48 protein-coding genes and 1 tRNA gene (2 of these 49 cut by a window edge) are annotated in these 57,104 nt (G+C 65.9%); 16 read left to right on the top strand and 33 right to left on the bottom strand.

What is annotated here, in order from left to right; translation table 11 throughout:
- A protein-coding gene (locus tag AACH00_RS12725) for a TraB/GumN family protein (RefSeq protein WP_341399522.1) crosses the window boundary here: on the bottom strand, positions 1-452 show its beginning. It extends 589 nt beyond the left edge of the window; the window shows 452 of its 1,041 coding nt (coding positions 1-452); its start codon is at positions 450-452; the stop codon falls past the left edge of the window.
- Positions 453-455: 3 nt separating this feature from the next.
- Complete coding sequence (locus AACH00_RS12730) at positions 456-1,439, bottom strand: fumarylacetoacetate hydrolase family protein (RefSeq protein WP_341399523.1); 984 nt, start codon at positions 1,437-1,439, stop codon at positions 456-458.
- Between the two features lie 104 nt (positions 1,440-1,543).
- On the opposite strand from AACH00_RS12730, the gene AACH00_RS12735 reads away from it, so the two are divergent.
- From AACH00_RS12735 to AACH00_RS12745, 3 genes are all read left to right on the top strand, one after another.
- A complete protein-coding gene (locus AACH00_RS12735; protein WP_341399524.1) occupies positions 1,544-2,638 on the top strand; it encodes a DUF3108 domain-containing protein in 1,095 nt (364 codons plus the stop codon).
- Between the two features lie 56 nt (positions 2,639-2,694).
- Positions 2,695-2,934: a BTH_I0359 family protein gene (locus AACH00_RS12740; protein ID WP_341399525.1), complete on the top strand. Its 240-nt coding sequence runs from the start codon at positions 2,695-2,697 to the stop codon at positions 2,932-2,934.
- Positions 2,935-3,086: 152 nt separating this feature from the next.
- Positions 3,087-5,231 (top strand): putative bifunctional diguanylate cyclase/phosphodiesterase, encoded by a 2,145-nt coding sequence (locus AACH00_RS12745; RefSeq protein WP_341399526.1) that lies wholly within the window; start codon positions 3,087-3,089, stop codon positions 5,229-5,231.
- On the opposite strand, the gene AACH00_RS12750 is transcribed toward AACH00_RS12745, so the two are convergent.
- Positions 5,215-6,324 carry a 3-deoxy-7-phosphoheptulonate synthase gene (locus AACH00_RS12750; protein WP_423221934.1) on the bottom strand — a complete coding sequence of 370 codons (1,110 nt, stop codon included), beginning with the start codon at positions 6,322-6,324 and terminating at the stop codon, positions 5,215-5,217. The two genes, AACH00_RS12745 and AACH00_RS12750, sit on opposite strands and share 17 nt — an antisense overlap.
- Before the next feature lie 130 nt (positions 6,325-6,454).
- Here AACH00_RS12750 and AACH00_RS12755 point away from each other — a divergent pair, with 130 nt between their 5' ends.
- Complete coding sequence (locus AACH00_RS12755) at positions 6,455-6,754, top strand: antibiotic biosynthesis monooxygenase family protein (protein WP_341399528.1); 300 nt, start codon at positions 6,455-6,457, stop codon at positions 6,752-6,754.
- Positions 6,755-6,782: 28 nt separating this feature from the next.
- Here AACH00_RS12755 and AACH00_RS12760 read toward each other — a convergent pair whose 3' ends face one another.
- The 6 genes from AACH00_RS12760 to AACH00_RS12785 form a co-directional block, all read right to left on the bottom strand.
- Positions 6,783-7,391: a YceI family protein gene (locus AACH00_RS12760; RefSeq protein ID WP_341399529.1), complete on the bottom strand. Its 609-nt coding sequence runs from the start codon at positions 7,389-7,391 to the stop codon at positions 6,783-6,785.
- 47 nt (positions 7,392-7,438) lie between these two features.
- A complete protein-coding gene (locus tag AACH00_RS12765) occupies positions 7,439-8,008 on the bottom strand; it encodes a YceI family protein (RefSeq protein ID WP_341399530.1) in 570 nt (189 codons plus the stop codon).
- Between the two features lie 77 nt (positions 8,009-8,085).
- Positions 8,086-8,673: a YceI family protein gene (locus tag AACH00_RS12770; protein WP_341399531.1), complete on the bottom strand. Its 588-nt coding sequence runs from the start codon at positions 8,671-8,673 to the stop codon at positions 8,086-8,088.
- A gap of 43 nt (positions 8,674-8,716) precedes the next feature.
- The gene (locus tag AACH00_RS12775; RefSeq protein WP_341399532.1) at positions 8,717-9,274 is read right to left on the bottom strand and encodes a cytochrome b; all 558 of its coding nucleotides are present in this window, start codon (positions 9,272-9,274) and stop codon (positions 8,717-8,719) included.
- Between the two features lie 127 nt (positions 9,275-9,401).
- The gene (locus AACH00_RS12780) at positions 9,402-10,397 is read right to left on the bottom strand and encodes an NUDIX hydrolase (RefSeq protein ID WP_341399533.1); all 996 of its coding nucleotides are present in this window, start codon (positions 10,395-10,397) and stop codon (positions 9,402-9,404) included.
- A 79-nt stretch (positions 10,398-10,476) separates the two neighbouring features.
- The gene (locus AACH00_RS12785) at positions 10,477-13,662 is read right to left on the bottom strand and encodes a DEAD/DEAH box helicase (protein ID WP_341399534.1); all 3,186 of its coding nucleotides are present in this window, start codon (positions 13,660-13,662) and stop codon (positions 10,477-10,479) included.
- A gap of 439 nt (positions 13,663-14,101) precedes the next feature.
- Between AACH00_RS12785 and AACH00_RS12790 the strand changes: the two genes are divergently transcribed.
- A complete protein-coding gene (locus AACH00_RS12790; RefSeq protein ID WP_341399695.1) occupies positions 14,102-14,401 on the top strand; it encodes a helix-turn-helix domain-containing protein in 300 nt (99 codons plus the stop codon).
- The gene (locus AACH00_RS12795) at positions 14,398-15,801 is read left to right on the top strand and encodes a HipA domain-containing protein (protein WP_341399535.1); all 1,404 of its coding nucleotides are present in this window, start codon (positions 14,398-14,400) and stop codon (positions 15,799-15,801) included. Before AACH00_RS12790 ends, AACH00_RS12795 begins: the two co-directional genes overlap by 4 nt.
- An 11-nt stretch (positions 15,802-15,812) precedes the next feature.
- Here the strand turns inward: AACH00_RS12795 and bufB are convergent, their stop codons facing one another.
- The 5 genes from bufB to AACH00_RS12820 form a co-directional block, all read right to left on the bottom strand.
- Positions 15,813-17,495, bottom strand: coding sequence for an MNIO family bufferin maturase (gene bufB, locus AACH00_RS12800; protein WP_341399536.1), 1,683 nt, complete (start codon positions 17,493-17,495; stop codon positions 15,813-15,815).
- A gap of 61 nt (positions 17,496-17,556) precedes the next feature.
- Positions 17,557-17,835, bottom strand: a complete 279-nt coding sequence (bufA2, locus tag AACH00_RS12805; protein WP_341399537.1) for a BufA2 family periplasmic bufferin-type metallophore — start codon at positions 17,833-17,835, stop codon at positions 17,557-17,559.
- 355 nt (positions 17,836-18,190) lie between these two features.
- The gene (locus AACH00_RS12810; RefSeq protein ID WP_341399538.1) at positions 18,191-19,531 is read right to left on the bottom strand and encodes a type II toxin-antitoxin system HipA family toxin; all 1,341 of its coding nucleotides are present in this window, start codon (positions 19,529-19,531) and stop codon (positions 18,191-18,193) included.
- 66 nt (positions 19,532-19,597) lie between these two features.
- Entirely contained in the window at positions 19,598-19,975 is a 378-nt protein-coding gene (locus AACH00_RS12815; RefSeq protein ID WP_341399539.1) for a helix-turn-helix domain-containing protein, read from the bottom strand.
- Between the two features lie 117 nt (positions 19,976-20,092).
- Positions 20,093-21,355, bottom strand: a complete 1,263-nt coding sequence (locus tag AACH00_RS12820; protein WP_341399540.1) for an HNH endonuclease — start codon at positions 21,353-21,355, stop codon at positions 20,093-20,095.
- A gap of 92 nt (positions 21,356-21,447) precedes the next feature.
- Here AACH00_RS12820 and AACH00_RS12825 point away from each other — a divergent pair, with 92 nt between their 5' ends.
- Together AACH00_RS12825 and AACH00_RS12830 are read left to right on the top strand one after the other, a co-directional pair.
- Positions 21,448-21,744 (top strand): hypothetical protein, encoded by a 297-nt coding sequence (locus tag AACH00_RS12825; RefSeq protein ID WP_341399541.1) that lies wholly within the window; start codon positions 21,448-21,450, stop codon positions 21,742-21,744.
- A complete protein-coding gene (locus AACH00_RS12830) occupies positions 21,701-22,009 on the top strand; it encodes a hypothetical protein (protein WP_341399542.1) in 309 nt (102 codons plus the stop codon). Before AACH00_RS12825 ends, AACH00_RS12830 begins: the two co-directional genes overlap by 44 nt.
- A 983-nt stretch (positions 22,010-22,992) precedes the next feature.
- Here the strand turns inward: AACH00_RS12830 and AACH00_RS12835 are convergent.
- The 5 genes from AACH00_RS12835 to rsmB all read right to left on the bottom strand — a co-directional run bounded on the left by AACH00_RS12835 (position 22,993) and on the right by rsmB (position 28,151).
- A tRNA-Phe gene (locus AACH00_RS12835) sits at positions 22,993-23,068 on the bottom strand.
- A 38-nt stretch (positions 23,069-23,106) separates the two neighbouring features.
- Positions 23,107-23,823: a response regulator gene (locus AACH00_RS12840; RefSeq protein WP_341399543.1), complete on the bottom strand. Its 717-nt coding sequence runs from the start codon at positions 23,821-23,823 to the stop codon at positions 23,107-23,109.
- Positions 23,824-23,841: 18 nt separating this feature from the next.
- Positions 23,842-26,136 carry a sensor histidine kinase gene (locus tag AACH00_RS12845; protein WP_341399544.1) on the bottom strand — a complete coding sequence of 765 codons (2,295 nt, stop codon included), beginning with the start codon at positions 26,134-26,136 and terminating at the stop codon, positions 23,842-23,844.
- A 27-nt stretch (positions 26,137-26,163) separates the two neighbouring features.
- Positions 26,164-26,694 (bottom strand): DUF4390 domain-containing protein, encoded by a 531-nt coding sequence (locus AACH00_RS12850; RefSeq protein WP_341399545.1) that lies wholly within the window; start codon positions 26,692-26,694, stop codon positions 26,164-26,166.
- A gap of 122 nt (positions 26,695-26,816) precedes the next feature.
- The gene (gene rsmB, locus AACH00_RS12855; RefSeq protein WP_341399546.1) at positions 26,817-28,151 is read right to left on the bottom strand and encodes a 16S rRNA (cytosine(967)-C(5))-methyltransferase RsmB; all 1,335 of its coding nucleotides are present in this window, start codon (positions 28,149-28,151) and stop codon (positions 26,817-26,819) included.
- Between the two features lie 149 nt (positions 28,152-28,300).
- On the opposite strand from rsmB, the gene folE reads away from it, so the two are divergent.
- Both folE and AACH00_RS12865 read left to right on the top strand, forming a co-directional pair.
- Positions 28,301-29,002, top strand: a complete 702-nt coding sequence (gene folE, locus AACH00_RS12860) for a GTP cyclohydrolase I (protein WP_341399696.1) — start codon at positions 28,301-28,303, stop codon at positions 29,000-29,002.
- 2 nt (positions 29,003-29,004) lie between these two features.
- Positions 29,005-29,430, top strand: coding sequence for a BLUF domain-containing protein (locus AACH00_RS12865; protein ID WP_341399547.1), 426 nt, complete (start codon positions 29,005-29,007; stop codon positions 29,428-29,430).
- On the opposite strand, the gene AACH00_RS12870 is transcribed toward AACH00_RS12865, so the two are convergent.
- The 5 genes from AACH00_RS12870 to AACH00_RS12890 all read right to left on the bottom strand — a co-directional run bounded on the left by AACH00_RS12870 (position 29,431) and on the right by AACH00_RS12890 (position 35,190).
- Positions 29,431-29,994, bottom strand: coding sequence for a LemA family protein (locus AACH00_RS12870; RefSeq protein WP_341399548.1), 564 nt, complete (start codon positions 29,992-29,994; stop codon positions 29,431-29,433).
- A gap of 1 nt (position 29,995) precedes the next feature.
- Positions 29,996-30,742 (bottom strand): 7-cyano-7-deazaguanine synthase QueC, encoded by a 747-nt coding sequence (gene queC, locus AACH00_RS12875; protein WP_341399549.1) that lies wholly within the window; start codon positions 30,740-30,742, stop codon positions 29,996-29,998.
- 17 nt (positions 30,743-30,759) lie between these two features.
- Positions 30,760-32,013 (bottom strand): glutamate-5-semialdehyde dehydrogenase, encoded by a 1,254-nt coding sequence (locus AACH00_RS12880; RefSeq protein WP_423221935.1) that lies wholly within the window; start codon positions 32,011-32,013, stop codon positions 30,760-30,762.
- A gap of 81 nt (positions 32,014-32,094) precedes the next feature.
- A complete protein-coding gene (locus tag AACH00_RS12885) occupies positions 32,095-34,086 on the bottom strand; it encodes a hypothetical protein (RefSeq protein ID WP_341399551.1) in 1,992 nt (663 codons plus the stop codon).
- Between the two features lie 120 nt (positions 34,087-34,206).
- Positions 34,207-35,190: an AEC family transporter gene (locus AACH00_RS12890; protein WP_341399552.1), complete on the bottom strand. Its 984-nt coding sequence runs from the start codon at positions 35,188-35,190 to the stop codon at positions 34,207-34,209.
- 185 nt (positions 35,191-35,375) lie between these two features.
- On the opposite strand from AACH00_RS12890, the gene AACH00_RS12895 reads away from it, so the two are divergent.
- Positions 35,376-37,334, top strand: coding sequence for a PhoX family protein (locus AACH00_RS12895; protein WP_341399553.1), 1,959 nt, complete (start codon positions 35,376-35,378; stop codon positions 37,332-37,334).
- Positions 37,335-37,396: 62 nt separating this feature from the next.
- Here the strand turns inward: AACH00_RS12895 and AACH00_RS12900 are convergent, their stop codons facing one another.
- Entirely contained in the window at positions 37,397-40,021 is a 2,625-nt protein-coding gene (locus AACH00_RS12900) for a DNA topoisomerase III (RefSeq protein WP_341399554.1), read from the bottom strand.
- Positions 40,022-40,129: 108 nt separating this feature from the next.
- Between AACH00_RS12900 and AACH00_RS12905 the strand changes: the two genes are divergently transcribed.
- The 3 genes from AACH00_RS12905 to AACH00_RS12915 are packed head-to-tail and all read left to right on the top strand — an operon-like array spanning position 40,130 to position 42,394.
- Positions 40,130-40,651 (top strand): SET domain-containing protein, encoded by a 522-nt coding sequence (locus AACH00_RS12905; RefSeq protein ID WP_341399555.1) that lies wholly within the window; start codon positions 40,130-40,132, stop codon positions 40,649-40,651.
- A 7-nt stretch (positions 40,652-40,658) separates the two neighbouring features.
- On the top strand, positions 40,659-41,516 hold the full coding sequence (locus AACH00_RS12910; RefSeq protein WP_341399556.1) for a biotin--[acetyl-CoA-carboxylase] ligase: 858 nt from the start codon (positions 40,659-40,661) through the stop codon (positions 41,514-41,516).
- 5 nt (positions 41,517-41,521) lie between these two features.
- Positions 41,522-42,394, top strand: a complete 873-nt coding sequence (locus tag AACH00_RS12915) for a hypothetical protein (RefSeq protein ID WP_341399557.1) — start codon at positions 41,522-41,524, stop codon at positions 42,392-42,394.
- A 4-nt stretch (positions 42,395-42,398) separates the two neighbouring features.
- Here AACH00_RS12915 and AACH00_RS12920 read toward each other — a convergent pair whose 3' ends face one another.
- The 5 genes from AACH00_RS12920 to tkt form a co-directional block, all read right to left on the bottom strand.
- Positions 42,399-44,378: a S8 family serine peptidase gene (locus tag AACH00_RS12920; RefSeq protein ID WP_341399558.1), complete on the bottom strand. Its 1,980-nt coding sequence runs from the start codon at positions 44,376-44,378 to the stop codon at positions 42,399-42,401.
- A 133-nt stretch (positions 44,379-44,511) separates the two neighbouring features.
- Positions 44,512-47,034: a S8 family peptidase gene (locus tag AACH00_RS12925; protein WP_341399559.1), complete on the bottom strand. Its 2,523-nt coding sequence runs from the start codon at positions 47,032-47,034 to the stop codon at positions 44,512-44,514.
- A gap of 175 nt (positions 47,035-47,209) precedes the next feature.
- Positions 47,210-48,211, bottom strand: coding sequence for a type I glyceraldehyde-3-phosphate dehydrogenase (gene gap / locus AACH00_RS12930; protein ID WP_341399560.1), 1,002 nt, complete (start codon positions 48,209-48,211; stop codon positions 47,210-47,212).
- 31 nt (positions 48,212-48,242) lie between these two features.
- Complete coding sequence (locus AACH00_RS12935) at positions 48,243-49,364, bottom strand: energy transducer TonB (protein WP_341399561.1); 1,122 nt, start codon at positions 49,362-49,364, stop codon at positions 48,243-48,245.
- A gap of 26 nt (positions 49,365-49,390) precedes the next feature.
- Entirely contained in the window at positions 49,391-51,439 is a 2,049-nt protein-coding gene (gene tkt, locus AACH00_RS12940; protein WP_341399562.1) for a transketolase, read from the bottom strand.
- A gap of 274 nt (positions 51,440-51,713) precedes the next feature.
- Between tkt and speD the strand changes: the two genes are divergently transcribed.
- Both speD and murU read left to right on the top strand, forming a co-directional pair.
- Positions 51,714-52,106 (top strand): adenosylmethionine decarboxylase, encoded by a 393-nt coding sequence (gene speD, locus AACH00_RS12945; protein WP_341399563.1) that lies wholly within the window; start codon positions 51,714-51,716, stop codon positions 52,104-52,106.
- A 9-nt stretch (positions 52,107-52,115) separates the two neighbouring features.
- Positions 52,116-52,823, top strand: a complete 708-nt coding sequence (gene murU / locus AACH00_RS12950; RefSeq protein ID WP_341399564.1) for an N-acetylmuramate alpha-1-phosphate uridylyltransferase MurU — start codon at positions 52,116-52,118, stop codon at positions 52,821-52,823.
- A gap of 48 nt (positions 52,824-52,871) precedes the next feature.
- On the opposite strand, the gene AACH00_RS12955 is transcribed toward murU, so the two are convergent.
- The 3 genes in view from AACH00_RS12955 to AACH00_RS12965 are tightly spaced (at most 2 nt apart) and all read right to left on the bottom strand, a layout consistent with a single transcriptional unit that may run on beyond the window.
- The gene (locus AACH00_RS12955; RefSeq protein WP_341399565.1) at positions 52,872-54,662 is read right to left on the bottom strand and encodes an ATP-binding protein; all 1,791 of its coding nucleotides are present in this window, start codon (positions 54,660-54,662) and stop codon (positions 52,872-52,874) included.
- A 2-nt stretch (positions 54,663-54,664) separates the two neighbouring features.
- Positions 54,665-56,395, bottom strand: a complete 1,731-nt coding sequence (locus AACH00_RS12960; RefSeq protein WP_341399566.1) for a diguanylate cyclase domain-containing protein — start codon at positions 56,393-56,395, stop codon at positions 54,665-54,667.
- On the bottom strand, positions 56,392-57,104 hold the 3' portion of the coding sequence (locus AACH00_RS12965; RefSeq protein WP_341399567.1) for an extracellular solute-binding protein. Its footprint extends 304 nt past the window's final position; 713 of the gene's 1,017 nt are visible here — the last part of the coding sequence; the start codon falls outside the window, past its right edge — the gene reads right to left on this strand; the stop codon is at positions 56,392-56,394. Before AACH00_RS12965 ends, AACH00_RS12960 begins: the two co-directional genes overlap by 4 nt.

Raw genomic sequence — 57,104 nt, forward strand, 5'->3', positions numbered from 1 at the left:
GCGGCCGGTTTGGCCGGCATCTTCACGGCGGTTTCCAGGCGCTTGGCCACGCCGGGGTCGAGCATGTCGATCTCGAGGGCCACCACATCGCTGTCGCGCAGCGCCTGCTGCACCGCCGGACCGGGGTAGACCCAGTCGATCTTGGCCGCATGCAAGGTGCCGTACAGCCACGACGAGCGGCCATTCCGGCTGACCTTCCACAGGAAGCCACGGTCCACGGCGTCGCGCATGCCTTGCTGCATCTGGGCCACATCGGGCGGCACGGGCGCGGGTGGGCAGACGCGGGCGGGCTCGGAAGCGGCAGGGGCAGATGCCGCGGCGGCGGGCTGGTCAGCCGCCTGTGCGGTGTGGCCAGCCAGGCTCAGCGACAGCAGCGACCAGATCGCCAGCAGGCGGCTGGCACGAAGACCGCGCAGCCCGAGCAGTGCCGCGAACGAAGTGTGGATGCTCATGGTTCAACCCGGGTCAGTGACGGTCTGCTCGATGGCACCGAACAGGCTCAGGCCATCGCGGCCTTTCATCTCGATGCGGATGGTGTCGCCAAACTGCATGAATTCGGTCTTGGGCGCACCGTGTTCGATGGTCTCGATGGCGCGGCGCTCGGCAATGCAGCTGTAGCCCTTGGCCCAGTCCTTGTTGCTCACCGTGCCGGAGCCCACGATGCTGCCGGCGCGCACCTGGCGCGTCTTGGCCAGGTGGGCAATCAGCTGGCCGAAGTGGAAGGTCATTTCCGGGCCGGCTTCGCACTGGCCCACCTTGCGACCGTTCCAGGTGCTTTGCAGCGTCAGGTGCACCTTGCCGCCCTGCCAGGCATCACCCAGCTCGTCGGGCGTGACGGCGACCGGGCTGAACGCGGTGGCCGGCTTGCTCTGCACGAAGCCAAAACCCTTGGCCAGCTCGTCGGGGATGAGGTTGCGCAGGCTCCAGTCGTTGGCCAGCATCAGCAGTCGCACACCTTCCAGCGCCTGGGCCGGCGTGGCGCCGATCGGCACGTCACCGGTGATCACCGCCACTTCCGATTCGAAATCGATGCCCCAGTCGGTGCTGGCGAACACGGCGTCGTCGCAGGCACCGAGGAAGTCGTCGCTGCCGCCCTGGTACATCAGCGGGTCGCCATAGAAGCTCTGCGGCACCTCGGCGCCACGCGCCTTGCGCACCAGCTCGACATGGTTCAGATAGGCCGAGCCATCGGCCCACTGGTAGGCGCGCGGCAGCGGTGCCATGCACATCGCCGGATCAAACGGGAATGCGTGTCGGGCCTTGCCGTGGTTGAGCGTGATGCTGAGGTCATGCAGCTGCGGCGACAGGAAGTTCCAGTCGTCCAGCACCTGCTGCAGCCGGGTGGCGATGCCGTTGGCAAAGTGCGCGGTGCTGAGGTCGCGCGAGACGACCACCAGTTGCCCGTCACGCGAGCCGTCCTTGTAGGTAGCGAGTTTCATGGTGATCCGGATTTTGGTGGCAGTATTGTGCGATGCCCGGAACGGCCCCGCTCGCTACCCGATCAGGCCGTACCCCCACCCGCCAGACAGGCCGGGGCGCTGTTGTGTCTGCTGTTGCGCGTGCTCTTGCGCACGCTCCAGCGCGGCGCTGGGCACAACTGGGCCTGCTGGTGGCCGTGCTGGTGGTGCACTGGCAGTTGCTCGCACCGGGCATGGCGCGCTGGGCAGCCAACCTGCCAGCAACACCCACCGATGCCGAAGCACCCGTGGCGATGTTGGTGGTGGCCGTGGCTGAGCAGCCGCCCGCCTTGGCACCTGCAGCGCCTCCAACACCAACGCGGCACCCAACCCACCGCGCTTCCGCTGCCGAGCCCATCCCCGCACCACCGCCGGCCACCGAAGTTCTTGAACCGGAAGCAGCGCCAGCAAACCCCGCCCAAGCCACAGCGGCAGCCAGAGAACCAGCACGCCCACCGCCCGCCGAGCGCAACCAACCCGCGCCGCAGCTGCCCGCCGCCGGCCACTGGGCCTACACGGCACAACGCGGCGAGCGCGTCGGCCAAGCCCAGCTGGACTGGGAGCCGCAGCCCGACGGCAGCTACCGCCTGGCCTGGCGCTTGACGCTGGCCGGCCGGCCCGCCACAGGCTGGTCCAGCCAGGGCCAGCTGAGCGCCGAAGATGGCCTGCTGCCGCAGCGCATGGTGGAGCACCGTGGTGAGCGGGCCACCCGCGCCGTCAACTTCCAGCGCGACAAGCAGGTGGTGAGCTTCTCGGGCAGCACCGCCGCCCATCCACTGGAAACCGGCACGCAAGACCGGGCCAGCTGGCTCGTGCAACTGGCCGGCTTGGCGCAGGCGATGGGGCAGCGCTTGCAGGCTGGGCACAGCCTGGTGGTGCCGGTGGCGCTGCCTGGCGGGCAACTGGATGCGTGGCAGTTCGAGGTGGTGGGGCCGGTGTTGCTGACATTGCCCGGGCACACCGCCCTGCCCTGCGTGCACCTGCTGCGCGAACCTGCGCGCCCCTGGGACCAGCGGGTGGAAGTTTGGCTGGCGCCGTCGATGGGCCACTGGCCCGTGCAACTGCGCCACACGCCCGTGCCCTCGGGCGAACCCTTGCTGCTGCAGTGGGCGGGCGACCGCGCCACCGAGATACCCGGCGCGCCAACCAGCACAGCTTTCACCACACCGGCCCACCCTTGAAATGCCGGAAAAGAGCGGCATGTGTGGAGCATCACTGGCCTTCCCTGGAGCACTGCATGACCCTCGTCTACAACTCGGATACCTTCGCCGTGCTCGCCGTCGATCTCTCGGCCCACGGCGGTTATGAAATCGTCGACAAGTCGTCGCGCCAGGGCATCTTCATCGAAGGCCTGGTGGCACAGAGTTTCCGTGCGCAAGCCGAGGCGCTGGTGCAGAGCGAAGCGTCGGCCGAAGACATCGATGAGTTGCTGGGCCGCTACACGGCGATGGCACCCGCACACGCCGGCCTGCACTGAAACCGCGCCACGAGCCGCGCTTATCCGGCCCAACGCCCGGTGGGTGTGGGCAGAATGGCTCGAAATGAGAGGTGTAACGGGGCAAGTATCACGCTCGTGGCTTCTCCGGGGTTGAGAGAATGCGGTGGATGGCCGATAAAGCCATCTGAGCCATGGAACCGCATTCATCCCCCTCCCTTCTCTGGGCACCGTTGCTGCTGTCGGCACTGCTGGCTGGCCTGAGCTTCGGTTTTCTGCTGCACAGCCTGCGGAAGATCCGCTCACGCGACAAGATCAACACCTTTGGCTGGGGCCTGGCGGGCACGGTCACCACGGCTTGCGGCCTCTGGTCGTCGCAGGTGGCGGCCCTCACGGCCATGGCCCTGCCCTGGGAGCTGTATTTCCGGACGGACGCCCTGGGGCTGTCGGCCACCGTGTGCCTGGTGACCAGCGCGCTGGTGCTGGCCTCCGGCCGGCTGGCTTTGAACCCGCATGGCCGTATGACCCTGCTGGCAGGAGAGATCGGCCTGCTGTGGAGCCTTTGCCTGTGGCTGGGCCTGCGCAGCCTGGGCACACCGCCCACCGGCCATGGCGCCTGGTGGCTGGCCCTGGTGCTGCCACCGATGGTGGTGGTGGCTGGTGCCTTGGCCGCGGCCTGGCTGGCCCTGAGCCCCCGCTGGCACCAGATGGGCCCGGCCAACAGCCGCCTGTGGCTGGGCGCGCTGCTGTTCGGCCTGACGGCAGGCATGGCGCAAGACATGGCCCTGGGTGCCCAGCACTTCGTGGACACGCTGGGCAATGTGAATGGCCTGCTGGATGTGACCACCGCCCAGCTGGCCGCCAGCGCGGGCTGCATCGTGCTGCTGCTGGGCGTTTTCGGCGTGATGGTGGACAACCGCGCGCATGGGCAGAACCGGATGCTCGCCAACTCGCTCAGCGAGGCCAACCGGCGCCTGCGTGAACAGGCCCTGACCGACCCGCTGACCCGCCTGGCCAACCGCAATCTGTTTGAAGAGCGGCTCGAAGAGTTGCTGACCCGCCTGGGCGATGAACCCGGCAGCCTGGCCGTGCTGTTCATCGATCTGGACGGCTTCAAGCCCGTGAACGATTCCTTCGGCCATGTGGCCGGCGACTCGGTGCTGCGCGAAATTGGCCAGCGCCTCAAGGCCACGGCCCGGCCGACCGACCTGGTGGCCCGCATCGGCGGTGACGAATTCCTGGTGCTGGCCGAAATGCCCGGCGGCACGCTGGGTGCCGGCAAGCTGGCGCAGACTGCCCTGGAGACGGTGAGCAAGCCGTATGTGCTGCCCAACGGCGTGCACGTGACGCTGTCGTGTTCGGTGGGCATCGTGATGTACCCCGACCACGGCCCGTCGCAGAAGCTCATCGCCAATGCCGATGCCGCCATGTACGCGGCCAAGCGCGCCGGCGGCTCGACTTTCGCGTTCTTCGAGCCCAGCATGGACCATGACGCGCGCGAGCAGCTGCAACTGCAGCATGACCTGCGCAGCGCGCTCGACCGCCATGAGCTGGAGCTGTATTACCAGCCGAAGATCGACGGCTACTCCAGCCAGATCACCGGGGTGGAAGCACTCGTGCGCTGGCACCACCCCACCCGCGGCCTGATGATGCCGGGCGTGTTCATTCCCATCGCCGAGCGCTTCGGCCTGATCGGCGCGCTGGGTGGCTGGGTGCTGGACGAGGCCTGCCGCCAATTGCAGATCTGGCAGAACCAGGGCTTGCGCATGCGCGTGTCGGTGAACCTGACGCCGCAGCAGCTGCAGCAGGACGACCTGATGGACCGCATTCACCGCGCGGTGACCCGGCACAAGATCGACCGCCGTTTGCTGACGCTGGAGATCACCGAATCGGTGTTCATGCAGAACAAGGACGCCGCCCTGCGCGTGCTGACACGCCTGGCGCAAGACGGCATCACCCTGTCACTCGACGACTTCGGCACCGAATATTCCAGCTACGCCGTGCTGAGCGAAATGCCGGTGCACCAGCTGAAGATCGACCGCCACTTCGTGATGAAGCTGGGCACGTCGCTGAAGGCCGAAGCCATCGTCGACGGCATCATCCACATGGCCCACGCGCTGAACCTGCGCGTGGTGGCCGAGGGCGTGGAAACCGAAGAACAGCGCGACACCCTGGTGCGCCTGGCCTGCGACGAGTTGCAAGGCTACCTGTTCGCCAAGCCGATGCCGGCCGATCGCCTCACGCTGTGGGCGATGGGCGACGACACGGTGCACGGCTCCCCCGATTTCCGGCCGTCGCTCTACGACGACGGCGTCGCGCTGCTTACGGCGACGTCTTGACGCGGCGGCGCTCGGCCACCGCTTGCGCCAGCTGACGCAGCATCGGCGCGGTGTCTTCCCAGCCCACGCAGGCGTCCGTCACCGAAATGCCCCAGGCCGGGCACTGGCCTTCGACCAGATCTTGGCGACCTTCCAGCAGGTGGCTCTCGATCATCACGCCCGTGATGCGGTGCTCACCGCCCGAAATCTGCCCCGCCACATCGGCGCACACGGCGATCTGGCGGCGGTGCTGCTTCTCGGAATTGGCGTGCGAGAAGTCGATCATCACCTGCTCACGCAGGCCGCTCTTGGCCAGCACGGCGCAGCAGGCCTGCACGTCGGCCGCGCTGTAGTTCGGCGCCTTGCCACCACGCAGGATGACGTGGCAATCGGCATTGCCGCGGGTCTCGAAGATCGCGGCCTGGCCCATCTTCGTCATGCCCATGAAGGCGTGCGAGGCCTGGGCCGCCACGATGGCATCCGACGCCACCTTCACGCCACCATCGGTGCCGTTCTTGAAGCCCACCGGGCATGACAGACCCGACGCCAGCTGGCGGTGGCTCTGGCTCTCGGTGGTGCGGGCACCGATGGCGCCCCAGCTCACCAAGTCAGCGATGTACTGTGGGCTGAGCAGGTCGAGGAATTCAGTGCCGGCGGGCAGGCCGAGCTCGGCCACATCCAGCAGCAACTGGCGCGCACGGCGCAGACCTTCATTGATGCGGAAGCTGCCGTCCAGGCGCGGGTCATTGATGTAACCCTTCCAGCCGACCGTGGTGCGCGGCTTCTCGAAGTACACGCGCATCACCACCAGCAGCTCACCACTCAGCTCATCGGCCAGGGCCTTGAGCTGGCGGCCATAGGCCAGCGCCTGTTCGTGGTCATGGATGGAGCACGGGCCCACCACCACGATCAGCCGGTCATCGGCACCCGACAGGATCTTCGACATCGACGCGCGGGCCTCTTCGACCAGCGACTGCGACGCCGGTGGCATCGGCAGGTCGTCGAGCAGCAGAGCCGGCGAAATCAGCGGGCGCACGGCGCCAATGCGGACGTCGTCCACGCGGGTGGTGTCAAGCGTGGTGGCCGGGGGCGGGCTTTGGCGCTCGCCACCCACTTCGTGGTCGTGCTGCCAGTCGTCGGGACGGTTCAAGGAAGGCTCCGTGGGGCGTGTGCAAAACGCAATTATCGACGGGTGGCAAACTCGGGGGCTGCAACCACCCAACACCCCTCGCTGGAGACACCCCATGATTCTTGAACTGGCCGACATCCGCATTCACGCGGGCCAGCAAGCCGCCTTTGACGAAGCCATCCAGCGTGGCCTGACCACCGTGATTGCGCACAGCCCGGGCTTTCGTGGCTTCAAGGTGAACAAGGGCATCGAAAGCCCAGAGCGCTACATCCTGCAGATCTTCTGGGACACGCTCGAAGACCACACGGTGGGCTTCCGCAAATCACCTGCGTTTGCCGAATGGCGCGCCATCGTCGGTCCGTTCTTTGCCGGCGCACCGGTGGTGGAACACTTCGACCTGCTGGCGAAGTCCTGACAGCGCTGGAAGGATGGCTCGGGGCGCTTCAGGGCGCCTCGGCCGCCACGCCTTCCACCTGCACCACCAGCCGCACCGTGTCGCCCACCAGCGGCAAGCCGAACGTGGCGCCGAAGCGGCTGCGGCGAATCTCGCCGACAAAATCACCACCGCACACCCGGCGGCGGCTTTCAGGCTGGGTGTAGCAGCCGAACTGCGTGGCCGTGAGCGTGAGCGCCTCTGACACGCCGCGCAGCGTGAACTCGCCGCGCAGGCTGGTGACTCGGCCGTCGGCCGACACCTCGAAGGGCCGCGCCACAAAGTAGGCCTGCGGAAAGCCCTCGCAGTCGAGCAGGTCAGCCGCGCACAGGCGGCTGTCGAGCATGCGCACCCCGGTGTTGACCTGGCTGGTGTCGATCGTCAGCCCGACCTCGCCGCGGCCCGCCGCCACGTCCAGCATCACCTCACCGGTGAGCGGCCCGAACCGGCCCCGCAGGGTGGACGTGCCGAAATGCATCACCTCGAAGGTGGCGAAGCTGTGTGCCGGGTCAAGCCGGTAGCGCTGTGGCGCGGCCATCAACGGCAAAGCCGCGGCAGCCCCCAGGAGGGCCAGCGCGGCTTTGACGAGTTGACGATGGCACAGGATGCGGCGGTTCATGCACCGATAGTGACATGAACCTGCCGGCCTGTCCGGCGTCGCTGTCTTTACTGCTTGATCGCTTCGACCTGGATGACCAGGCGCACGGCGTCAGGGAAGCCCCAGTTCAGGCCGTAGTCCACGCCGAACTGGCTGCGGGTCAGCGTGCCTTCGAAGTCGCCGCCGCAAACTTCGCGCTTGAACATCGGGTTGGTGTAGCAGTTGAAGTTGGTGGCCTTCAGGGTGACCGGGTTGGTCTTGCCCTTCAGCGTCAGCTGGCCAGCCACTTCAGCAACCTTGTCACCGTTGAAGGTGAACTTGTCGGCCACGAACTTGGCGGTCGGGTACTTGGCGGCGTCCAGGATTTCGGCGCTCTTCAGGTGCGTGTCGAACGCGCCGGTGCCCGAGTTGATGGCGGTCATGTCGATCGTCAGATCAACCTTGCCAGTCTTGGCGGCCTTGTCCAGCTGCACGGTGCCTTCCTTCTTGTCGAAGCGGGCGCGGTTCGTCGAGGTGCCGAAGTGGCTGATCTCGAAGGTGACGAAGGTGTGCGTCGGCTCGATGGCGTAGGTGGCGGATTGCGCTTGTGCGGTGGCTGCGGTGGCCAGCAGGGCTGCGGCGAAGAGGAACGGCTTCATGGGGAACTCCGAAAAGGGGTTGGGTGAAAGAAAGAGGTGAGAAGGAAACGCTTGAATCGTTGAAACAGCGAGCGGCGTCAGAGCGGTGCCACGCCGGTGACTGCGAGCTTGAACTTCACGGTCACGTCGTTGGCCACCATCGAGGTGTCGGCCCAATCGCCTTCACCAATCTTGAAATCGAGGCGCTTGATGACGAAGCTGCCGGCGGCCGTGGTGGTGCCTGCGGCCTGGGTGAGTGCCACCGGCACCACCACGTCACGCACATTGCCCTTGATGGTCAGCTTGCCCGCCACTTCCAGCTTGCCGGCGCCGGCCGACTTGATGCTGGTCGACTGGAACAGGGCCTGCGGGAACTTGACCACGCTGAACCACGCGGGCTTGGACACCTCTGCATCGGTTTCCGGCACGCTGAACGCGGCGCTGGCGGTGTCGATGGTGAAGCTGACCTTGCCGGCCTCGGGCTTCTTCGGATCAAAGGCGATCTGCGCATCCCACTTGCGGAACTTGCCGTCCACCGGCACGCCCATCTGGCGCGAGGTGAAGCTGATTTCGCTCTGGGCCGGCACGATCTTCTGCTGGGCAAAAGCGGCGCCAGCGGTCAACAGGGCCAGCAGGCCAGTGGCCAGGCTGCGTTGCAGGAAACAGGTGTTGGAAGAAACGGTCATGGTTGGTTCACCTTGAATGGTTGAGCTGCGGGCGGCGCGGCGTTCAGCGGCCACCAAAACGCATGCGGTTGATCAGGCCATCGCGGTCGATGAAGTGGTGCTTCAGGGCCGCAGCGATGTGCAGCACCACCAGCACGGCCATGGCCCAGGCCAGCGTCTCGTGCCAAGGCTTGATCAGCTCGGCCAGCGCCTTGTCCTTCGGCACGAAATCAGGCAGCGGCAGCACGCCGAACCAGACAATGGGGTAGCCGGCTGCAGAGCTGTAAGCCCAGCCCACCAGCGGCACGGCGAAGAACAACACGTAGAGCAGGTGGTGGGTGCCGTGGGCAGCCACTTGCTGCCAGCGCGGGCCCGGCACGTCAGCCGGCGGGCGGTGCGTGAGGCGCCACAGCAGGCGGGCAGCCGACAGCGCCAGGATCGTGACGCCGGCCCACTTGTGCCAGTTGTAGAGCTTCAGGCGGGCGGGCGACATGGGCAGGTCGGTCATGTAGATGCCGACGCCGAACGCGCCCACGATGGCCAGCGCCAGCAGCCAGTGCAGGGCAATGGCCACGCCGCTGTAGCGCTGGGTGGTGGTGTTGAGGATGGTGGAGTTGCTCACTTTGGGCTTCCTTGCAAAGTCGCTGTCGTGAATGACACCGACTTGAATCAGGACGCCAGTGTCTGCAAACACCAATGATTCGCGGTTCAGCCCAATTGAGGCCGGGGTTCAGTTGGTTTGAAGGAACTCACCCCCAGGCGGGGTCGAACCACGCGGCCTGAGGTGCCGGCACAGCCAAGGCACGCAGGGCGGCGGCCTCTGGCGCGTCAGCCGCCAGCAGCTGGTGACGCAGACCAAAATCCAGCATGGCCAATGACGCATCCGTCGTCATGCGGCCGGCCGCAGCGTGGGCCAGGGCCTCAGCCACCGGCAGGCACTCCAGCCCGGCCACCTCCCCGTCTTGATTGACGGGCGTGAGCCCGGCGGGCAGCGGCACATCAAACACGTACAGCCACTCCAGCTGCCGGCCTTCGCGAATGTCCGCCTCGATGTGCAAGGCACTGCCGCGCTGCACCGCCTGCAACTGGTGCGGCAACAGGCCGGCCTCTTCCCAGGCCTCTCGCAGCAGCGCCTCAGAGGGCGTTTGCCCCAGCGGCACACCGCCGCCCACCAGGTTGTCGAGCATGCCCGGATCGGTGGGCTTGGTGAGCGAGCGACGCGCCACCCACACCTGCACCGGCCGCCCCACCGCATCGGCCACATAGCCATTGGCATGCGCGCCGAAAGTGAGGCTGCCCCAGAAGCGCGCGGTGGCACGTTCGATGTGGGCGAGCAGGGGCGGCTGGGCGTTGGCGGCGGACGTTTCGGCGCTTTCGCCGGCCTCTTCAGGCGGGTGGCCAGGCAGGGCGAACAGCGCGTACAGCTCATCGCGCCAGGCGCGAATGCGGCCGGATTGGCGCAGCGCGAGGCCGATGTGGGTGAACCAGGCTTGGCGCTCAGGCGCCGGCAAGTTCAGGCACAACGCGCCAGACGCGGTGGGGCTGAGCACTGTTGAGGCGGTTTGAATGGTGGCCGAAGCGGCCCACCCGGCGGAGGTGGCCAGCAGCCAGGCCTGCTCAGCGGCGGGGATGCTGCCGATGGTGAACACCTGGCCCAAGTGCGCGACCTGGAAGGGCACGCGGGGGTGGGGGGTGTGGCGGGCGGCGGGGAGGGAGGGCCAGAGGCGAGTTGCGGGCGGGGGCATGGCGGGAGTTTCGCGTACGTTGGTTGACCGTTCGTTTGGAGGCTTCACGCCAGGCAACGTGATGTAGCCATTCCCCGCATCAAGCGGCACGCAAAACGCTGAACTCCCGAAACAAGGCCGCAGACAACGGCGACTCCAACCGCCACTCGATACTCATTGGACGATCGCCCTCTACTGAAACCATCTGCACTCGTCCGCAGGCCCTGTAGGGAGTGCCCTTCTTCTGCCGGACAAAGAGTTGAAACTGCCAGCCATTGGTTGCACTTTCAATGTATCGGCGACCATTATTGGTGTCGGGCCCGGCCGAGTTTTGAGATTGCCAGTGGAATCTATCCGTACTTATCGCGTAGTCCCGGTAGGCGATGCCGTCGTGATAACCCTCACTCTTGTCGAGAGTCACAAAAAGCAGCTCGACTTTACGCTTCGCCAGTGCCAATACCCCTGCTTGAGTGGGAACTCGCCGAGTTGAGGTCCACCAACCCACCGCAGTCAAAATTTCGCGGATGCCATACGCAGCGTGTAGGCACAGTGGCGTGTCTTCCAGACCCGCGATCCGCGAGGCGCCCAATGTCGCGCGCGACTGCAACATCGCCGTCAATTCCGCCAATTCCGCGGCAATCGACGGATGGTCATGAATTCGCTGAGTGAACTCTTGATGGTCAGCAATCTGCGAATGCTGGCCATCAACTTGATAGGCCAACATCTGTGCGGCAATGCTTGCAGTGGTGTCCAGCGTCAAAGGGGAATAGTTAGGTGCAGCAACATCAGCCAAGGTGGCCAATCGGACGGGATCATCGATATGCAAGAGATCCCCGAAACGACGACTGAAGTAGGCCTCCTCAGGTCCAGGCTCAGACGCCAAGAGGCCAGCTTCTCGCCGCAGCGCTGTCCATCCGCTTTTCGCCGAACCAGTACTCGAGCGATAGACATCATCCAGGTCCAACGCTTGCTCTCGTAGAAAGTCTGACAGACGAATGTCCGTCCGACCTTTCAACACTACGTACGTTTGAAGCTCGGTGGTCAGGCGCCGCCAATTCTGCGTCGTTAATGTTCTTAATCCATTCAATACCTGTTCTCGCGTCTTTGGCTGCAAGTGAATATGACAGCCGGGAGGCAAGCTCCCAAATCCCTCGCCAACCCCATCGAGCAACTCGCGTCTAGACAGTCCTGTCAAACCAGAAAGTAGTCGATCAAATCTGAAATCGGCGCGATGCTGCCCCACGAAATCCAGCACCAAACAACTCTCTTTATCCTTTGACAGCCGAAGTCCGCGCCCAATTTGCTGCTGAAAAAGAACCGGACTTTGGGTAGGGCGTAGTAGGAGCAAGGTATCGACCATGGGTAAGTCGACGCCCTCGTTGTAGAGATCTACCGTGACCAACGCGCAAAGCTCACCGCTTTCCAAGCGTGCTGGCGCCTTGCGCCGTTCGTCCATGTCTGTGCTGCCGACAACGCATGCTGCAGGCAATCCAGCATGATTGAGGCAACTGGTCATGAACTCAGCGTGTTTAACGGACACGCAAAAAACGATGGCACGCGAGTTTCTCGCGTTAGCTGAGAGTCTCCGCCATTCATTCACCACCAACTTGGCTCTGACGTCGTTACCTGTGACGAGGACATCAAGGGCATCCCGCTCGCCAGGCTTATCCCAAGGCACCGAAGAAAAATCTGTCGCGTCGTCGCAGGCGTAGTACTCAAAGGGAGCCAATAGCTGGAGATCCAGTGCGTGCCACAGTCGCAACTCCACCGCCGGGCTTCCGTCTGGCCGGGACTGAAAGTGCTGGGAGATTGGCTGTCCATCGCTACGCTCAGGTGTCGCAGTCAGGCCCAAAAAGATGTCCGGCCGAATGGTGGTAGCAAATGCATTCAAGCGCTCAGCACCCAGTCGATGGCACTCGTCCACGACGACGGTATGCCAGTAGGTCTCGCCGAGCGTGTTGACCAAATCGCGACTTGATAGGCTATCAATGGTGGCGAAGATGTGCCGGAAATTGGTTGGCTCGTGTCGGCCAGTCAATAACTGGCCAAATTCAGGGTCGCGCAGCACTTCGCGATAAGTGCGCAGTGCCTGCTGCAGAATTTCCTCACGATGTGCGACGAACAAGAGACCCGGTTGACCCCCAACTGTTCGGCAAGTAATCCGGTAATCGAAAGCAGCCACCATCGTCTTGCCTGTTCCGGTTGCGGCAACCAGCAAGTTACGGTTACGACCGAGCGCTCGTTCCGAAGCCAGTTGCTCCAGCATTTCAGACTGATAGCTCTTTGGTACTAGGTCGAAGAAGCTGACGGCAGTTTGAGAGCCCCCTGCGAATGACTGTTGGCCCAGGGCTTGTATCAGCGCACGCCTATGCTCTTCGTTGCTGGGGTCGTACCGCTGGAACTCGGCATCTGCCCATAGTGTTTCGAAGTGAGCAACCGCACGCGCGAAGATCGGTTCTTGCGCGCGCTGCGTCATCTTGACCGTCCACTCCAGCCCACCGGATAGTGCTGCACCTGACAAATTCGCACTACCCACGTAGGCGGATCCAAAGCCGGTCTTGCGATGAAATATCCACGCCTTGGCATGCAGTCTGGTTCGTCGCCCATCAAGCGAAACTCGAACCTCACAGCCAGGAAGGCTGGCCAGTTCATCAAGCGCTCTCGCCTCAGTGGCACCGGTATAGGTCGTCGTTAATATACGAATCTTCAATTTGGCTTTTTCACGGCCTTCGGACGACGCCCCCGTCGCAGTGATTTGCCGCAAGACATCTTGAAGCTTTCGTACGCCAGAAACGGTAATGAAGCTGACTAAGATGTCAACGCTGTCGCTGGATGCTAGCTCACGTCGAATCTCCTGCAACAAAGAAGGCGAGCCCTTGCCTGCAGTAAACAGCCAAGGTATGGACAGCCCTAATTCCGGCGGCGTGGTGAACTGCTGATTTCGCTGCACTGCACGCAAAACACGGAGCGGCGATGAGATCAAGTTGATGACCTCCCCTTCAGTTTCCGCTAAATTGTCGGCATTGATGGGCGATAAACGCCGCCTCAGGGCGACCAGAAGTCCATTGACCAATTCAAGTTGTTGGTGAGCCTGCTCAGAACCATTTCCAGACACATCTTCCAGTGCCTTTGAGATTTGTCTGGCGAGCTCATCGGCTAGTAGGTTCGCCGCGCCACCCTTGATTAACTCAACATCAGAACGCTTCGCATCGAGACCGTCGATCAGTTTCGACAGCCCTTCGGTAAGCAACAGGTCGTACCGGCCGTCAGGCAACACACTGGCCATTTCTTCTCTCCGCCCTGCTATTTGATATTAGGAATAAAACTCAGCATCTTCCGAGATACCTTCGCGGCAGATGCTATCCGCAAAGTGCCAGACCTGCATGAAGACCTGCGCCTGTTTATCTGGCTACAGCGAGGGGTGAGCTGACGGTCAAGTTCACGAAGCATCTTCGACCGTTCGCAAAGCGTTTCAGGCGCCCAAGGCAAGCTCCTTGCACAGGCGGCAGCCTGCTCCGTACGCACCTCGATTCGTTGTCGCCAGTGGGCGCAGCGCCTTGTCCGCGCGATCGTTGCAGACCTCTGACGAAGCGCTAACCAGAGGCCCAAGTTTCGGAATTCCATGAATTCTGGTGTCGAAGTTGACTACATATGTCATGATTTCGGAATTCAAGGAACACGCCCCTGCGGGCGCTCCTCTCGCCCACCATCCCGGGAATTCCGAAATGACGTCCAGTGCTCCCGTCTCGCCCGAGCTCTTGCGCCTCAGTGACGCAAACGCGCTGGGTCCGGTCATCCGCCAACGTCGACGTGCGCAGTCGCTGCGCATTGATGATGCGGCCGCGTTGAGCGGTGTCTCGGTGGATCTGCTCTCTCGCCTGGAGAACAGCAAAGGCTCGGTGCGGCTGGACAAACTGCTGGCTGTGCTGGACAGCCTGGGGCTCACGCTCGTGCTGGGCCCGAAGGACCATCCAACGATGCAGTCCATCACGCGCGACAGCGCCAACCGGCCGGAGCAGCCATGACCGATCCAGCTGACGTTGCCGCTGCCCCGCATGCGCTGCACCTTTGGGCAGATGACCGGAAGGTCGCGACCTTGGGCTACGACGCACTGAATGACCGGTGGTCACTGGATTACGACCCGGATTGGATGGCCGCGCCAAGCTCATTTCCGCTGTCTCCCGCTCTGCCATTTCAGCCTTTGAGCGGCGGCTATGCCGTCGGTAGCGTGAAGCGCTTCGTGGAGAACCTGCTGCCTGAAGGCCGCGCGCTCGACGTCACAGCCACAACCTACCGCATCTCGAAGTCGAACATCTACGCGCTCATCACCGCGCTCGGCACAGAGACGACCGGGGCGTTCCGGTTCTGGCGCTCGGATGACGTGCCGCCCGCTGTGGCCGCCAAACCGGCGCGTGAGGTGACCCGTGAAGAACTGGACCAGCGGTTGGCCTCGCTCGACCAGATGCCACTGGCGGTTTGGGACGGCAAGGTGCGCATGTCCATTGCCGGTGTGCAGGACAAGTTGATGGTCTACCTTGACCGGCCTTTGAACGACGGCGGGCGCCTGTTTCTCGTTGAGCCACCTTTGGCGTCCACGCACATCCTGAAGCCCGATCCGGCTCGTCCGATCACGCCGCACTTGGTCGTCAATGAGCACTTCTGCATGTGTCTGGCGCGGCGCATGAATCTGCCTGTTGCCGAAGTCAGCATCTATCGAACGCCGAGGCCAGTGCTCGTCGTTCGTCGCTTCGACCGTGCGCTCGTGCAAGGCGCAGCCGCGGGCGCCGCGCATGGCAATGGTGCGCCTTCCGTGCGGCGGCTGCACATCATCGATGCGGCCCAAGCTTCTGATCTGCCAGAGAGCGGCAAGTACGAGCGGAACCTCGGGAATGGCGAGCATGTGCGCCACATCCGCGAGGGCGTGAGCTTCGAGATGCTGTTTGAGCGCGTTGACCAAACCATCAACAAGGCCGCGGCCCGCATGACCCTGCTTCGGTGGGCCTTGTTCCAGTTCCTCATTGGCAATTGCGACGCGCACGGCAAGAACTTTTCATTCTTCGTCAGCCGCGAGGGTCTTGAGCCAGCACCTTGGTACGACCTGGTCAGCGTGGTTCAGTACGCCGGCATCAGCCATGAGCTGGCCATGGCCTGGGGCGACGCCTTCTTGCTGGAAGAGGTAGGCGCTTTTAATTTGGCAGACTTTGCACAACGGTGCGGCATCGACAGAAAGCTGTTGAAACGCGAGGCGACGCGGCTGGCCAAGCTGGTGGTGGAACACGCGCCCGCGCAGGCCCTGGCAGAGGAGTACGTCGACGAGAGTGAGCGCGCCTTTGCGGCTCAACTCCGCGATTTCGTGGTCGGGCAGGCCGCGAGGTTGGTCGCGCTCGCAGACGAAGCCACCAAGGTCAAGGCCAAGTTCTTGTAGCGCCTTGAGGCTCACGCCCGCAACAACTCCTGCTCCCACCACCGATGCAGCCACTGCCCCAGCTTCGCCGGGTCACTGAGCCGCTGGTTGCCAATCTGGGTTTCAGCGACGTCGGCAATGCTGCGCTCGGGCACCGCCAAGGCCTGCAGGAACTCAGCTTCGTCCGCGTCCAGGCCACTGAAATGCGGCTGCAGTCCCCAGCGCCAGACGATCACGGTGGCGGGTTGATCGCGCAGTTGCGCCTCGGGCACGTCCACATCGTCGGCAATGGCCTTCCAGATGGCGATCGCGTTGGTGCGCTGGGTGAGGAAACGGACGGTGTGGTGCAGCACCGGCCATTGGGTCAAGCAGGCGTCTGCGCCCATGCGCTGCACCCGTGCCAAGTCCCACGCCGGCTGGTCGGTTGCGTCAAACACGGCGCGCAAGGCCCACTCCAGTTCGGCCAGCTCATGCAACGCCGGGTAGCTGGGGTAGGCCTGCGCCAGGTGCGCGGCAAATTGGTCGCCATAGCGGCCCAGGTGATGGCCTTGGGGCGCGTGCCGCTCAACGTAGTCGCGCGCCAGTTCATCAAAGGTGTCGCTGCCGGTGTAAAGCACGGTCTTGGCGTAGTGGTCGGCCAGCACCTCCACCAAGCGGCTGCGGTAGGCGTTGTGATAAATCTCCAGGCCACGCAGCGCAGGCAGGGGGCCGGGGGCATCCAGCGCGGCGGGCACGTGGTCGGGTTGCGGGCCCAGCACCAGGCCGGCCACCAGTTGCTGCGTTGGCCCCAGCGCCAGCGGGTTGGCAGATGCAGCCGCCGGCGGGAATCGCAATGCAGGCGCGCGGGCTTGATCAGGCGCGGCATTCACGGCGCCGTGCGCAGCGGCCACATCGCGCGCGTGCTGCAGCTCGGCCAGCAGGTCAGACAGCGGCGGGATGTGGTCGTCGCGCTCGATCATGGTGGCTGTCGGGCCGTAGAGCACACACGCCTGGGCATAGAGCGCCCACACTTCCGGGCACACCGGGTGGTCGTGGGTGTCGATGATGAAATCACCGCTGCGCGAATGACCCGCGAGGTGGACCTGCCGCACCCGCTCGGCAGGCAGCGCGCGCAGGTAGTCAACGGGGTCGAAGCCGTGGTTGACGCTGCTGACGTAGATGTTGTTGACGTCGACCAGCAGCTCGCAATCGGCCTCAATGGCCAGGTGCGCCAGGAAGTCCCATTCACTGACGCCCGAGGCGCTGAAGCGCACGTAGCTGGACACGTTCTCCAGCACCAGGCGGCGGCCCAGCACGTCTTGCGCCTGGCGGATGTTGTTCACCAGCAGCCGGGCGCATTCTTCGGTGTAGGGCAGCGGGTAAAGATCATGCAGGGGCTGGCCGAGCGGGCCAGTCCAGCAGAGGTGGTCAGACACCCACATCGCGTCGATGCGATCAGCGAGTTGCTTCACGCGCCGCAGATAGGCCGTGTCCACGCCATCGGCCGAGCCCAGCGACATGGCCACGCCGTGCAGGGCAATGGGGTAGTCGCGCCGGAAGGTGTCCAGCACGACGAGCGGCTTGCCGCCGTCCACCAGAAAGTTGTCGGTGATGACTTCCAGCCAGTCCACCGCCTGGCGGCCCGCCAGAAAGTCAGCGTAATGGGGCGTACGAAGGCCCAGTCCAAAACCTGGCGAAACGCGGTGGGGGCCGGGGGCCAGCGGGGGTGACTGCATGACGGGCTTTCAAGGGAAACGGGCCTCCCGGAGGTGCGGGAGGCCTGGAAGCATCAGCACATCACAGATCGCCGATGGTGCCCTTCTGGTCGAAGCAGGCCTTGGCGGTGACGGCCTTGAAGCCGTGGCCCTTGCAGGCGTTTTGGCCCTTGCAAGCGTGCTCCGCGGTCTTGCAGTCGCTGTTACCCTTGCAGTCGTGGACGTTGTAGCAATGCACGGTGTCAGCAGCGCCAACGGCCTTGCCCGACGAGCCCTTCGGGGCTTCGACAGCGCCAGCAGCGGTAGCCAGGGCCAGTGCGCTGGCAGCCAGCAGGAAAGCGGAAGCAGATTGAATCGACATGGGAATCTCCGGGTGGTGAGTTGAAGTTGCCGCCGCAAGCCAACGCATGCTGCGGTCCTTCTTCAGTCGGAGAGACCGGCCTGGCCTTACAGGGCGTGGCGAAAAATGTTTGGGGCTCGCCGCATTCGCGCAGGTCGTCCCAGCCTTGCACGTCGGCGAATCACACTGCTAAGGATTGCAGCGATGCAGGACAGAGCGCGACGACGGGAAGTCGACTCAGGCCGGTGATCTCTGGTTTTGCTCACAGAAAACAAAGGGGGCGAGCTCGTTACAAGCCTGCCCCTTGAATCTCTTGGCGGCAGAGGCGGAAAGGGCCCCCCCCACAAGCCAATACCGTGACAGTGGCCTATCGCATCTACGCCAGCCCCGACACTCCGGCTTCCCATACCCGGGTCTGCCGGCGCAAACCCTCGAAGATGGCCTGAGCCGTGCGCTCGGGAAACCCTGCCGGTAGCAGCAACTGCACTGCTTCGATGGCAGTCTCCACCCTGGCCACCATCGCTTGCATGGCCTCCCAGACGCCTTCTGCCCCGCTGCGTTGGGCCAGCCCGTGCCAATGGCGCGCCTGGATACGGTCGAGCTCGTAATGGACATTCTTCGAGCGCACTGCCATCGCAAGCTTGGCTTCCTGCAAAGCAACCAGATTCGGCCCGTGGCCGATGACCGGCCATGCCGAGATGACGTCGTACAGCGGCGTCATCCGGTAGCCGCCACCGGGCAGCAGAAAGATGGAGAAGTTCTTGGCGTGGCCATCGGTGGCCGCCAGCAGCCAGAAAGCCAGCTGAGCGCAAAGGAAGTGGCGGATGTCGGCAGCAGCGGCTTGGCTGCCTTGAAGCACTTGCAGGCACTGGGCCATTCCCGGCCCGCCGTGGCTCTCGTACTTCTCTTGCGAAGCTCGACCCAGCACCTGACAGAAGTCCTCCTGCGGGATGCGCGCTATCCAGTGCGAGGTATCAGGCTGCTGCAACCACTGCCGGTCAAAGCGTTCGACCACGAGCACGGTTTCATCGCCGAAAGTGGCGATATCGGTGGTCGCCACGGGCAGGCCGAGTTGCCGCAGTAGCTGCGCGCACATCCACTCGTTATAGACCGAGTGCGTGAGGTCCAGGCGGCGACCACCCACCAGCCCCAGTGGCAGTTTGAGGATGTGCGTCGTCGGAGTTGCGCCGAGCGGTCGGCACCACTGGTCATCGACCTGCAGCAGCGCGGTCTTTTCCTGTGCTCCTGCAATGGAGATGCGCAGGTCGTCGGGGTCCTGGTCTGCTCCCAGGCCTGGCTCGGCAGCGACACCGCGCAGGTGCTGGGCGACAGCTTGGTTGTCCATGACCTCGTACTCAACCCGGTCGAAACCTGTCGGTGGCTGCTCTGGTGGCAGCAATTGGACGGCACCGACGCAGTCACGGCCGATAGCCTGTAGCAGATCGAACACGTCGGTCGAACCAACTTGGAAGCGCGCGCTCACACGTCGCCGGATGCGATCGTCGTCAGGCAGAAGGTTGTCGAAGTAGCTGGCTACGACCGATCCTGTCACAGCCCGGTCGGGCGTGATGGGCAGCGACAGCGATAGGGGCCGCACCCGCGCGGATGTGAGCCAAGATGCCTCGTAGACGAAGCGATGGCCGCCGGTGCGGGTGCGCTGCCACGTGCCCACGCGCTCACCGTTCATCCAGACCCAGAGCTCATGTGCTTCAGCCATGGCGGACCCCTTGGGACTTGTCGTTCCGGGTTATTCGCATGGCGCTGGGCATGGGCTGCACGCTGCTCACCATTGGCCTCGTGGCTCGCTATCAGGTGGGCAGTACGGCGGCGCAGCGGCCGTCGGTAGGGCCGAATTGTTCCCGGTGGCCAGTTCGACCGCGGTCGTCGATTTGGCTTGCGCATGCACATCCACGTCGATAGTCACCTTTGTTACCGAGGGCACGGCGGCGGTTTCGCGAACCACCATCTGCGCACCCAGCATGGCCAAGATCTGCAGCAACTGCTCCACACTCACGGCGCCGGGGTTGCGCTCGATGTCAGCCACGCGAGACTGCACGACACCCAGACGCCGGGCGAGTTCGGCCTGCGTCATCTGTCGCGACTTGCGCAACGACTTGAGCTGCAGTTGCAACTGGCTGGAGAACTGGACGGGATAGTCCATAAATTTTATCGGCTAGCGGTGATTTCCACAGCATATCGCCTTAATACGATTAAGGCAAGAAATCGCCTTAAGGCGATGCCGCGTGCACAGCAACTTGGCGCGGTTACGGAGACGGGCCTATTGCGTCACCGCTCCTTGTCTCTCGAGAAAATTCGTGTGGCGCTCTCTTAGCGCATTGGCCAACCTTTCGGGCCAATGCGTTCTAGGCAAGTGGAGGTACTGTCCCGCAAGATCCTTGTAGACCTTTTCTTGAACCGAATTCGCCACATGCACCATTCCATCGGCGTCTATCGAGAGCAGGTACGCATCGTAGAGCGCGTGTATGTCGGCGCGCAACAGGAGCCCGTTGGAGTACAAGTAGCCGCCACCTATCGCGTAGGGAGTGATGTGCGCCCCTTCTAGCACGGACTCCTCGCTACAGCCGCTCACCGCGCACTTGGTGCCCCATAACTCCTTCAACATCTGCTTGAATCGTTGTTGGCCTTGGCGAACCTGCGTCAAGGCCATCTTGATCTCGTCGGGAGGAATGGGGGGGCTATCAGCCTCATTCATCCGTTCGTTTTTTACGTAGATTCGAGAGCCGCCGCCGGCCTCGCCGCCATACAACGCACTGTCATCGACTTTATCGGGGAAGTGGACTCCAACAAGTCGAAACCTGTCGACGTGAAGCTCGAACAGCTTGTCCCCGTCGCGTGCCGGCTCTGTACCGTGATAGTTGCCTACCCAAACTTCTCGGCGCTGCTTTCCCTTGAAATGAAGAACCACCAAGTCAGGCTCCACGCTCGGCATCGGCCAATGCCAAGTAAAGCCATCCTTGAGCGCCCTACGGTTCGAGGGGTTCAGCGTCAGGCGTTGAACTACTGCTAACTTCGCGTTGGTTCCGGCGAACACCTGTTGCATTGACGTAATTTCGGTGAGCCGACCTTGCAACGGCTGACGAGGCGTGGGCCACAGGCCTTCGACTTCAGACACGCCACAGAACTCCGCCAGGGTATCGAGGAAGTCATCGTTGCCGACGAGTTTCTCGAACTCATCGATGCTGAAGCGCACGCGAGTGCCGCCTTCATCTGTCACCCCACCAGACCCCGTCAGGCGGGCCACGATCTCCGGCGGCAAAGGGTTCCGCTGTGTGCGACTCACATTGATCGTCAATGTGTAGTCGCTCCAAAATCGACCCGCTCGTAACCACGCTTGGGGGGTGTCCGCGGGCTTGACCCCAAAGCAAAGGTCTCCATCGGCCACGTACCAGTCAAATCCCGCATCGTGTAGCCTTGTGGCAGCGACCTGGAAGGCTGCGCGTTGACCTTGCGGAATGTTCCGAACGAAATCGCTCTTGTGCCCAAACTGCGCAGCAAACTCATCAAAGTTCATGTTGTTCATCCTCGCCTATTGAATTGCGACCGCATTACTGAGGTTATGACACAGTTTATCTATGTAGGTGAATTCCAAGCCACGGCCGGAAGTAAGGCGGCATGGCGGCCAGAACCCAAAGCGGCAACCTCAAAGAACTGCGTAACCTTCATCCCCTCTTCGGCGACATGCTGATCGAGGCCATAGAGCAGCATCACGCGCGCGGCTACCTGGACAAACGAGGTGAGCAAGCCAAGACGCATGCCAACCGAGAGAAGGCCCTGCTCAGCCACTTGATCAACAAGGCTTGGGAGTGGGGCTGTACCGACGCGCCCAACCCCTGCCAAGGGGTCAAGGGCTTCAAGGAGACACCCCGTGTCCATCACCGAGATGGTGGAGTCCTTGCAAGCGGCCGGTGAGGTTGTGAATCGGGGCGTCCTGTCAAACGCAGAGCGCGTCTTGAAGGCTCAGGCGCTGGTGCTCAACACGGTGTTTTCAGAGACGGCCCGGCGGGCTGCGCTGAACATAGGCACGCACATAGGCGCGATGGAAACCTACATGCGATTGGCACTCATGGCGCAGAGCCAATCCCGGGCAACCTTTGAAACGCCTGCCGCCATCAAGAACCCGCCCATAGTCTTTGCACGTCAAGCCAACATCAACAACGGGGGCAGCAGCAAGTGAACAATGGGGCCGGGCCGGGCATTTCGCACATTCCGCGTAGGTGTGCGCGAGCGCGTGCCCGGGGGAAACCGCTTCTGCGCCGAACGAACTATCAGGGGACCGCACGAATGGCAGCCAAACGCTGGACACACGAGCAACGCGCACGGCAGGCAGAGCGCATCCGAGCATGGCCGCGTTGGGAAAAATCAACCGGTCCAAGAAGCGATGAGGGCGCGGCAACTGCATCGCGTAACGCCTAGAAGGGGGCTCTTGGACTATTGCGGGAATTGGCTCGACTACTTTCTTCGAATCCCCAAGACAAATAGGTCTCTCGGCAGAGCTACTGAAGACACCGCCTGCATTCGTCGGCCGGCATTTATGTAGAACACGTCTCCACTAGCTTTTGAATCGGCAACTTTCCCTTGTACCCCAAATAGACGGCGCACAGCACAGGTCGATTAACACCAGCCGGAACCGTTGGCGGATCTGCAAGATTCGTGGCAAGTGAGGGGCCACACGCGTCATTGATGCTGCGAATCTTGGAGTCAACGTCTTCCATTTTGCTGCGCAGGTCTCCTAATTGTGAGTTGTAGGAGGACCGTTTCGACTCATACTCGCTGCGTTTGCTCTGGCAGCGGTCACGCATAAGGTCGAAAGCCTCCGGGAATTGCAAGCACTGTCGAAGGTCGCCCTCAGCGCGCTTGACGTACTGTGCTGCGTAGTCAGCCGCCTGTGCCGAAGATGAGGCGTCGCTGGCTCGTCGTCGCAAGCTGTCCAACTCACTTGAGCAGTTTGACCAATCGGCTGCTGTTGCCATAGTGCTAAGCAACAGAATTGCCAACCCTGAGACATAGGCGCCTAGGTGGCGCTTAGACGCGGCCAAGTGCATGTACTCATCCCCTTCGCAGGCATAGTAGCCCACCACTTTCGAGTACTGGCTGCTACACGAAGCCCAGAAACAACAAAGCCCAACCTTGCGGGCCGGGCTAAGTCATTGATTCTATTGGTGGCCTGGGGCGGAATCGAACCACCGACACGCGGATTTTCAATCCGCTGCTCTACCAACTGAGCTACCAGGCCATCTGCTGAAGCTAGCAGTATAGCACTACTTTAAAGCCTCAGGCAACACCGCCGCGTTTGTTGCGAGACAAGTCAACGCCGAGTTGCTTGAGCTTGCGGTACAGGTGGGTGCGTTCCAGCCCGGTCTTTTCGGCGACGCGGGTCATCGATCCGTTCTCGCGGGCGAGGTGGAATTCGAAGTAGCTCTTCTCGAAGGCGTCGCGCGCTTCGCGCAGCGGGCGGTCGAGGTCGAAGCTCTGTTCCGACTGCGGGCCCAGGTCAACCGGCATGCTGGCCGGCAGGCCCAGGCCACCGGTCATGGCGGCTTCCACCGTCAGGCTCACGTCGGGGCCGCGGAAGCTGCTGATGATCGGCGCGTTGGCCAGCACGGCGGGTGCGGGCGGCTTGGGCGGGGTGCGGGCCAGGGCCTGCTCCACGGCGCGCAGCAGCTTTTGCAGCGTGATGGGCTTTTCAAGGAAGGCGGTGGCGCCGTACTTGGTGGCTTCCACGGCGGTGTCGATGGTGCCGTGGCCGCTCATCATCACCACGGGCATGTTCAGCTGGCCGGTGGCGCCCCACTCCTTGAGCAGGGTGATGCCGTCCACGTCGGGCATCCAGATGTCGAGCAACACCAGATCGGGGCGGACGCGCTCACGGGCGCTGCGCGCCTGGGCGGCGTTCTCGGCCAGCTCGATGGTGTGGCCTTCGTCGGTCAGGATTTCCGACAGCAGGGCACGAATGCCCATCTCATCGTCGACTACAAGTATCGTTGCCATGGATGCTCACAACGGTGTTCAAACGCCCCGTGGGTCTGGGGAACTCGCCACCGCAGGATTCCTCTGTTCAGTGAAGCCCGAAAATGATAACGAAACTTGCGCGCCTCCCGGTACATCGTCTTCCCCGTGCTGCGATGGAAGATTGACGATGCGTACTCGCGCGCCGTGTTCGTCGGCGATCTTTTTAACCACCGCCAGCCCGAGGCCCGTGCCTTTGCTCTTGGTGGTGACATACGGCTCGAAGGCGCGTTTGAGCACCTTCTCGCCAAATCCGGAGCCATTGTCCGACACTTTCAGTCGCACGACGCGCAGCCGCCCATCCTCGTGGAATTCGGCTTCGGTTGTGATGTTCACGCGGCCATCTTCGCGCCCCGTCACGGCGTCCAGGCCGTTCTGCAGCAGGTTGTGAATGACCTGCCGCAACTGCGTCGCGTCACCCCGGATGTTGGGCAGCGCAGCCTGCAGGCGCGGCTGCAGCCGGCCCTTGTCAACATCATCGCCATACAGCGCCAGCACCTCGTTCACCAAGCCGTTCAGATCAATCGCCTGAAGCTGCGCGGCGGGCAGGCGCGCGTAGTCGCGGAACTCATTCACCAGCTGCTTCATCGCCTGCACCTGGTTGACGATGGTGGCCACCGAACGCACCAGCAGCGTCTGGTCGGTGGGCTCGCTCAGCTTCGATTCCAGCTTGTGCTGCAAGCGCTCGGCCGACAGCTGGATGGGCGTCAGCGGGTTCTTGATCTCATGTGCCAGGCGCCGCGCCACCTCACTCCACGCGGCTGAGCGCTGCGCCGACACCACCTCGGTGATGTCGTCGAACACCATCAGCCGCGCCTGGCCGGGCAGCATGGCGCCGCGCACCAGCAGCGTGATGCTGTCGTCGCGGTCGCCCACCTGCAGCTCGAAGGACTCCTGCCACAGGTCGCGCTCGCCGTCTTCCGGGTGGCTCTGGTGCAAATCAAACCGCTGCCAGACGGCCACGGCAAAGTCCGCCAGGCCGGGCACATCGGCCAGATCACGGCCCACCCACGCCGACATCGGCGCGCGCAGGATGCGCGTGGCGCCGGGGTTCACGGTGTCGATGTGGCGCTGGCGGTCAAACATGATGACGCCGGCGCTCAGGTTGTCGAGGATGGTCTGCAGCCGGGTGCGCGCAGCCTCCAGCTGGCGCACGCCGCGCTCGGCCTGCTCACGCGCGGTGCCCAGTTGCAGGGTCATGTCGGCGAAGCTGCGGGTCAGGCCGCCCAGCTCGTCGCGTGAGGTCATCACCGGCTTCACGCCCAGGTCGCCCGCGGCCACCTGGCGCATGCCTTCGGCCAGCAGCAGCAGCGGCCGCGCCAGCTGTCGGCCCAGCACAAACGCCAGCAGCACCGCACCGAACACCGAGAGCACCAGCGACAGCGTCAGCGTGCCGATGTACATGCGCCGCAGGCCGTCACGCGCCAGCATGCGCTGCTGGTATTCGCGGTACGCGGCCTGCACGATGAGTGCATTGCTGGTCAGCGCGCGGGGCAGCGGCTGCACCACCATCAGATAGCGCTCGGAGCTGCCGGTGATGGCGATCTGGCCATTGGGGATCCAGGCCACCGCGCGCACGCGGCCTTGCGGGCCGTCACCCGCCAGCACCGGCGGCGCGCCGCCCACGGTGTCGTCCTCCAGGCCTTCGAGCTGGCTGGCCGAGCGGTTGTTGCGCGCCTGGCGCAGCATGGCCACCGAGGGCCGCTCCACCGGAATCGCCGCGCTGCCACCCACCGTCAGCAGCAGCTGGCCGTTGCCGGTAAGCAGCGACACCTCTTGCGCGCCCAGCTGGTCACGCAGCCGTTCCAGCGACAGCAATTCCGGCGGGTTGCCCGGCTCGGCGAACCGGTCAGCGGCATTGCGGGTGCGCGTGGCCAGGTCTACCGACAGCGCATCGAGCGTGCCTTTGCCCAGCGCCAGGCCAGCATCGAGCGCGTTTTCCACGCGGCTGTCGAACCAGGCCTCGATGCTGCGCGAGACGAACTGATAACTCACCGTGTAGATGAGTGCGCCGGGCAGCACGCCCACCAGCGCAAAGATGCCCGCCAGCTTCAGCAGCAGGCGGCTGCCGAACTTGCCGCGCCGCACCCGCAGGAACAAACGCACCGCCGCGCCGGCCAGCACCAGCAGCAGCACCGTGGCCACCGCCACGTTCACCCAGAAGAGCCAGCCGATGTGGCGCTCGTACTGCATCGGCCCCTGGGTGAGCAGCGACAGCACAAACGCCAGCACCAGGCCCATGCCCGACACCGCGAGCACCGCAATGCCCCAACCCCAGCGGGACGAAGTTTTCATGGTGCGTGGGCGAGTGACGCGGTCAGGTCAATCAATCTTGAGGGTGCGTTCCACCGCCAGCCGCCAGTCAGACTGGGCAGCCAGGTCCAGCTGCATCGGCCGCGGCAGCTGCGAGCTGTCGAGGCGGTAGCTGAACTCGAGGTAGTAGCGCTCACCGGCATCCACCTGATCGGCTTCGGCGATCTTCCAGCGGCTGACACGGGAAATCATGGCCATGGCGGCCTGCTGCGTCGGAAAGCTCTGGCTGAGCGCGCCGAAGCTGACCCGCCAGCTGGACGTGAGTGGCTGGTAGGCCACGCGCCAGCTGCGGCTGGCCCGAGACACGCGCTCGTCGCGCCAGTACCAGCGCCCCCGATACACATTGGCCTGCGCCGTGAAGTACAGCGGCACGCCGCGGTGCAGCGCTTCTTCCACCGCCTTGCTCAAGCTCAGGCGCACATCGAAGTCGATGCTGATGCCCTGGCTGTCTTGCCGGGACGCTTCGAGTGAGAGCAGGTCAATGGACTGCGCCTGCGCCGGCACCGCCAGCAGCAGGCTGAAGAGCAGCGCCAGCGGCATCAAGACCCGCGCAAGGCCCCGCGCGAAGACCTGCGTGAGACAGGCACGCCAAACGGCCACTCGCGTACAGACACGGTGGCCGGAGCATCCAGAAACCGTCTCGGTACAACTCACGGGTGGGCTCAGTGGCGATCAGGCTTGCGCAGCAGCGCGTAGTAGAAGCCGTCAGCCAGACTGGCCGCGGCGGCGTGCTGGGGATTGTCGGCGAGCGGGAGCAGATGCCCCGGTGATTCCGGGTTGACCCGGAGGCCTTCCGCGGCGTGTCGTTGCAAAAACGCATCGACTTGATGGTCGCCCTCGTCACGGAAGATGGAGCAGGTTGCATACAGCAACACACCGCCCGGCTTGACCAGCGGCCACAGCGCGTCCAGCAGCTCGGCCTGGGTGCGGGCCAGCGCGGCCACGTCGTCAGGCCGGCGCAGCCAGCGGATGTCGGGGTGGCGCCGCACGATGCCCGAGGCCGTGCACGGGGCGTCCAGCAGCACGGCGTCAAACAGCTCGCCGTCCCACCAGCTGGCCACGTTGCGGGCATCGGCAGCGCGGGTGCGGGCGTTCAGGCCCAGGCGCTCCAGCGTTTGCTGCACGCGGGTCAGGCGGGTGGCGTCGGTGTCCAGCGCCAGCATGTCCACGTCGGCCAGCTCCAGCACGTGTGCGGTCTTGCCGCCGGGGGCCGAGCAGGCGTCCAGCACCCGCGCGCCCGGGGCCAGGCCCGCGCCGATCAGCAGTGCAGCCGAACGCTGGGCCGACAAATCCTGCACCGACACATCGCCCTGGGCAAAGCCCGGCAGGCGGTCCACGCCGCAGGGCTGGGTCAATACGATGGCCTGCTCCAGGCCGGCGCCCTCCACCGCGTGGCCGCTGATGCCCTCGGCGCTCAGGCGCGCCAGGTAGTCGGCCACGTTGCACCGCCGGGCATTCACCCGCAGCGTCATCGGCGGGCGGCGCTGGGCTTCGGTCAGCAGGGTTTGCCAATGCGCGGGCCAATCTGCCTTGACGCGGTCGATCCACCAGGCCGGGTGGTTCCAGGCGCCCTGGGGTTGGCGGGCGGCCTGGGCCACCACGGCGTCGCGCTCGCGGATGAAGCGGCGCAGCACGGCGTTGATGAAGCTCGCGGCGGCCGGCACCTTCTTGCGCGCGGCCGTCACGGCCTGATCGACCAGCGTGTGGTCGGGGTATGGCGGCGCTTCGTCGGGCCACAGCAGGGCCAGCGACGACACCAGCAGCGCGTCCACGGCGGCAGGCGGGTTGCGTGGCGCCAGGATTTCGCGGGCAGCCGTGGCGCTGCCCAGGCGGCGCAGCACCGCAAAGGCCAGCGCTTGGGTGCCGGGGCGAGAGACCGCCGGCACCTGAGCCAGCACGTCGGTCAAAGAGCGGCCACCACGAACGGCAGCCACGGCGTCAGCGGTCAGCGCCAGCAGGCGCGACAGCGGGGGGGAAGCAGGGGAAGGAGAATTCACCGCAGGAGTCTAACCATCCCACCCAACAGGGTCGAAGCGATTGGCCCACAATCGGCGTTCCGACACCGCACGGTCGCTCTCAGCGACCCAGGAGCCACGGCATGCCTCAAGACACGCCCGAACAAGCCGCCCCGAGCCGCGGCGCATTGATGTTGAACGAAGCTGATCTGTCCGCTCAGCCCGCTTCCGAGCGGATCCGCTACCGGCTGGTGAATGCCGGCCGCCGCTATCACGCCAACGACAATATCTCCGAGTTCGTGCGTGAGGGTGAGCTGAAAGAGCTGAAGGCCGAAGTGCAGGCCAAGATGGCCGAGGTGTTGAAGGCCCTGGTGATCGACACCAGCAGCGACCACAACACGCAGGAAACGGCCAAGCGCGTGGCCAAGATGTTCATCGAGGAAGTCTTCCGCGGCCGTTACCAGCCGATGCCGGACGTGACCGAGTTCCCGAACATCTCGCGCCTGAACGAGCTGATGATCGTCGGCCCGATCACCGTGCGCAGCGCCTGCTCGCACCACATGTGCCCGATCATCGGCAAGATCTGGATCGGCGTGCTGCCCAATGAGCACTCGAACCTGATCGGCCTGTCGAAGTACGCCCGCATCGCCGACTGGATCATGTCGCGTCCGCAGATCCAGGAAGAGGCCGTCATCATGCTGGCCGACGTGCTGCAAGAGCGCGTCAAGCCCGATGGCCTGGCCCTGGTGATGGAAGCCGACCACTTCTGCATGCACTGGCGTGGCGTGAAGGACACCGACTCCGCCATGGTCAACAGCGTGATGCGCGGGGCCTTCCTGAAAGACCCGAACCTGCGCCGCGAATTCCTGTCGTTGCTCTCCAAGAAGGACTGACCATGCTTGTACGCCTCATGTACGCGAGCCGCGCCGCCAATGCCGTGCAGCACGACGAACTGCTCACCATCCTGAAACAGTCCAAGCAGACCAACCCGGCTGCCGGCGTGACGGGTGTGCTGTGCTACTCGGACGGCATCTACATCCAGGTGCTGGAGGGCGGCCGTGCAGCCGTCAATGCGCTCTACAACAAGATCGTCAGCGACACCCGCCACACCGACGCGACGCTGCTGAGCTACGAGGAAATCGCCGAGCGGCGCTTCGCCGGCTGGTCGATGGGCCAGGTCAACATGACGCGCCTGAACCCGGCGATGCTGTTGAAGTACTCGGAAACCGCCACGCTCGATCCGTACGCCGTGTCGGGCCGTGCCACGGCCGCACTGTTCGAGGAAATGGTGGCTACCGCGGCCATCATGGGCCAGGCCTGATCAGACCCGGGCGGTGGGCTTGAACCTGAACAAGCCCACCAGCAGGCGGGTCGGGAAGGCTTGGATCGCCTCGTTGTAGGCATCGGCCTGCTCATTGAAGCCCTGCCGCGCATACCCGATGCGCGGCCCCAGCTCTTCCAGCTGCTTGCGCAGCGGCCGCACCGGGTCGGTGTGCGCCACCTCGGGGTGCTGCTCCACCAGGGCTTGCACCCGCGCCAGCGGTGAGCCCAGCTCACTCTCGGCCAGCACCCACGCAGACAAGGCTTCCGCCGCACTCGGGCGGGCGCGCACCGTGCGCGCCGCTTCCTGCTGCTTCAGCAAGGCCGCTTCCAGCGCCTGCACCGTGTTGGCCTCCGCGGCCATCGGCTCACGCAGGGCTTCGATCATGGGCTCCAGCGCAGCCGAGCGGCGCGTCAGCAATTCGTCGATCTGGCCCCAGGCCGTGACCAGCGCCGTGCGCAGCCGCACCAGCCGGTTGTAGGCGCCCACCATCCAGCCCATCAGCACGGCCAGCAGCGCCAGGCGCAGCAGCCAGTCCCACAGGTCAGGCCACAGCGCGGCCATCTCAGCCAACCGCCTGAACGGCGGCCTGAACAGCCGTGCTGGCCAGCCATTCGGCATGGCCCGCCGCGCGCAAGGCACATGCCGGGCATTCACCGCAGCCGTGGCCCCAGGCATGGCGCACGCCACGCTCGCCGAGGTAGCAGGTGTGGGTGTGTTCGGCAATCAACTCGTTGAGCTGGTCACCGCCGAGTTGCTTCGACAAGGCCCAGGTCTGCGCCTTGGTCAGGAACATCAGCGGGGTTTCCAGCGTCATCGGTGTGTCCAGCCCGAGGCTGAGCGCCACCTGCAGCGCCTTCAAGGTGTTGTCGCGGCAATCCGGGTAGCCCGAATAGTCGGTCTCGCACATGCCGCCCACCAGCACCGAGGCGCCACGGCGGTACGCCAGCGTGGCCGCAAAGCCGAGGAACAGCAGGTTGCGGCCGGGCACGAAGGTATTGGGCAGGCCGTTGGCTTGCAGCTCGATGGCGCGTTCGCTGGTGAGCGCGGTGTCAGAGATCTGGCCCAGCAGCGACAAATCCAGCACATGGTCGTCGCCCAGGCGCGCGGCCCACTGCGGAAACTGCTGCTTGATCTGCTCGCGCACGGTCAGCCGGCAATCCAGCTCGATGCGGTGGCGCTGGCCGTAGTCGAAGCCCAGCGTCTCCACCTGCGCGAATCGCTCAAGTGCCCAGGCCAGGCAGACGGTGGAATCTTGCCCGCCCGAGAACAGCACCAGCGCCTTGCGACCGGCGGCTGCTGCAGGGTTCACGGCGCCCGCCGGCGTACTCACGAACGCACCTCGCCCTGGCCCAGCACCACCCACTTCATCGAGGTCAGGCCTTCCAGGCCCACCGGGCCGCGGGCGTGGAACTTGTCGGTGCTGATGCCGATTTCGGCGCCCAGCCCGTACTCGAAGCCGTCGGCAAAACGCGTGCTGGCATTCACCATCACGCTGGCCGAATCCACTTCGCGCAGGAAGCGCATCGCGCTCGGGTGGTGATTGGTCAGGATGGCGTCGGTGTGGTGCGAGCCGTACTGGTTGATGTGCGCGATCGCCTCATCCAGGCTGGCCACCACCTTCACGCTGATGACGGGCGCCAGGTATTCCTCGGCCCAGTCGGCTTCGGTGGCGTCGGCCAGCATGGCGCCGGGCACCGCCTGCAGCACGGCCTTGGCAGCGGCGTCGCAGCGCATCTCCACACCCTTGGCCGCGAAGATGGCGCCGATCTGCGGCAGGAAGGCCGCCGCGCTGTCGGCATGCACCAGCAGGCTTTCGGTGGCGTTGCAGGGGCTGTACTTCTGGGTCTTGGCGTTGTCGGTCACCACCAGGGCCTGGGCGATGTCGACCTGCGCATCGATGTAGGTGTGGCAGTTGCCGTCCAGGTGCTTGATGACCGGCACCTTGGCCTCGGCGCTGATGCGCTCGATCAGGCCCTTGCCGCCACGCGGAATGATCACGTCGACAAACTCGGGCATGGCGATCAGCCGGCCCACGGCGGCGCGGTCGGTGGTTTCCACCAGCTGCACGGCGGTGGCGGGCAGGCCGGCCGAGACCAGCGCCTGCTGCACCAGCTTCCACAGCGCGAGGTTGGAATGCAGCGCTTCAGAGCCACCCCGCAGGATGCAGGCGTTGCCACTCTTGATGGCCAACGACGCCGCCTCGATCGTGACGTTCGGGCGGCTTTCGTAAATCATGCCGAACACGCCCAGCGGCACGCGCATCTGGCCGACGCTGATGCCGGTGGGGCGGCGCTTCACGCCGGTGATTTCGCCCACGGGGTCGGGCATGGCGGCGAGCTGGTCGCAGCCCTCGGCGACCGTGTCGATCACCTTGGCCGGCAGGCGCAGGCGGTCGACCATCGGGCCGGCGAGGCCGTTGGCCTCGGCAGCGGCAATGTCCACCGCATTGGCGGCCTGCAGTGGCTCGCCGGCGTCACGCAGCAGGCGGGCCAGCTCGGTCAGGGCGGCATTCTTGGCGCGGGTGCTGGCCCGGGCCATGGCCGTGGCGGCTTCGCGGGCGGCAGCGCCCATCTGGGCCATGTAGGCAGGGATGTCGTGCGGGGTGCTCATGCTCCGGATTATCCCGGATGCGGCCCGGCCTTGCGGCGGGCCGCCGCAGCCTCACAACAACACGCCGGCCAGCTTCTGCAGGCGGTCATCCGCCTGGGCATACAGGCCGTCGTGGCGCTGCGCGCCGGCACGGGCCAGCTCGCCGCTCACCAGCAACTCCGCCCGCAACTGCTGCGCGCGCTGGGGCGCCAGGCCCGGCACCTGCAGCGCCTGGCGCTGCCAGCGGCTGGCCACTTCGGGCTGGCCATGGCGCGAAGCCAGCAGCGACAAGGCCGCCAGCGCGCGCGCCTGCAGCTCGGGGCGATTGGCGTGGCGGGCTGCGTCGGTCACCTGCTCGGCGGCTTGCGCCAGCGCGGGCTGAGCCACCGAATCAGTGATGCGCGCCAGGTCTTGCAGCGCCGCTGCACGGTCGTCGAGTGAGGTCATCTGGCCCACCTGCGCCAGCGCATCGGCCAGGGCCTGCTCACCCGCCTGACGCTGGCCCAGCGTGCGCGCCGTGTGGTGCCAAAGGCCCAGCAGGTGCACCGAGGTGGGCCCGGGCAGGGTTTGCTGCTGCAGCTGCACCAATTGCGCGGCCAGGCCGTCGGCCGTGGCACGGTGGCCGGCGGCGGCATGGCGCTCAGCCTGCGCAGCCAGGGTGTCACCAAGGGCCTGCATCCACACGGTCACGGCGCGGCTGCGTTGCTCGTCGTTCTCGATGGCCTTGGCGCTGTCAGACGCCAGTTGCAGGAAGCCCTGTGCGAGGGTGTCGGGTAGATCGGGCTGGCGAGCCAGCACCGCGGCCACGGCCGAGCCGGCCTCAGCGCGCGTCAGCGCATCCGTCACACCGGCCAGGCGGGTGCGCAGCAACTCGGTGCGTCGGCGGGTTTCAATCGCCGGCGCTTCCTGGATGGCCCAGGCTTCGATCTGCAATTCGGTCGCCAGCAGTCGGGCCAGCACCGCGGTGTCGCTGCTGCGCGCACGCCAGCTTTTGAGCGTGTCCAGCACTTCCTGGCCGCGGCGGGCCTGGCCCATCTCGGCCAGCCCCAAGGCGAAAGTGCCCACCAGCTGGGCCTTGTCGGCGGCGCCCAGCCCGGCTGTCACGTCGTCGCCAGCGGGCACCACGGCGGGCGGCAGGCCCGGCTCCATGTCCACCAGGGCCTTGGCCAGCGCCGCGCTGCGCGTCGCCGGTGAAGCCTGCCCCAGGCCGCGCACCAGCGAGGCCTCGGCCTGCTGGCTGGCCATCATCACGGCGGCTTCGGCCATGTCGCCGCCGCCGGCCTCGGCGTCACCCGCCGCGGGTGGCGCCACGTTCATTTGGGCCAGCAGCGCGTCCAGATCCTGCACCTTGATGTTGCGCGGCTTGGCCACCAGCGCACCGGCGCTCGGCCCGACCAGGCGGGTGGCACCAAAGCCCAGGCCAAAACTCAGCACCGCCAGCGACACCACCACCACGCCCACCATCGCGGGCTGCTGGGCAAAGCGCGCCAGGCGGCCCTGCTCGCGGCCGTACTGGCGCTCCAGCTCGGCGCGGATCTGCCGGCGCATCGCCTGCTCCATCGCCTCGCGGTTGAATTTCTTGGCGTCGGCCTGCTCGCGGGCCACGGTCTGCTCCAGCCGGCCGCGCTCTTCTTCCAGCAGCTTCTTGCGCAACTGCAGGTCGGCATTCACCTTGTCGACGTACACGCCGCAGGCCGGGCATTGGCGCTCCGGCCCCATGTCGGCGCGGGCTCCGCAGGCGGGGCATTCGGTGGTCGGATCGACCACGTCTTCGCCCAAGGGCTTCAGGCTCAGCACCGGCACCACTTCCACCCGCAAGCCGATGGCTTCGAGGTCGGTGCGGGCCTTGTGGGCGCGTGAACGCGGCACTTCCTTGCCCAGCTGCACACGCGGCTGGGTGGCCAGCGCCTGCGTCAGGCGGTCGATCTTGGTGGCGGGCATCTGGCCCTGGTCCAGCGCCATCTGGCGAACCTGGTCCACCGACACGCCGCTGCGGCGGGTCGCAAAAACATCGAACAACGGCTCGTCGGTCGGCGAAACCGACGCCGGCATGCTCTGTGACATGGTGACTCCTACTGCTCCGGCCCCGACGCTTGCGGTGGGTGCACGGCCTCCCTAGAAGTCACAAATGCTAACAAAGCCCGGTCAATTGGCGCCTAATCTGCATCAAACAGCGCCCGATATTCAATGCAGAAGCGACAGCACCCACAGCCAGAACGGCGCCACCGCCACGAAGGCCAGGGTCGACAGCACGTTGACCGCCGCGGTCTCACCCTCCAGCGCGCGGTAGCGCTGCGCGAACATCAGCGCGTTGCTGCCGGCCGGCAGGCTGGCCATCAAGACCAGCACCGACAAGGTCAGCCCGCGCAGGCAGAACACCCCCCAGGCCACGGCCAGCACCAGCGCCGGTTGCAGCAGCAACTTGATGCCCGAGATGGTCAGCGCGCCGGCCAGTGACTTGGGCAGGCCCAGGTAGGCCAGCGACATGCCGATCAGCGTCAGGCACAGCGGCACCACCGCCGAGCCCAGCACCTGCAGCACCTCAGCCACCGGCTCGGCCAACCCAAGGCCGGTGAGGTTCCAGGCCAGGCCCACCAGCACGGGCAGCACCACCGGGTGAATGAGCGCATTGCGCGCCGTGCCCAGCAGCACCTGCCCCAGGCCAGCCGCACCATCGGCATGGGCGCGCGCCAGGTCCATCTCGACCAAGGTGGTGACGACCAGCAACAGCACCAGCGCATGCACGCTGACCAGCGTCAGGTGCAGGCCCAGGCCGGCTTCGCCGAGGATGCCGGCGGCCAGCGGAATGCCGATCTGCACCGAGTTGCCGAAGCTGGCCGTGATGGCACGCACCGCCGGCGCGGCCACCGGCGCCCCGGCGTGGCCAGGTTGCCCGGCTCGCCACTTCTGCCAGCCATACACACCCAGCATCACGCCCACCACCGGCAGGAAAAACGCACTCAACATGCCCCAGGGCAAATGGGCCAGATCAACCCGCGCCGTGGCGCGAAAGAACAACGCCGGCGCAAACAAATAGAAGGCCGCGTTCGACAGCACACGGGCCGGATCGGCGGATTCATCACCCAGCCAGCGCAGCCGGCCGACCACCCAGCCCAGCACCACGATGGCCACCAATGCGAGCAGTTTGTAGAGGATGGGCAGGGTCATGGTGCGGCTTCAACAGGCAGGTTTTGCATGATGCCTTGGCCTGATCTGCTCGCCTGTGCGTGGTGTCCACACACCCAACATCCCTTGTACGGCTTTGTCACGGTCCTGACACGGTGGCTTCACAGAATCGCGCCGCTTGAGCCCTTCAAGGGCCGCCAATCAACCTGTCAGGAACGGATACTTCGATGAGCCACGATCACCAACCCACCCGCCGCCACATGCTGCGTTTCCTGGCCGGCGCGCCCATGCTGCCGCTGGCCTCGTCGCTGGCCAGTGCAGGCCTGCTGACCGCCTGCGGCGGCAGCGACGACCCGACGCTGACGGCTGCCAGCTTCACCACGATGGCTGCGCCCACGCTGGCCAACGCCGCTGCCATGGCCACCACCACCGTCACGGGCGGCCTGGTTGCCAACTTCAGCGACGGCAGCAAGCAGGAATACAGCCTGGGCTACGCCTCGTTCTTCAAGACCGGCGATCTGGTGCCGGACGGCAAGGGCGGCACCGTGGTGGCCGGCGGCTACTACAACATCAAGAACGAGCCGATCCTGGACACCTCGGTGGCCGGCACCTCGCGCCAGTTCTTCTCGGACAGCCCGGACGGCACCTCGCTGCTGACCGTCGCCAACCCGACCGTGGCCGGCGTCAAGGGCAACACCGTGTTCGCCGTGGTGCAGTTCGAATACACCACCCGCAACCTGGCGCAGTCGTCGATGTACGGCCTGCTGCCCTCGCCCATCGCCGTGCTGACGCTGGACCAGGACAAGTCCACCGGCAAGCTCAGCCTGGTCAAGTACAGCAACGTCGACACGTCCGGCGTGAACGGCCTGTGGATCACCTGCGGCTCCAGCCTGTCGCCGTGGAACACCCACCTGTCGAGCGAAGAGTACGAACCCGATGCCACGCTGGCGGTGAACGCCCAGCTGCAGGGCTACAGCCTGAACACCTTCGGCGATGCCACCAAGGCCAGCCCGTACCACTACGGCCACCTGCCTGAAGTCACCGTCAACCCGGACGGCACCGGCACCATCAAGAAGCACTACGGCACCGGCCGCATCTCGAAGGAGCTGGTCTGCGTGATGCCTGACAACCGCACCGTGCTGATGGGCGACGACTGGACCAACGGCGGCGCCTTCATGTTCATCGCCGACAAGGAGAAGGACCTCTCCGCCGGCACGCTGTACGTGGCCAAGTGGACGCAGACCTCGGGCACCGGCCCGGGCGCCGCCACGCTGACCTGGATCAAGCTCGGCAGCGCCACGAGCGCCGAGATCAAGGCCCTGGTGGACGGTGGCATCAAGGCCGCCGACATCATGGACGTGAAGACGGTCGACCCGGTCGACACCACCTACACGAAGATCCCGTACAGCGGCAAGTTCAACTGGATCAAGGTCAAGCCGGGCATGGAGAAGGCCGCCGCCTTCCTGGAAACCCACCGCTATGCGGCCCTGATGGGTGGCTCGCTGGGCTTCACCAAGTGGGAAGGCACCACCGTGAACGCCAAGGACAAGGTCGCCTACATCGCCATGTCGCGCATCGAAGCCTCGATGCTCAACGGCTCGGGCGACGTGAAGGTGCAGGGCCCGTACTCGGGCGCCGTGTACGCACAGAACCTGAAGGGTGGCCAGAAGGACACCGCCGGCGCCGCCATCACCAGCGAATGGGTGCCGGTCGACATGGCTGCCGTGCCGGCCCTGATCAGCGAAGACCTGGGTGCCACGGCCACCACGCCGTACCCGATCAAGGCTGCACAGGACGCCCTGGGCAACTATGCCAACGCGGACAAGATCGCCACGCCGGACAACCTGAAGTTCTCGCCGAAGCTGCGCACGCTGTTCATCGGCGAAGACAGCAACACGCACGTCAACAACTTCGTGTGGGCCTACAACGTCGACACCAAGACGCTGAGCCGCGTGCTGTCGGCCCCGGCCGGCGCCGAGTGCACGGGCCTGTTCGTGGCCGATGACATCAACGGCTTCACCTACGTTCTGAGCAACTTCCAGCACGTGGGTGACTGGGAAACGCCGATGCACAACATCGTCAAGCCGACGCTGGACCCGCTGGTGCGCGCCAACTACGCCGACCGTTTCGCCTCGGCCGTGGGCTACCTCACCACCACCGGCACGCAGATCAAGCTCAACGCCTGAGCCTGACAGCGCCAACAAAAACGGGCCCCTCGGGGCCCGTTTTTTCGTGAGGCAGAAGCCGCTTATTCGGCCGCAGCCGCCTTCTTGGTGGTCTTGCGGGCAGCTGGCGCCTTGGCGGCACGTGGTTCGAACTCGAAGCCGACCTTGCCTTCCTTCTTGTCCCAGGCCAGGAAGGCCTTGAACTTGCGCTTGGTCTTGTTCGAGACGAAGTTCTCCAGCAGGTCGGTCTTGCCAACCGTCAGCAGCTTCTGCACCTGCTCATGCGGCACCGGCTGCTGCAGGATGATCTTGCCGGTCTTGAAGTCGCAGGTCGCGGGCACCGCCACCGAGCGTTCGCAGACGTAGTTGCTGCCGTGCTCGAACACATGGCCCGCGCACTTCGGGCAGGCGCCCAGGCTGGTCTGGCCGGTGAAGTCGACGGGCTCGCCCTCCTCGGCCTGCTTGGCGTCGTCACCAAAGTCGAATTCGAGCTTCCAGTTGCGGATCTCGTCGTCGAACACCAGCTTCATCTCGGCCGTGAAGGGCCAGCCCGCCTTGGAGCGGAAACCTTCCAGCGGGCCGATCTGCTTGTTCGCCAGGAATTGCTCCACCTCGGGCAGCTCGAAGCTGCGGCCCGCCGGGATCTTGGTGATCGAGAAGCCGCAGCCTTCTGACGCGCCGTCCTTGCCCGTGCAGGTGAAGCGGCGGTAGTTTTCCTTCACCACCCCCTCGCAGTTCGGGCAGGCGGTCTTCAGTGTGGCGTAATCGCCCGGGATGGTGTCGCGGTCGTACTCCTTGGCCTTCTTGACGATGCGCTCGGCCATCTCGGCGATGCCTTGCATGAAGACATCGCGCTGCAGCTTGCCCTGCTCCATCTCGGAGAGCTGGTGCTCCCACTGGCCGGTCAGGTCAGGGCGGAACAGGTCTTCCACGCCCAGGCCGCGCAGCAGCGTCATCAGCTGGAAGGCCTTGGCCGTGGGCACCAGTTCGCGGCCTTCGCGCAGCATGTACTTTTCCAGGATCAGACCTTCAATCGTCTGCGCGCGGGTGGCTGGCGTGCCCAGGCCCTTTTCGGCCATGGCTTCGCGCAGTTCGTCGTCGTCGATCATCTTGCCGGCGCCTTCCATGGCGCTCAGCAGGGTGGCTTCGGTGAAGCGGGCGGGCGGGCGCGTCTTGCTGGCGTTCACGCTCACATGCTCGTTGGGCACCTGCTCACCCGGCAGCACAGCCACCAGGTTGGCGTCTTCGTCCTGCGCTTCCTTGCCGTAGACGGCCAGCCAGCCCGGGTTGACCAGCACCTTGCCGTTGGTCTGGAAATGGTGCTCGGCACCCGGCGCACCGATCTTGGTGATGCGGGTGGTGACCATGAACTCGGCCGGCGGATAGAACACCGCGATGAAGCGCTTGACGACCATGTCGTACAGCTTGGCTTCGATCTCGGTCAGGCTCTTCGGGGCCTGCAGCGTCGGAATGATGGCGAAGTGATCCGACACCTTGGCGTTGTCGAAAACGCGCTTGGTGGGCTTCACATAGCCTGCGTTGAGGCCCTTGCGGGCATGCATGGCCAGCTCGCGCAGCGGACCGGGCAGGTCTTCGCTGGCGATCATCTCGAAGGTCTGCTTGACCGTGCCCAGATAGTCTTCCGGCAGCGCGCGTGAATCGGTACGCGGGTAGGTCAGCACCTTGTGCTTTTCGTACAGCGCCTGGGCGATCGACAGCGTTGTCTTGGCCGAGAAGCCGAAGCGGCTGTTGGCCTCGCGCTGCAGGGTGGTCAGGTCATAGAGCAGCGGGCTGCTCTGGTTGCTCGGCTTGGCCTCTTCCGTGACGGTGCCGGTCTTGCCCAGCACCGCTTCGCTGATGGCGTTGGCCTGCGCTTCGGTCCAGATGCGGTCGGCGCGGCGGTCGGCCTCGGGCACCGGGTTGCCGGCGTCAGGGCCGATGGCCTTGTCCTTCTTGTAGTTCGGATCGAACCACTTGCCTTCGTAGCTGCCAGCGGCAGCCTCGAAGCCGGCTTTGACTTCCCAGTAATCACGGGCCACGTGCTTGCGGATCTTTTCCTCGCGCTCGACCACGATGGACAGCGTCGGCGTCTGCACCCGGCCCACGGTGGTCAGGAAGAAGCCGCCATCGCGTGAATTGAAGGCCGTCATGGCCCGCGTGCCGTTGATGCCCACCAGCCAGTCGGCCTCCGAGCGGCTGCGGGCGGCATCGGCCAGGCCCAGCATCTGCTCGTCGCTGCGCAGCTTGTCGAAGCCGTCGCGGATGGCCTGCGGCGTCATGCTCTGCAGCCACAGGCGCTGCACCGGCTTGTTCACCTGCGCCTTGGCCGTGCCGGCGTACTGCACGATGAGGCGGAAGATCAGTTCACCCTCGCGGCCCGCGTCACAGGCGTTGATGAGGCTGGTGACGTCCTTGCGCTTGACCAGCTTCACCACGGCGCTCAGCCGGGCCTTGGCCTTGTCGATCGGGGCGAGGTCGAAGTGGGGCGGCACCACCGGCAGGTTGGCGAAGCTCCACTTGCCGCGCTTGACGTCGTATTCCTCGGGCGCCTTGATTTCCACCAGGTGACCAACCGCCGAGGTGACGACGTACTGGTCATTCTCGAAGTGGTCTGCGGCTTTTTCGAACTTGCCGGACACGGGCGTCAGCGCGCGCACGATGTCCTGCGCCACGCTGGGCTTTTCCGCAATGATCAGTGACTTGCTCATGTGTATGTGTTCGTGTTCCAGACGGGTCCTTGCAAACCCGTGCCTACAATCGGCCGTCTCGCGCGCTCACGTGTACACGCGCACGCGCCCATGCTTTCAATGTACCCAATGAAGCCTGCCAAGCAAGCCCCTTCTCGCGCTACCCCTGCGGCCCCATCAGCCACGGCCAAGGGCCGTCGCATCCAGGTTCGCCGCAGCGGCGTGCATGGCAAGGGTGTTTTCGCCGTGCAAGCCCTCGAACCTGGCGAGGTGCTCATCGAGTACACCGGCCAGCTGATCGACTGGGACGAAGCGCTGCGCCGCCATCCGCACAACCCGATGGATCCGCACCACACCTTCTATTTCCAGATCGAGGGCGGCCAGGTGATCGACGCGCTGTACGGCGGCAACGCCTCGCGCTGGATCAACCATGCCTGCAACCCGAACTGCGAAGCTGAAGAGCGTGACGACGGCCGCGTCTTCATCAAGGCGCTGCAACCCATCGCCCCGGGCGAAGAGTTGTTCTACGACTACGGGCTTACCATCGACGAGCGCTACACGCCGAAGCTGAAGGCGCGTTACGCCTGCCACTGCGGCGCGCCTGACTGCCGCCGCACGATGCTGTCGCCCAAGCGTCCGGGCCGGGGCTGACCGACCGATGAGCGTGCTCACGCCGGGCGACTGGGGCATCGAGGCCTTGTGGTCTGCGCTGCAGCCGGTGTGGCCGGGCCTGAGCGTGGAGCTGGTCGACGAGATCGGCTCGACCAATGTCGAACTGACTGACCGCCTGCGCCGCCTGGCGGTGGTGCATGCCGGCGGCCAGGTGCCTGACGACGCCGTGCTGCCCGTGCTGCTGGTGGCGCGCCGCCAGACCAGCGGCCGCGGCCGCCTGGGCCGCCCGTGGCTGGCCGACCCCGACAGCGCCCTCACCGCCTCGTTGTGCCTTCCGATTGACCGCGCCGATTGGTCGGGGCTGTCGCTCGCCGTGGGTGTGGCGCTGGCAAATGCACTTGATGCGACTGGCCAGCACCTCGGCCTGAAGTGGCCGAATGATTTGTGCCTGCGCGATGCCAGCCAACCACTGGGCCGCAAGGCCGGCGGCGTGCTGATCGAGGCGGTGAACGTGGGCCATCGGCGCATCGCGGTCATCGGCTTCGGCCTGAATGTGCGCCACCAAACCGTGCCCGACCGCCCCACCGGTGCGCTCACCGAAATCTGGCCCGAGGCCACGCCACCCGCCACCCTGGCCCGCGTGATGCCCGCCCTGCTCCAGGCCCTGCAGCGCTTCGACCAGCAAGGCTTTGCCCCGTTCCTGCCCGCTTACGCACCGCTTGATTTGCTGAGCGGCTTGCCCGTGGCCACCACCGACGCGCAGTGCCCCGCCGGCATTGCCCGCGGCGTGGACACCGATGGCGCGCTGCGCGTGCAGCAGGGCGAGCGGATGCACCGCATCGTCAGCGGCGAGGTGAGCGTGCGTGCGCATGCCACCGAGCTGCCACCAGCGCCGGGCCACTGACAACGATGCTGCGCCTGGTCATCCTGCTGCTGTTGCTGGCCAACCTGCTGTTCTGGGCAGGCCACCAGCCCGCCGTGCGCGACGCGCTGGGCATGCCCGCCGTGGGCGACAGCGAGCCTTATCGGCTGCAACGCCAGATCAACGCCGACGCGCTGCGGGTGGTGTCATCCGAAGGTCTGCCGGCGGTTGCTGCGGGCCGCGCCAATGGCGGCAACACGGCGACGGGGTCGGGCAATTCGGCGGCGGGGGCTGCGGCCTCAAGCGCGGCTGCCAGCGGTGTGGCGGCTGTTGCGGCCAGCGGGGTGGCGTCCGGTGCGCCGGCGTCTTCAGCGTCGGCCGCGAGTGCCGCAAGCTCATCAGCCACGGCTTCGGCTGCCTCCCCAGCGTCCGCCGCCTCCCTGCCCGCCTTCGCAGCCGCCAACAATCCGGCAACTGCCTGCCTGCAAACCACCACCCTGAGCGAAGCCGACGTGGCCACCGCCCAGCGGGAATTGCTGCAAGCCGGCCTGCGCACCGGTGACTGGCTGGACATTCGCCGCGAGAAGCCGGGCCGCTGGATGCTCTACATGGGCCGCTTCGCCGACCGCGATCAGCTGGAACGCAAGGCGGACGAGCTGCGTCGCATGCGTCTGCCGTTCTCCGAGTTCAGCGGCGTGGCCGAATTCACCCCGGGTCTGTCGCTGGGCCAGTTCGGCTCGAATGCCGAAGCCCAGGTGCGGCTGGGCCAGTTGCAGCAGCGCGGTGTGCGCACCGCCCGCGTGGTGGCGCTGGCGCCCGGCCAGGTGGAACACCGGCTGCGCATTGACCAGCCCGGTGCCGCAGGCCCGCGCCTGCTGGCCCTGCGCAGCAACTCACGCTGGCAGGCCTGCGCCGACTGAGGCCTCAGGGCTTCTGAACGCCACGCGGCAGGGCGCCCAGCGCCCAGGCCAGGGCCAGCAGCAGCAAGGCCGCCAAGGCATCCATGCCGCCTCCGCCGCTGTTGCCGCCACTGTTGCTGCCGCCTGAGGTGGTCGTGCCATCGGTGCCGCCGGTGCCTGCGGCTGCTTCGCGGTCCTGGCCGAGTGCCACCGCCGCACGCAATTCCGGCGTGTCGATCCAGCCCGCCACCCAGTCCGGGGGCGCATAACCACGGCCTTGTGCCGCCGCCTGGGCCCATTGCAGGGCTTGCGGGGCATCGAGAATGCCGGCGCCGCAGGTGCTGGTGGTGCACAGGCAGCGGCCCGGGTTGGCGCTGCTGCACGCCGCCATCCAGCTCGACTGCACATGCGGGCGCGCTGAGGCCGTCAGGCCCGCGCTGATCTGCGCCGGCGTCAGACCGGGGTTCACGGCCAGCATCAAGGCCACCGTGCCGCTCACCAGCGGTGCGGCAAAGCTGGTGCCGCTGTGGCGCTCGTAACTGCCCAGGCCGGGGCCTTGCACGCCGGTATTGCCAAGCGTGAACAGGCCGCCATCGGCCAGCAGGCCACCCCACAGGCCGCCGGTGTCGTCGCCGCCCGCCGTCGCGATGCGCAGGCTGGCACCGAAGTTCGAATAGTTGGCCTTGAAGCCGTCGCGGTTCAGCGCCGCCACGCCGATCACCTTCTCGCAATTGGCGGGTCGGGTCGGGGCGGCATGCTGGTTGCCGGCCGCAGCCACCACCACCACGCCCAGCGCCCACAGCTCGTCAATGGCGGTCTGGTAGGCCGCGTTGCAGGCCAGCGCTCCGCCAAAGCTGATGTTCACCACGCGGGCCGGCGTCGGGTTGAGCGGTGCCCATTCGGCGCAGCTGCCGCTGGCATCGGTGCTTGACCAGCGCTGGCACACCGCCAGCCCTGCGGCCCAGCGCATGCCGTCGACGATGTCGGCCACCGAGGCGCCACATTTGCCGGCCACCCGCACCGGCAGGATGCGCGCGGCGGCGTCCATGCCGGCCACGCCCAGCGCATTGCCGGTGCGGGCCGCAAGCAGGCCGGTGACGATGCTGCCGTGCCAGCTGCTGTCCTGCAGACCACAACTCGCGTAGCGGCCAGCATCCTGGGTTTGATCGACCGCGCTGACCCAGTCGCCGGGGTCGCTCGGGTCGGCGTCACGGCCATCGCCGTCGTTGGCATAACCGCGGCCCAGCGCGCTGTCCCAGTCGCTCACCATGTCGAAGCCGGGCAAGAGGCGCTGCGGGTCGAGATCAGGGTGGCTGGTCACGCCGGAATCGAGCACGGCCACCACCGTGGCCGCACTGCCGGTGCTGGTGCTCCAGGCGGTCTGGAAACCCGGCACGCCGCGCAGGCGCGCCGCCAGCACATCAGCATTGCCGCCGCTCACGGGTTGCAGCCACCACTGCTGCGACACGCCGGCAAACAGCGGGTCGTCGGGCAGCAGCACCTGGTCCTGCAGGCGCATCTCGCGCTGGTCGGGCACCACCCAGGCCACTTCGGGCTGCTCGCTCAGCCAGGCCTGCCAGGCTTTGACCTCCGAAGATGTGAGCGCACGCTCAGAACGCAATTCATGCTGGGACGCCCCCACTGCACGCAAGCGCAGCGCAGACAAGCCAGGCGGCGTGGCCGAGGTGGCCAGCAGACGCCGCCACTGGCGCTGCACCCGCTGGCGGGCGGCCACGGTGCTGGCAGCTTCAACCTGGTTGGTCGTGCTCGCCAGCAACGCCGAGGCCCGACCGGCGCCAGCCGGCGCATGCGGCACCGCATCGCGCATCTGCACGATGAAGCCCCGCACGGGCGCAACAGGCACCTCGGCCGTCGCCAGACCGGGTGTCAGTGACGTGGCGGACGACGCAGCGGCATCGCGCCAAGGCGCGGTGGCCAAGGCAGGCCAGGCCAGCGCCAGGGCGACGACGGCCGCCGCACTTCGGGTGATTCGGGGTAACAACATGGGCAATCCGGAGGCTGAGCGGACAGGCGGCCCCCACCCCTGCGGGTGAAGGCCTCTGTTCCTTATCGGCCGGTGTTGCCCAAACCCAAGGCCCGCGCGGATGTGCCCGCGGGGCCGTCAGGCGAATGCCCGCTCAGCGGCGGCGCGGGCGGCCAAGCGCCAGGCCCAGCAAGGCCAGGCCGGCGGCCCACCACGGGGCCATGGCACCGCCCCCACCGCCGCCGGACGACGACGAGGCTGCCGTGACCGTGAGGGTGCGGCTGACGCTGGTGGCCACGCCGGCGCTGTCGGTCACGGTCAGCTGCAGCGTGACGGTGCCGGTGCCGGTGAACTGCAGGGTGGCGGTGGGGTTGGTCGAGCTGCCGACGAAGTTGGCCAGCGTGTTGCCCGCCGTCAGCGTCCACTCATAGCCCTGCACCGTGAGGCCGGTGTCGGCCCTCGAAGCAGAGGCGTCCAGGCCGATGCTGTCACCGACTTGCGGTGCGGTATCACTCAGCGAAAAGCTGGCGACCGGTGCCGCGCTGACGGTCAAGGTCTTCGAGGTCGAGCTCGTCACGCCGGCGCTGTTGGTGACCACCAGTTGCACCACCACCGTGCCCGAGTTCGTGAACTTCAGGCTGGCCTGGGCGGCGTTGGTGGCGCCCTGAAAGCTGGCCAGGTTGGTGCCGGTGGTGACCAGCCATTGGTAGGTGCTCAGGGTCTGGCCGCTGCCGGCCGTGGAGGTGCTGGCGTCCAGCGCCACGGTGCTGCCGATGGCCGGCGTGGCATTCGACACGGTGAAGGCCGCCGTCGGCGACGGGGCGGTGACGCTGAACGAGCGGGTGTCGGTGGAGGTGCGGCCCTGGCTGTCGGTCACCGTCAGGCTGACGGTGACACTGCCGACGCCCGTGCCCAGCAGGCTCACGCTGCTGCCGGTGGTGCCGGTGGTGAACTGCGCCGCCGAGCTGCCGTTGGTGATGCTCCAGGCATAACTGCTGATGGTGGAGCCGCTGACCGCCGACGAGCCGGAGGCATCGATCGTCACGCTGCTGCCCTGGCTGACCACGGTGGCCGACAGGACCATGGCCACGGTCGGCGTCTGCGGGGCCGCAGCCACCACGGCGGCACCTGCGTTCAGCAGGCCGGCGCCGCAGGTGCTGGTGGTGCAGTAGCACTCGCTGTCCTGGGCCGTGGCGCTCGGCGCCTGGCAGGTGCCCACGCCGGCATCAGCCCCGGTGGTCGGGAAGGCGCGCGCGGTGGAGCGCATCAGCGCCTTCACGTCAGACGGCGTCAGGCTGCTGTTGGCCGAGATCATCAACGCAGCCGTGCCCGCCACCAGTGGCGAGGCGAAGCTGGTGCCCAACTCGTAGGCGAAGCTGGTGAAGTAGCTGTTGGTGGACGGCACCGTGGTGCCGGTGTTGGTGGCCGCGATCAGCGGGTACAGGCAGGCGCCTGTGGCGTTCACGCAGTTGCCAGCGGGTGCGGCAATGCTGTTTTCAGGGCCGAGGTTGGAAAAACCCACCTTGGTGCCGGTGTGGCGCACGCCCGCCACCGAAATCACGCCGCTGCAGTTGGCAGGCACGCCCACTGCCAGGCCTTCATTGCCCGACGCTGCAACCACCACCACGCCGGCGGCCGTCACGGCGGTCACGGCATCCTGGTAGGCAGCACTGCACGCGCCCGACGAGCCCAGGCTCAGGTTGAGCACCCGCGCCGGATTGGCATTGGTGGGCACACCGGCCACGCTGAAGCCGGCCGACCAGCGCATGCCGGCAATGATGTCGGAGTCGTAGCCGCCGCACTTGCCCAGCACCCGTACCGGCAAGATCTTGACGTTGGGCGCGACGCCCGCCATGCCGACGCCGTTGTTGGTGGCCGCACCCACGAGCGACGACACCGCGGTGCCGTGCCAGGAGCTGTTGCTGACGCCGCAATCCTTGAAGACGCCTGCCGTGTTCTCAGACGTGGTGATCCAGTCACCAGGGTCGGACGCATCGGCATCACGGCCGCCACCGTCGTTGGCGGTGTCCGAATCGCTGACAAAGTCATAGCCATCCAGCAGCTTGGACGTCAGATCCGGGTGGTCCTTGCGCACGCCAGTGTCGAGCACCGCCACCACCACGCTGGTGCTGCCCTGGGTCACGTTCCAGGCGGTTTCAATGTCGAGCGAACTCTTCACTTCGCCGCTGGGGGCGCGCAGGTACCACTGGCCCACCACCGGTGTGGTGCTGGTCTGGCTGCCGGCGTAGAGCGGGTCATTCGGTGCGGTGGTGGCGAAGCGGCGCTGGTCGACCACCGCCCATTCCACATCGCTGTCTGCGGCCAGCTTGGCGGCCAGGCTGCGGCTGTCGAGCACGGCCGACTTGACGACCTGCGTGCGGGCGGCAATGGCGCGGCCGTCGCTCAGCGTCAGGCCGAGTCGGTTGCCCATGGCCTGCGCGAGTTGCGGGCCGGTATCGACCGCCGTGCCCAGCGCACGTGCCGAATTGCTGCTGTTGCTGCTACCCAGCACGCTGGCGTTGGTGCGGTACTTGACGATGACGCGCCCTTCGGCAGCGGCCACGGAGGCGGCAGGCGTACGGCGCACGGGGTTCGTTTCCGCCGCAGCCAGCGTCATCGAAGCGACGGCCAGCGCCGCAGCGGTGAGCAGAGGAACCAGGGGGCGGACACGGAACATGGCAATACCTCAAGCAACTCGAAAACTTGTTTGCGAGTCTAGCCCCGGCGATGTTTCCGTTTCATGTGCGGTTCACACATGCACACCATTCAGTCATGAAAAAAGGCCCCTCAGGGCCTTTTCTTGAGACAACTCGCGGACAGCCTGAGGCCATCCGGGAGCCATCAGCGCGAGATCACTTGGCGATGACGCGGGCCATTTCCAGGCACTTGTTCGAATAGCCCCATTCGTTGTCGTACCAGGCCACCACCTTCACGAAGGTGCTGTCCAGCGCCAGACCGGCTTCGGCGTCGAACACCGAGGTGCAGACCTCACCGCGGAAGTCGGTGGCGACCACCTTGTCTTCGGTGTAGCCCAGCACGCCCTTCATGGCGCCTTCAGACGCAGCCTTCATGGCGGCGCAGATGTCGGCGTAGGAGGCTTCCTTGTTCAGCTCGACGGTCAGGTCAACGACCGACACGTCCGAGGTCGGCACGCGGAAAGCCATGCCGGTGAGCTTCTTGTTCAGCTCAGGAATGACCACGCCCACGGCCTTGGCAGCGCCCGTGCTCGAAGGAATGATGTTTTCCAGGATGCCGCGGCCACCGCGCCAGTCCTTGTTCGACGGGCCGTCCACGGTCTTCTGCGTTGCGGTGGCAGCGTGCACGGTGGTCATCAGACCGCGCTTGATGCCGAACGTGTCGTTCAGCACCTTGGCCACGGGGGCCAGGCAGTTGGTGGTGCACGAAGCGTTCGAGATGATGGCCTGGCCGGCGTAGGTGCCGTGGTTCACGCCGAAGACGAACATCGGGGTGTCGTCCTTCGACGGCGCCGACAGGATGACCTTCTTGGCGCCGGCCTTCAGGTGGGCTTCGGCGGTTTCCTTGGTCAGGAACAGGCCGGTCGACTCGATCACGACGTCGGCGCCAACTTCGTCCCACTTCAGCTCGGCCGGGTTCTTCACCGCGGTCAGGCGGATCTTCTTGCCGTTGACCACCAGGGTGTTGCCGTCGATGGCCACGTCGCCCTTGAAGCGGCCGTGCACGCTGTCGTACTTCAGCATGTACGCCAGGTAGTCCGGCTCCAGCAGGTCGTTGATGCCGACGATTTCAACGTCGTTGGCGAAGTTCTGCACCGCAGCGCGGAACACCATGCGGCCGATGCGGCCGAATCCGTTGATACCGATCTTGATGGTCATGGGAGTCTCCAGTAAAAAAACAACAGGGAATTCAAATGTCGAGCTTGATGCAGGGGACGTGGATGATGCTTTCCTGCCCAAGGATCTGTGCGCGCTGGCTGTCGAGAATGTTCAATTCAAGCTTGCCCACCCAGTCCATGAAGGCAAACACGGCGCTCTCGTCCAGAAACTTGCCTGGCGACCGCTTGTGCACCACGACCTTGTTTGACATGTACGGCTGATTGAACTCGAAGGTGACGTCGAACGGGCATCCCACTTCTGCAAAGTCCACCTTGTAGGTCTGCTTGTCGAGGTTCTTGACCATGCCAAGGAAGCTGACCAGGTCCATGTCATTCAAGCGAGCACGGGAGCCATCTTCGAGCCTGAAACGGTAGACAAGCTTTCTCGTATTGACCTCACCGGGCTCAAGGCACGGCATGCGGAACTCTGACAACGCATTCCGCACGGTTTGAACAAACGGCCTGACGCTGTCTTCATTCAGGATGCGGACCTCTTCCGGCGGTTGGTCGGGGGCAGTGAACTTGAACGTGGCGTAGACCACGCCTTGCAGTCCCCGCTTCTGCGCGCCAGAGGGGTAGGAAACCTTGGTCTGACCTCTTACCAGGCAAGACTCGGAGGGGCCGAACAACGCTGCGCGCTGAACCGGAGATTGCCCGAGGTCAGGCGTGAAGAGAAAGCGGAAGGTCGTGACAAAGGGCTTGTCGCCAGACTTCAGGCAAGGCACCCGGAACTTCGCCACGTGCTTCTCGACGGCCTTGACAAACGCTTCCGTGGGGGCGTTTTCAGCTGGCCCCACCTGCAGCTTCACCTTTGGCGGAGCATCAGCGGCGTTGAAGGTCAACGCCACACGAATGTCACCGGATTCCCGCATGCGCAGCAGCTCTTCCGGATACGGAACATCACTGCGCTCCCGCGCACCCGGCGTCATGCACAGCAGCTCCGGCTCGGGCACGACCTCGATGTTCGAAGCCTCCTGCGCCTGGGCCGCACCGGCCGCGCCCATCATCAAGAGAGCCAGCAAGCACAGCGCCCGCAAAGACAAAAGCGCAGCTGACAGCCATGCTGCCAACTGCGCCTTGCCTTGTGTCCGGATCCCGTTCATCGATGGCCGCTCCCCGCCCATGTGCACGTCAAAACTGAAATTGTGCGTCATGGAAGGAGAACGGCGCGAGAACAAGATCAGCGGCCCAGCACCTTGCGCACCGTCAGCGCGAGGTTGTCGACCGTGAAGCCGAACAGCTTGAACAGGTCACCAGCCGGGGCCGACTCGCCGTAGCGGTCCAGGCCGATGACGGCGGCACAGCCGTACTTCCACCAGCCTTCGGTCACACCCGCCTCGATGGCGATGCGCGGCAGCTTGGCCGGCAGCACTTCGAGCTTGTAGGCCATGTCCTGGCGGTCGAACACGGTGGTCGACGGCATCGACACCACGCGCACGGCGATCTTGGCCTTGGCCAGTTCTTCCTGCGCACGCAGGGCCAGCTGCACTTCAGAGCCCGTGGCGATGATGACGGCCTGGGCAGCCTTCTTCATGCCCACGTCCACCGGCTCGGACAGCACATAGCCGCCCTTGGTGATGACGTCCGCGTCTTCCTTCGGCAGGTACGGCAGGTTCTGGCGCGACAACAGCAGCGCGCTCGGGCGGTTGCGGTTGGCCAGGGCCATGGTCCAGGCCACCGCGGTTTCGGTGGTGTCGGCCGGACGCCAGACGTCCAGGTTGGGGATCAGGCGCAGGCTGGCAGCGTGTTCCACCGACTGGTGGGTCGGGCCGTCTTCACCCAGACCGATGGAGTCGTGGGTGAACACATGCACGACGCGCTGCTTCATCAGCGCGGCCATGCGGATGGCGTTGCGGCTGTAGTCGCTGAAGGTCAGGAAGGTGCCACCGTAGGGGATGTAGCCACCGTGCAGGGCCACGCCGTTCATGATGGCGGCCATGCCGAATTCGCGCACACCGTAGTTGATGTGGCGGCCACCCTGGCCAGCTTCGTTCTTCACCACGGCGCCGGCGGCATCAAAGCGCAGGTTCGGGGTGGACTTGGTGTTGGTCAGGTTCGAGCCGGTCAGGTCGGCCGAGCCGCCCAGCAGCTCCGGCAGCGCGGCGGTGAACACTTCCAGCGCGAGCTGGCTGGCCTTGCGGCTGGCCACGGTTTCAGCCTTGTCGTGGGCGCCGGCCACGGCTTGCACGGCGATCTCGGCGAAGTTCTCCGGCAGCTCGCCCGACATGCGGCGCACGAACTGGGCAGCAGCTTCCGGGAAAGCGGCGGCGTAGGCTTCGAAGCGAACATCCCACTCGGCGTTGGCGGCAGCACCGGCTTCGGTTGCGTCCCAGGCGGTGCGCACGTCGGCGGGGATGACGAAGGGCTCGTCGGTCCAGCCCAGGGCTTCGCGGGTCAGCTTGATTTCTTCGCCACCCAGCGGCTCGCCGTGGGCCTTGGCGGTGTTGGCGCGGTTCGGCGAGCCCTTGCCGATGCTGGTCTTGCAGATCACCAGGCTCGGCTTGTCGGTGCTCTGCTTGGCCTTGGCCAGCGCGGCATCAATCGCGTCCACGTCGTGGCCGTCGACCGGGCCGATGACGTTCCAGCCGCAGGCGGTGAAACGCTGGGCGGTGTTGTCGATGAACCAAGGGGCGACCTGGCCGTCGATCGAGATGCCGTTGTCGTCGTACAGGGCCACCAGCTTGTTCAGCTTCCAGGCGCCAGCCAGGGCCACGGCCTCGTGGCTGATGCCTTCCATCAGGCAGCCGTCACCCATGAACACGTAGGTGCGGTGGTCGACCACGGTGTGGCCGTCCTTGTTGAACTCGGACGCCAGCAGCTTTTCAGCCAGGGCCATGCCCACGGCGTTGGTGATGCCCTGACCCAGCGGGCCGGTGGTGGTTTCGATGCCCGGCGTCACGTCGACTTCCGGGTGGCCCGGGGTCAGGCTGTGCAGCTTGCGGAAGTTCTTCAGCTCGGAGATCGGCAGCGCGTAACCGGTCAGGTTCAGCAGCGCGTAGATCAGCATCGAGCCGTGGCCGTTCGACAGCACGAAGCGGTCGCGGTCAAACCACTTCGGGGCTTGCGGGTTGTGCTTCAGGTGACGGTTCCACAGTGCCTGCGCCATTTCGGCCATGCCCATGGGCGCGCCGGGGTGACCGGAGTTGGCCTGCTGGACGGCGTCCATCGCCAGCGCGCGGATCGCGTTGGCCATCTGGGGGTGTTCGGGGCGGAGGTTGGCTGTGGACATAGGTGGTTCCGAGTCGGATCGTGGCGGCCGGCGGCGCGGGTGTGGCGCCGTCGGGGTTGGGATCGGGAAGGGAGAACCCTCGATTTTAGCCGGGCCTGCCTGACAGCAGCTTCACGCGAATTTTCAGGCCCTGAAGAGCGTGTCTTTGAACACGATTCGAGGCTCCGTCCGGCGCCATTTCAAGCGGGTTAGCATCCAGTCCGTTCTTGCCTTTCTGCTCTTCTCTTTCCTATTCTTTTCGTTCTTCTTTTACCTCTCGGCCACCCGCCCTCACATGCACGGATTGCACCTGACGGCCGACCTGCTCGGCGTCGACCCTTCACTGCCCCTGATGACCGACCCGGAAGCCCTGCGCAGCTGCTGCGTGGCAGCCGTGGCGCAAGGGGGATTGAGCGGCGTGGCCGAGCTGTTTCACCGCTTCGCGCCCGCACCGGGTGAGGCCGGGCCGGCCGGCATCACCGGCGTGGTGCTGCTGGCCGAATCACACCTGGCGGTGCACACCTGGCCGGAGCTGGGCGGGGTCACGCTCGACGTGTACGTGTGCAACCTCGGGCGTGACAACAGCGACCGCGCTGAAGCCGTGCTGGCTGCGCTCGAAGCCGCCTTTACGCCAACACAGGTGACACGCGGCCGGCTGCAACGCGGCAGCCTGCGCCCGGCCACCTAAACTGCGGGCATGACAGCCACGCCCACCCCTCGCGCGCTGATCCTTGCCGCCGGCCGCGGCGAGCGCATGCGCCCCCTCACCGATGCCACGCCCAAGCCGCTGCTGCGGGTGCAAGGCAAGCCGCTGATCGAATGGCATCTGGAAGCGCTGGCGCGGGCCGGCGTGCGCGAGGTGGTCATCAACACCGCCTGGCTGGAAGAGCAGTTTCCGGACGCCCTGGGCGACGGCAGCCGCTGGGGCCTGACGCTGCACTACTCGATGGAAGGCCGCGACCACGGCGGCGCACTCGAAACCGCAGGCGGCATTGCCAAGGCCCTGCCCCAACTGGCGCCTGCGGGCGACGAGGTGTTCTGGGTGGTGTCGGGCGACGTGTTCCTGCCCGGCTTCACCTTCCCGGCGGACGCGGCCGACCGCTTCGCGCGCAGCGCGCTCGACGCCCAGCTCTGGCTGGTGCCCAACGCGCCGCACCACCCGGGTGGCGACTTCGGCATCACGCCCGACGGCCTGGCCACGCGCGACGCCGCAGACAAGTTCACCTGGGCCAGCGTGGGCCTGTTCCGCCCCGGCTTGTTCACCGACGTGCCGGTGGGCACGCGCCTGGCGCTGCGGCCCAAGCTGGAAGCTGCCTTGACCGCACAGCGGCTGGGCGCACAGCTGTGGCCCGGCGCGTGGACCGATGTGGGCACCATCGAGCGGCTGGACGCGCTGAATCGCTGAAAGGCACCTGCCCTCAGCGGCCGCTGCATCCCGCGTTCAGTCGAACATTCAATCGGCCGGCAACACCCGCGCCAAGGCCTCGGCCAGCGCATGCAGGGTCACCGGCTTGGACAGATGGTCGTTCATGCCGGCCGCAATCGATGCCTCGCGCTCTTCGGCCAGCGCATGGGCTGTCATCGCAATCACCGGCAAGGCCGCCTGGGCACCGCCACCGGCACGCAAGCGCCGCGTGGTGGTGAGGCCGTCCATGCCGGGCATCTGGATATCCATCAACACGGCGTCCACCGCCTCCACGGCCAGCAGCGCCAGGGCCTGCTCGCCGCTGGTCGCGAGCACCGGCTCCAGACCCAGCTGACGCAACAAGGCCTCGCCGATGATCTGGTTGGTCTCGTTGTCTTCCACCAGCAGCACGCGCGCACCCGCACGCAGTCGGGGTGGCGGCGGTGGCGGCAACACGGCCGGGCTCACGGTACGCGGCTGCGGCAGGTCGAACCAGAACGTGCTGCCTTTTCCGGGCGATGAGCAAACCTGCAATTCGGCGTCCATCAACCGGACCAGGTGCCGTGCAATGGTGAGGCCCAGCCCGGTGCCGCCGTGGCGCCGCGCGATCGACGCATCTGCCTGACCAAAGGCGTCAAAGGCCAGGGCCAGCGTGGCTGCATCCATGCCCACGCCGGTGTCCTGCACCTCAAACCGCAGTACCCCGGGCTCCAGTGCCCGCACGCGCAGCAACACGTGGCCCGACGGTGTGAACTTCAGGGCATTGCTGAGCAGATTCAACAGCACCTGGTGCAGGCGCAGCGGGTCACCCACAGCCTCGGCAGGCACGTCGGCGTCCACCTCGCAGCGCAGGCTGACAAGCGATGCGTCGGTCCGGTGTTCCAGCATCTCGTGCAAGTCCGTCACCAGGCCGCGCAGATCAAACTGCCCAGCCTCCAGCGTCAATTTGCCAGCTTCGATGCGCGACATGTCGAGCACGTCGTTGAGCAGGCTGAGCAGGCCACGCGCTGCCACATGCGCACGCCGCACATGCTCCTGCACGATGGCCGGATCATCGCTGCGCAGGGCCAGATCGGTCAGGCCGATCACGGCGCTCATCGGTGTGCGGATCTCGTGGCTGATGTTCGCCAGAAATGCCGTCTTGGCGCGGTTGGCTTCATCAGCCGCCTGACGCGCGGCCTCCAGGGCCTGCTGGTGCTCCGCGCTGCGCTCGCGCAGGTCACGCTCGCGCAGCGCCTGCCGATGGGCCTGCCCGAGGTAGCGGCGCAAGGTCAGCGCACAAACGGTGACGATGGCGCAGAACTGGAACTGCACCCAGGCTTGCGCGTAGGCGCCGAAGGTGACGGGCGGTGATGCCGCGGTCAGCCAGGCCAGCACCGCGAGCAGCCCGCCCACGCAAATCAGCAAAGCCCAGGCCATGCGCGCGCCGAGCAGGAAGCCGACGAACACCAGCGGCAACATGAAGAACGAGACATGCGCCGTCCGCACCGAGCCGACGCTCAGCACCCACACCACCCCGAGCGCCATCAACACGCCCATGATCAGCGGCACGGTGACGCCATGGTCGAAGCGCACCACCACCATCCGCAACAGGAAGGGCACCACCACGAGCACACCCGACATCACCCGCACCGGCACGCTGACCATCGGCATGAACAGCACGGTGAAGAGGTACATGGCCGCCGCCAGGCAGCCCACCAGCACCAGCGTATCGGCCACCAGCCGCTGCACATCCCCCTCAGGCAGCTGGTCGGCACGACCGGTCAGCACGTCACCGAGCAAGGTCTTGATGCTGGTGAACGACAACGGCGGCGAGTCTCCGGTTGGCGCGTCCGGCATCGTCAGGCCCCCTCGCCGCGTACGGAGGCCTCGGCGGCAAACCGGTAGCTGGAGCCGGCCACCTTCTTGGCCGCATACATGGCCCGGTCGGCATTGGCCATGATCTGATCGGCGGTCTCGCCGTCGCGCGGGTACTGGCTGATGCCGACACTGACCCCGACCTGCAGCAAGCCCATCGGTGAATCCACCGGCTCGCCGATCAGGGCCATCAGCTTCTCCGCGATCTGGCCCGCATGCACCGGGTGCGCGGGTGTGCCGAGCAAGACAACAAACTCGTCGCCACCCAGCCGGGCGACGGTGTCCACCTCGCGCATCTGGGCTTGCAGACGGCGCGCCAGGCCTTGCAGCAACAGGTCGCCGGCCTCGTGGCCGAACTCGTCATTGATGCGCTTGAAGTCATCCAGGTCGAGGAACAGCACGGTCACCTCCTCGCCATGCCGCCGGGCATAGGCCAGTGCCTGCGCGAGGCGGTCGCTGAACAGGCGGCGGTTGGGCAAGTCGGTCAGGGTGTCGTGGTGCGACAGGTGCTCCAGCTGATCCTGCTTGTCCTTCAGGTCGAGCAGTTGCTGGGCGATGCGGGTCTGCATCTTCTGGAAGCTGCGCGCGAGCGATCCGATCTCGTCCTGCCGGTCCACAGGCAACTCGCCGGCCGGCTCCCCGGTCTCGAAGCGGCGCGCGGCCTCGGTCACCGCATTGATCGGACGTGACACCGCGCGCGACACCACCACGGCCAGCGCCGCACTCAAGGCGCACAGGCCCAGCACGATGCGCACGATGGCGCTGCCCACCTCATCACTGCGCGCCAGCACGAACGACAGCGGCTGCGCCAGACCGATGACCAGGCGGTTGTCGTTGTCGGGCGATTCGATCGACTGCGGAATGAAGGCAGCCACCTGCGGCGGCCGGCCCGGCAGCGCTTCGCTGCGGTCGATCAGCACGGGCGCGGCCTGGCCGGTGAAGAGCGACACCGTGTCCGGAAACTCGCTCTGCAACAGCACTCGCCGGCCCCGGTCGAAACCGAAGGTCTGGGTGGCATCAGGATGGATCAGCACATCACCGGCACCGTTGGCCAGATAGAGCTGGTAGCTGCCCGGCAGATCGGCCGCCAGCAGGCCGAACAGGCCGTTCAGGTCGACGTTGATGACCACCACGCCGCGGGCCAGGCCCTGGTCGTCCATCACCGGCATGGCGAGCTGCAGCAGGGGTTGATCCAGGCCGGCGTAGGTGCCCGTTTCGTGGTTGATCGAGATGCGCGACAGCCAGGTGCCGCCCAGTGGCAGCCGCAGCGCGTCGGCCACATAAGGGAAGTGGCCCTTCTCCTGCAGGTCGTCCCCCACCAGCCGCACGGCCAGGCTGCCGATGCGGTCCAGGCGCACCCGCTCCATGCCGTGACCATCGGCCGAGATCAGGCGTACCTGCAGGTAGGCCGGGTTGGCCGTCATGACACCGTCGAACAGGGTGGCGACCTGGTCGGCATCGCTCGTGCGGCCGTACAGCAGCGTGGCCAGCGCCACCGGGTGCCGCGTGAGCATCTGCAGGTTGCGCGTGATTTCGCCCTGCATCAGCGTGATGCGTCGGGCCAGCATCTGCGTCGAGGTGAGCAGCTCGGTGCGGGCTGAATTCAGCTGAAGCTTGCGGCTGGCTTCATAGGCATAAAAGCCGGTCAGGCCCGCCGCGAGGGCGCCCACCAGGGCCAGCAGGATCGCCAGCTTGAAGCTGATGCGCAGCCTCATGTGCCCAGCACCTTGGTGGCGTTGTCACCCGAAAAGATGCGCGACCAGAGTCGGCTGCGGCGATCTTCGCTTTCCACCGGGGCCAGCCAGACCAGCCGGCCGCCGCCCTGCGGCGACAGACCGCCACCGGTGGTGTTGTTCAGCCCCTGCCGCTGGCGCAACAGGTCGCTGGCGGGCTGATCCAGCAGGTGGTTGATCCAGGCGTGCGCCAGCGCGGTGTTGCGCGCACCGCGGGCCATCACCCAGCAGTCCAGCCAGGCCAGTGCGCCCTCCCGCGGAATGACATAGCCCGCATCCACACCCGCTGCACGCAGCAGGTGCAATTGCTGGGTGCCGTAGTTGGCGAACATGATCGCGGCCTGGCGCTGGCGGAACAGCCGAACCGCTTCCTCAGGCTGGGTGTAGAAGCCGCTGACGTTGCGACGCAGCGCAATCAGCTTGTGCACCGCCGGGGTCCATTGAAGCTCGGCGATCTGGAAGGGGTCGGGCCAGCCCAGCGCCTGGGCGGCGAGCGAAAAGTTGTGCGTGCCACCGTTGTAGGCCAGCACCTGGCCGCGCCAGCGTGAATCCCACAGCGCATGGATGCTGTCAGGGGGCTCGGGGCAGCGGCGGCGGTCGTGGATCAGGCCCATCTCGGCCCAGGCGAAGGGCACGGCCCAGCGCTGGCCGTTGCGGGCAATGCCGGGCAGCGCGCTCACGTCCCGGAAGC

This window comes from Ideonella margarita (genome assembly GCF_038066635.1).
Taxonomy (GTDB): Bacteria; Pseudomonadota; Gammaproteobacteria; order Burkholderiales; family Burkholderiaceae_C; genus Ideonella; species Ideonella margarita.

Coding starts and splice junctions, on each gene's coding strand:
- AACH00_RS12730 (WP_341399523.1), bottom strand. CDS start 1,439: ATGAAACTCGCTACCTACAAGGACGGCTCGCGTGACGGGCAACTGGTG.
- AACH00_RS12740 (WP_341399525.1), top strand. CDS start 2,695: ATGACCCTCGTCTACAACTCGGATACCTTCGCCGTGCTCGCCGTCGAT.
- AACH00_RS12745 (WP_341399526.1), top strand. CDS start 3,087: ATGGAACCGCATTCATCCCCCTCCCTTCTCTGGGCACCGTTGCTGCTG.
- AACH00_RS12755 (WP_341399528.1), top strand. CDS start 6,455: ATGATTCTTGAACTGGCCGACATCCGCATTCACGCGGGCCAGCAAGCC.
- AACH00_RS12760 (WP_341399529.1), bottom strand. CDS start 7,391: ATGAACCGCCGCATCCTGTGCCATCGTCAACTCGTCAAAGCCGCGCTG.
- AACH00_RS12765 (WP_341399530.1), bottom strand. CDS start 8,008: ATGAAGCCGTTCCTCTTCGCCGCAGCCCTGCTGGCCACCGCAGCCACC.
- AACH00_RS12770 (WP_341399531.1), bottom strand. CDS start 8,673: ATGACCGTTTCTTCCAACACCTGTTTCCTGCAACGCAGCCTGGCCACT.
- AACH00_RS12780 (WP_341399533.1), bottom strand. CDS start 10,397: ATGCCCCCGCCCGCAACTCGCCTCTGGCCCTCCCTCCCCGCCGCCCGC.
- AACH00_RS12785 (WP_341399534.1), bottom strand. CDS start 13,662: ATGGCCAGTGTGTTGCCTGACGGCCGGTACGACCTGTTGCTTACCGAA.
- AACH00_RS12790 (WP_341399695.1), top strand. CDS start 14,102: ATGACGTCCAGTGCTCCCGTCTCGCCCGAGCTCTTGCGCCTCAGTGAC.
- AACH00_RS12795 (WP_341399535.1), top strand. CDS start 14,398: ATGACCGATCCAGCTGACGTTGCCGCTGCCCCGCATGCGCTGCACCTT.
- bufB (WP_341399536.1), bottom strand. CDS start 17,495: ATGCAGTCACCCCCGCTGGCCCCCGGCCCCCACCGCGTTTCGCCAGGT.
- bufA2 (WP_341399537.1), bottom strand. CDS start 17,835: ATGTCGATTCAATCTGCTTCCGCTTTCCTGCTGGCTGCCAGCGCACTG.
- AACH00_RS12810 (WP_341399538.1), bottom strand. CDS start 19,531: ATGGCTGAAGCACATGAGCTCTGGGTCTGGATGAACGGTGAGCGCGTG.
- AACH00_RS12815 (WP_341399539.1), bottom strand. CDS start 19,975: ATGGACTATCCCGTCCAGTTCTCCAGCCAGTTGCAACTGCAGCTCAAG.
- AACH00_RS12820 (WP_341399540.1), bottom strand. CDS start 21,355: ATGAACAACATGAACTTTGATGAGTTTGCTGCGCAGTTTGGGCACAAG.
- AACH00_RS12825 (WP_341399541.1), top strand. CDS start 21,448: ATGGCGGCCAGAACCCAAAGCGGCAACCTCAAAGAACTGCGTAACCTT.
- AACH00_RS12840 (WP_341399543.1), bottom strand. CDS start 23,823: ATGGCAACGATACTTGTAGTCGACGATGAGATGGGCATTCGTGCCCTG.
- AACH00_RS12845 (WP_341399544.1), bottom strand. CDS start 26,136: ATGAAAACTTCGTCCCGCTGGGGTTGGGGCATTGCGGTGCTCGCGGTG.
- AACH00_RS12850 (WP_341399545.1), bottom strand. CDS start 26,694: ATGCCGCTGGCGCTGCTCTTCAGCCTGCTGCTGGCGGTGCCGGCGCAG.
- folE (WP_341399696.1), top strand. CDS start 28,301: ATGTTGAACGAAGCTGATCTGTCCGCTCAGCCCGCTTCCGAGCGGATC.
- AACH00_RS12865 (WP_341399547.1), top strand. CDS start 29,005: ATGCTTGTACGCCTCATGTACGCGAGCCGCGCCGCCAATGCCGTGCAG.
- AACH00_RS12870 (WP_341399548.1), bottom strand. CDS start 29,994: ATGGCCGCGCTGTGGCCTGACCTGTGGGACTGGCTGCTGCGCCTGGCG.
- AACH00_RS12880 (WP_423221935.1), bottom strand. CDS start 32,013: ATGGCCCAGATGGGCGCTGCCGCCCGCGAAGCCGCCACGGCCATGGCC.
- AACH00_RS12885 (WP_341399551.1), bottom strand. CDS start 34,086: ATGTCACAGAGCATGCCGGCGTCGGTTTCGCCGACCGACGAGCCGTTG.
- AACH00_RS12890 (WP_341399552.1), bottom strand. CDS start 35,190: ATGACCCTGCCCATCCTCTACAAACTGCTCGCATTGGTGGCCATCGTG.
- AACH00_RS12895 (WP_341399553.1), top strand. CDS start 35,376: ATGAGCCACGATCACCAACCCACCCGCCGCCACATGCTGCGTTTCCTG.
- AACH00_RS12900 (WP_341399554.1), bottom strand. CDS start 40,021: ATGAGCAAGTCACTGATCATTGCGGAAAAGCCCAGCGTGGCGCAGGAC.
- AACH00_RS12905 (WP_341399555.1), top strand. CDS start 40,130: ATGAAGCCTGCCAAGCAAGCCCCTTCTCGCGCTACCCCTGCGGCCCCA.
- AACH00_RS12910 (WP_341399556.1), top strand. CDS start 40,659: ATGAGCGTGCTCACGCCGGGCGACTGGGGCATCGAGGCCTTGTGGTCT.
- AACH00_RS12915 (WP_341399557.1), top strand. CDS start 41,522: ATGCTGCGCCTGGTCATCCTGCTGCTGTTGCTGGCCAACCTGCTGTTC.
- AACH00_RS12920 (WP_341399558.1), bottom strand. CDS start 44,378: ATGTTGTTACCCCGAATCACCCGAAGTGCGGCGGCCGTCGTCGCCCTG.
- AACH00_RS12925 (WP_341399559.1), bottom strand. CDS start 47,034: ATGTTCCGTGTCCGCCCCCTGGTTCCTCTGCTCACCGCTGCGGCGCTG.
- gap (WP_341399560.1), bottom strand. CDS start 48,211: ATGACCATCAAGATCGGTATCAACGGATTCGGCCGCATCGGCCGCATG.
- AACH00_RS12935 (WP_341399561.1), bottom strand. CDS start 49,364: ATGACGCACAATTTCAGTTTTGACGTGCACATGGGCGGGGAGCGGCCA.
- tkt (WP_341399562.1), bottom strand. CDS start 51,439: ATGTCCACAGCCAACCTCCGCCCCGAACACCCCCAGATGGCCAACGCG.
- speD (WP_341399563.1), top strand. CDS start 51,714: ATGCACGGATTGCACCTGACGGCCGACCTGCTCGGCGTCGACCCTTCA.
- murU (WP_341399564.1), top strand. CDS start 52,116: ATGACAGCCACGCCCACCCCTCGCGCGCTGATCCTTGCCGCCGGCCGC.
- AACH00_RS12955 (WP_341399565.1), bottom strand. CDS start 54,662: ATGCCGGACGCGCCAACCGGAGACTCGCCGCCGTTGTCGTTCACCAGC.
- AACH00_RS12960 (WP_341399566.1), bottom strand. CDS start 56,395: ATGAGGCTGCGCATCAGCTTCAAGCTGGCGATCCTGCTGGCCCTGGTG.